General features: G+C 66.7%; 50 protein-coding genes. 13 read left to right on the top strand and 37 right to left on the bottom strand.

Going from position 1 to position 54394, the window contains the following annotated elements:
- Nucleotides 1–1114 precede the first annotated feature (1114 nt).
- Both KUV62_RS21680 and KUV62_RS21685 read right to left on the bottom strand, forming a co-directional pair.
- Nucleotides 1115–2053, bottom strand: coding sequence for a hypothetical protein (locus tag KUV62_RS21680; protein ID WP_222605846.1), 939 nt, complete (start codon nucleotides 2051–2053; stop codon nucleotides 1115–1117).
- Nucleotides 2050–2649, bottom strand: a complete 600-nt coding sequence (locus tag KUV62_RS21685; RefSeq protein WP_222605847.1) for a hypothetical protein — start codon at nucleotides 2647–2649, stop codon at nucleotides 2050–2052. Before KUV62_RS21685 ends, KUV62_RS21680 begins: the two co-directional genes overlap by 4 nt.
- Before the next feature lie 1286 nt (nucleotides 2650–3935).
- On the opposite strand from KUV62_RS21685, the gene KUV62_RS21690 reads away from it, so the two are divergent.
- The 5 genes from KUV62_RS21690 to KUV62_RS21710 all read left to right on the top strand — a co-directional run bounded on the left by KUV62_RS21690 (nucleotide 3936) and on the right by KUV62_RS21710 (nucleotide 8810).
- Nucleotides 3936–5702 (top strand): TadE/TadG family type IV pilus assembly protein, encoded by a 1767-nt coding sequence (locus KUV62_RS21690; protein WP_222605848.1) that lies wholly within the window; start codon nucleotides 3936–3938, stop codon nucleotides 5700–5702.
- Nucleotides 5699–6235: a TadE/TadG family type IV pilus assembly protein gene (locus KUV62_RS21695; protein WP_222605849.1), complete on the top strand. Its 537-nt coding sequence runs from the start codon at nucleotides 5699–5701 to the stop codon at nucleotides 6233–6235. Before KUV62_RS21690 ends, KUV62_RS21695 begins: the two co-directional genes overlap by 4 nt.
- 4 nt (nucleotides 6236–6239) lie before the next feature.
- A complete protein-coding gene (locus tag KUV62_RS21700; RefSeq protein WP_222605850.1) occupies nucleotides 6240–6803 on the top strand; it encodes a TadE/TadG family type IV pilus assembly protein in 564 nt (187 codons plus the stop codon).
- Nucleotides 6804–7497: 694 nt separating this feature from the next.
- A complete protein-coding gene (locus KUV62_RS21705; RefSeq protein WP_222605851.1) occupies nucleotides 7498–7944 on the top strand; it encodes a DoxX family protein in 447 nt (148 codons plus the stop codon).
- Entirely contained in the window at nucleotides 7944–8810 is an 867-nt protein-coding gene (locus tag KUV62_RS21710) for a VOC family protein (protein ID WP_222605852.1), read from the top strand. Before KUV62_RS21705 ends, KUV62_RS21710 begins: the two co-directional genes overlap by 1 nt.
- A gap of 160 nt (nucleotides 8811–8970) precedes the next feature.
- On the opposite strand, the gene KUV62_RS21715 is transcribed toward KUV62_RS21710, so the two are convergent.
- From KUV62_RS21715 to KUV62_RS21810, 20 genes are all read right to left on the bottom strand, one after another.
- Entirely contained in the window at nucleotides 8971–10284 is a 1314-nt protein-coding gene (locus tag KUV62_RS21715) for an ABC transporter permease (RefSeq protein WP_222605853.1), read from the bottom strand.
- Nucleotides 10281–10967, bottom strand: coding sequence for an ABC transporter ATP-binding protein (locus tag KUV62_RS21720; protein WP_222605854.1), 687 nt, complete (start codon nucleotides 10965–10967; stop codon nucleotides 10281–10283). The genes KUV62_RS21715 and KUV62_RS21720 overlap by 4 nt, the downstream gene beginning before the upstream one ends.
- Before the next feature lie 3 nt (nucleotides 10968–10970).
- The gene (locus KUV62_RS21725; protein WP_222605855.1) at nucleotides 10971–11390 is read right to left on the bottom strand and encodes a hypothetical protein; all 420 of its coding nucleotides are present in this window, start codon (nucleotides 11388–11390) and stop codon (nucleotides 10971–10973) included.
- A gap of 106 nt (nucleotides 11391–11496) precedes the next feature.
- A complete protein-coding gene (locus KUV62_RS21730; RefSeq protein ID WP_222605856.1) occupies nucleotides 11497–12984 on the bottom strand; it encodes an alkaline phosphatase in 1488 nt (495 codons plus the stop codon).
- 503 nt (nucleotides 12985–13487) lie between these two features.
- Nucleotides 13488–15038 (bottom strand): acyl-CoA dehydrogenase family protein, encoded by a 1551-nt coding sequence (locus tag KUV62_RS21735; protein ID WP_222605857.1) that lies wholly within the window; start codon nucleotides 15036–15038, stop codon nucleotides 13488–13490.
- A 1-nt stretch (nucleotide 15039) separates the two neighbouring features.
- Entirely contained in the window at nucleotides 15040–15912 is an 873-nt protein-coding gene (locus KUV62_RS21740) for an amidohydrolase family protein (RefSeq protein ID WP_222605858.1), read from the bottom strand.
- A 12-nt stretch (nucleotides 15913–15924) separates the two neighbouring features.
- Nucleotides 15925–17799, bottom strand: coding sequence for a feruloyl-CoA synthase (locus KUV62_RS21745; RefSeq protein WP_222605859.1), 1875 nt, complete (start codon nucleotides 17797–17799; stop codon nucleotides 15925–15927).
- A gap of 20 nt (nucleotides 17800–17819) precedes the next feature.
- Nucleotides 17820–18587, bottom strand: coding sequence for a crotonase/enoyl-CoA hydratase family protein (locus tag KUV62_RS21750; protein WP_222605860.1), 768 nt, complete (start codon nucleotides 18585–18587; stop codon nucleotides 17820–17822).
- A 23-nt stretch (nucleotides 18588–18610) separates the two neighbouring features.
- A complete protein-coding gene (locus KUV62_RS21755) occupies nucleotides 18611–19378 on the bottom strand; it encodes an SDR family NAD(P)-dependent oxidoreductase (protein ID WP_222605861.1) in 768 nt (255 codons plus the stop codon).
- Between the two features lie 11 nt (nucleotides 19379–19389).
- Nucleotides 19390–20670, bottom strand: a complete 1281-nt coding sequence (locus KUV62_RS21760; RefSeq protein ID WP_222605862.1) for a TRAP transporter large permease — start codon at nucleotides 20668–20670, stop codon at nucleotides 19390–19392.
- A complete protein-coding gene (locus tag KUV62_RS21765; protein WP_222605863.1) occupies nucleotides 20670–21209 on the bottom strand; it encodes a TRAP transporter small permease in 540 nt (179 codons plus the stop codon). Before KUV62_RS21765 ends, KUV62_RS21760 begins: the two co-directional genes overlap by 1 nt.
- Before the next feature lie 75 nt (nucleotides 21210–21284).
- Nucleotides 21285–22388, bottom strand: a complete 1104-nt coding sequence (locus KUV62_RS21770) for a C4-dicarboxylate TRAP transporter substrate-binding protein (RefSeq protein ID WP_222605864.1) — start codon at nucleotides 22386–22388, stop codon at nucleotides 21285–21287.
- Nucleotides 22389–22436: 48 nt separating this feature from the next.
- Nucleotides 22437–22913 carry a MarR family winged helix-turn-helix transcriptional regulator gene (locus tag KUV62_RS21775; protein ID WP_222605865.1) on the bottom strand — a complete coding sequence of 159 codons (477 nt, stop codon included), beginning with the start codon at nucleotides 22911–22913 and terminating at the stop codon, nucleotides 22437–22439.
- A gap of 191 nt (nucleotides 22914–23104) precedes the next feature.
- Nucleotides 23105–23602 carry a MarR family winged helix-turn-helix transcriptional regulator gene (locus KUV62_RS21780; protein ID WP_261395829.1) on the bottom strand — a complete coding sequence of 166 codons (498 nt, stop codon included), beginning with the start codon at nucleotides 23600–23602 and terminating at the stop codon, nucleotides 23105–23107.
- Between the two features lie 189 nt (nucleotides 23603–23791).
- Nucleotides 23792–25240 (bottom strand): aldehyde dehydrogenase, encoded by a 1449-nt coding sequence (locus KUV62_RS21785; protein ID WP_222605867.1) that lies wholly within the window; start codon nucleotides 25238–25240, stop codon nucleotides 23792–23794.
- Between the two features lie 17 nt (nucleotides 25241–25257).
- Entirely contained in the window at nucleotides 25258–25992 is a 735-nt protein-coding gene (locus KUV62_RS21790) for an ABC transporter ATP-binding protein (protein ID WP_222605868.1), read from the bottom strand.
- Nucleotides 25985–26713, bottom strand: a complete 729-nt coding sequence (locus KUV62_RS21795) for an ABC transporter ATP-binding protein (protein ID WP_222605869.1) — start codon at nucleotides 26711–26713, stop codon at nucleotides 25985–25987. Before KUV62_RS21795 ends, KUV62_RS21790 begins: the two co-directional genes overlap by 8 nt.
- A complete protein-coding gene (locus tag KUV62_RS21800; protein WP_222605870.1) occupies nucleotides 26710–27639 on the bottom strand; it encodes a branched-chain amino acid ABC transporter permease in 930 nt (309 codons plus the stop codon). The genes KUV62_RS21795 and KUV62_RS21800 overlap by 4 nt, the downstream gene beginning before the upstream one ends.
- A gap of 4 nt (nucleotides 27640–27643) precedes the next feature.
- Nucleotides 27644–28516 carry a branched-chain amino acid ABC transporter permease gene (locus tag KUV62_RS21805; protein WP_222605871.1) on the bottom strand — a complete coding sequence of 291 codons (873 nt, stop codon included), beginning with the start codon at nucleotides 28514–28516 and terminating at the stop codon, nucleotides 27644–27646.
- 46 nt (nucleotides 28517–28562) lie between these two features.
- Nucleotides 28563–29777, bottom strand: coding sequence for an amino acid ABC transporter substrate-binding protein (locus tag KUV62_RS21810; protein WP_222605872.1), 1215 nt, complete (start codon nucleotides 29775–29777; stop codon nucleotides 28563–28565).
- Between the two features lie 177 nt (nucleotides 29778–29954).
- Here KUV62_RS21810 and KUV62_RS21815 point away from each other — a divergent pair, with 177 nt between their 5' ends.
- Entirely contained in the window at nucleotides 29955–30821 is an 867-nt protein-coding gene (locus KUV62_RS21815) for an AraC family transcriptional regulator (RefSeq protein WP_222605873.1), read from the top strand.
- Between the two features lie 6 nt (nucleotides 30822–30827).
- Here KUV62_RS21815 and pcaQ read toward each other — a convergent pair whose 3' ends face one another.
- Entirely contained in the window at nucleotides 30828–31742 is a 915-nt protein-coding gene (gene pcaQ / locus KUV62_RS21820; RefSeq protein ID WP_222605874.1) for a pca operon transcription factor PcaQ, read from the bottom strand.
- Nucleotides 31743–31926: 184 nt separating this feature from the next.
- Between pcaQ and pcaD the strand changes: the two genes are divergently transcribed.
- From pcaD to KUV62_RS21845, 5 genes are read left to right on the top strand one after another with little or no spacing between them, the layout of a single operon-like run.
- Nucleotides 31927–32715, top strand: coding sequence for a 3-oxoadipate enol-lactonase (gene pcaD, locus KUV62_RS21825; protein ID WP_222605875.1), 789 nt, complete (start codon nucleotides 31927–31929; stop codon nucleotides 32713–32715).
- Nucleotides 32708–33094: a 4-carboxymuconolactone decarboxylase gene (gene pcaC, locus KUV62_RS21830; protein WP_007794729.1), complete on the top strand. Its 387-nt coding sequence runs from the start codon at nucleotides 32708–32710 to the stop codon at nucleotides 33092–33094. Before pcaD ends, pcaC begins: the two co-directional genes overlap by 8 nt.
- The gene (gene pcaH / locus KUV62_RS21835) at nucleotides 33091–33816 is read left to right on the top strand and encodes a protocatechuate 3,4-dioxygenase subunit beta (RefSeq protein WP_222605876.1); all 726 of its coding nucleotides are present in this window, start codon (nucleotides 33091–33093) and stop codon (nucleotides 33814–33816) included. The genes pcaC and pcaH overlap by 4 nt, the downstream gene beginning before the upstream one ends.
- A gap of 4 nt (nucleotides 33817–33820) precedes the next feature.
- A complete protein-coding gene (locus tag KUV62_RS21840) occupies nucleotides 33821–34513 on the top strand; it encodes a protocatechuate 3,4-dioxygenase subunit alpha (RefSeq protein WP_222605877.1) in 693 nt (230 codons plus the stop codon).
- A gap of 60 nt (nucleotides 34514–34573) precedes the next feature.
- Nucleotides 34574–35410 carry a 3-keto-5-aminohexanoate cleavage protein gene (locus tag KUV62_RS21845; protein WP_222605878.1) on the top strand — a complete coding sequence of 279 codons (837 nt, stop codon included), beginning with the start codon at nucleotides 34574–34576 and terminating at the stop codon, nucleotides 35408–35410.
- Between the two features lie 254 nt (nucleotides 35411–35664).
- On the opposite strand, the gene KUV62_RS21850 is transcribed toward KUV62_RS21845, so the two are convergent.
- Nucleotides 35665–36528, bottom strand: coding sequence for a helix-turn-helix domain-containing protein (locus KUV62_RS21850; protein WP_222605879.1), 864 nt, complete (start codon nucleotides 36526–36528; stop codon nucleotides 35665–35667).
- Nucleotides 36529–36621: 93 nt separating this feature from the next.
- Between KUV62_RS21850 and pobA the strand changes: the two genes are divergently transcribed.
- Complete coding sequence (pobA, locus tag KUV62_RS21855) at nucleotides 36622–37800, top strand: 4-hydroxybenzoate 3-monooxygenase (RefSeq protein ID WP_222605880.1); 1179 nt, start codon at nucleotides 36622–36624, stop codon at nucleotides 37798–37800.
- A 315-nt stretch (nucleotides 37801–38115) separates the two neighbouring features.
- Here the strand turns inward: pobA and KUV62_RS21860 are convergent, their stop codons facing one another.
- The 10 genes from KUV62_RS21860 to cyoA form a co-directional block, all read right to left on the bottom strand.
- Nucleotides 38116–39177, bottom strand: a complete 1062-nt coding sequence (locus KUV62_RS21860; RefSeq protein WP_222605881.1) for a 3-carboxy-cis,cis-muconate cycloisomerase — start codon at nucleotides 39175–39177, stop codon at nucleotides 38116–38118.
- A gap of 81 nt (nucleotides 39178–39258) precedes the next feature.
- Nucleotides 39259–40455, bottom strand: a complete 1197-nt coding sequence (locus KUV62_RS21865) for an OpgC family protein (RefSeq protein WP_222605882.1) — start codon at nucleotides 40453–40455, stop codon at nucleotides 39259–39261.
- Nucleotides 40442–42229 carry a glucans biosynthesis glucosyltransferase MdoH gene (gene mdoH, locus KUV62_RS21870; protein WP_222605883.1) on the bottom strand — a complete coding sequence of 596 codons (1788 nt, stop codon included), beginning with the start codon at nucleotides 42227–42229 and terminating at the stop codon, nucleotides 40442–40444. Before mdoH ends, KUV62_RS21865 begins: the two co-directional genes overlap by 14 nt.
- An 11-nt stretch (nucleotides 42230–42240) precedes the next feature.
- Nucleotides 42241–42390, bottom strand: a complete 150-nt coding sequence (locus tag KUV62_RS21875; protein ID WP_222605884.1) for a hypothetical protein — start codon at nucleotides 42388–42390, stop codon at nucleotides 42241–42243.
- Nucleotides 42391–42404: 14 nt separating this feature from the next.
- Entirely contained in the window at nucleotides 42405–43937 is a 1533-nt protein-coding gene (locus KUV62_RS21880) for a glucan biosynthesis protein (RefSeq protein WP_261395830.1), read from the bottom strand.
- 469 nt (nucleotides 43938–44406) lie between these two features.
- Nucleotides 44407–45126: an SURF1 family protein gene (locus tag KUV62_RS21885; RefSeq protein WP_222605886.1), complete on the bottom strand. Its 720-nt coding sequence runs from the start codon at nucleotides 45124–45126 to the stop codon at nucleotides 44407–44409.
- Nucleotides 45127–45190: 64 nt separating this feature from the next.
- Nucleotides 45191–45574 (bottom strand): cytochrome o ubiquinol oxidase subunit IV, encoded by a 384-nt coding sequence (gene cyoD / locus KUV62_RS21890; protein WP_222605887.1) that lies wholly within the window; start codon nucleotides 45572–45574, stop codon nucleotides 45191–45193.
- Nucleotides 45574–46233 (bottom strand): cytochrome o ubiquinol oxidase subunit III, encoded by a 660-nt coding sequence (gene cyoC / locus KUV62_RS21895; protein WP_222605888.1) that lies wholly within the window; start codon nucleotides 46231–46233, stop codon nucleotides 45574–45576. Before cyoC ends, cyoD begins: the two co-directional genes overlap by 1 nt.
- On the bottom strand, nucleotides 46230–48224 hold the full coding sequence (gene cyoB, locus KUV62_RS21900) for a cytochrome o ubiquinol oxidase subunit I (protein WP_222605889.1): 1995 nt from the start codon (nucleotides 48222–48224) through the stop codon (nucleotides 46230–46232). Before cyoB ends, cyoC begins: the two co-directional genes overlap by 4 nt.
- Nucleotides 48214–49359, bottom strand: coding sequence for a ubiquinol oxidase subunit II (cyoA, locus tag KUV62_RS21905; RefSeq protein WP_222605890.1), 1146 nt, complete (start codon nucleotides 49357–49359; stop codon nucleotides 48214–48216). The genes cyoB and cyoA overlap by 11 nt, the downstream gene beginning before the upstream one ends.
- A gap of 396 nt (nucleotides 49360–49755) precedes the next feature.
- On the opposite strand from cyoA, the gene htpX reads away from it, so the two are divergent.
- The gene (gene htpX, locus KUV62_RS21910; protein WP_222605891.1) at nucleotides 49756–50703 is read left to right on the top strand and encodes a zinc metalloprotease HtpX; all 948 of its coding nucleotides are present in this window, start codon (nucleotides 49756–49758) and stop codon (nucleotides 50701–50703) included.
- 32 nt (nucleotides 50704–50735) lie between these two features.
- Here htpX and KUV62_RS21915 read toward each other — a convergent pair whose 3' ends face one another.
- From KUV62_RS21915 to KUV62_RS21925, 3 genes are read right to left on the bottom strand one after another with little or no spacing between them, the layout of a single operon-like run.
- Nucleotides 50736–52256 (bottom strand): PhnE/PtxC family ABC transporter permease, encoded by a 1521-nt coding sequence (locus KUV62_RS21915; protein ID WP_222605892.1) that lies wholly within the window; start codon nucleotides 52254–52256, stop codon nucleotides 50736–50738.
- Nucleotides 52225–52887 carry an ATP-binding cassette domain-containing protein gene (locus tag KUV62_RS21920; protein WP_222605893.1) on the bottom strand — a complete coding sequence of 221 codons (663 nt, stop codon included), beginning with the start codon at nucleotides 52885–52887 and terminating at the stop codon, nucleotides 52225–52227. Before KUV62_RS21920 ends, KUV62_RS21915 begins: the two co-directional genes overlap by 32 nt.
- Nucleotides 52884–53741 carry a putative selenate ABC transporter substrate-binding protein gene (locus KUV62_RS21925; RefSeq protein WP_222605894.1) on the bottom strand — a complete coding sequence of 286 codons (858 nt, stop codon included), beginning with the start codon at nucleotides 53739–53741 and terminating at the stop codon, nucleotides 52884–52886. The genes KUV62_RS21920 and KUV62_RS21925 overlap by 4 nt, the downstream gene beginning before the upstream one ends.
- Nucleotides 53742–54394 lie beyond the last annotated feature (653 nt).

A 54394-nucleotide genomic window follows, 5' to 3' on the forward strand; every position in this document is an offset into this window, starting at 1 on the left:
CACCACGCCCGCCACGTCTTCAGCATCATGCCGACGGCCGAACATACCAAATCAGCCGCGCTGCGGTTCGATCACCGCGAACCGAGCCTGCCACGCCGCCGCATGACGGCTTCGAGCCCAAACCACCGCGCCTGTGCCAAACTTTCGCTGCGGGTGCATTCGCCCGCTCCCAGCCCGAACTTGCCCTTCGCTTGGATGTGTCTTGCCAGAGAAGCGGACCTTCATCCTGAGAGCGCTGCCGAGCAGTGTGCGGACAAAGTGCGATTTCCGTGCGGCTGCGCCAATAGCTGCTTCTGGAGAAAGGCGCGGCCAACCACGGCCGTTTTTGACCGATGCTGCATCACCCGACGACGTTAGGAAGGTTAACTTCGCCGACATTTGCAGCGACTAGTCTATAGCCCCGCGGTGTCCGGCAGTGTTGCAATGGCACGCACAATCGCAAACAAGCTGCTGTCGGGCAACGGAAACAAGGCCTCCATGAACTTGGCACTCCGCCGAGCTGAGCCGGTCAGATATGGCATTATTTCCCCGAAGCGCATCCTGTGGTAGAATTTCGAGGCTGCTATCCATTGTTATTGAACAATAGGTGTTAGATATGGGAACGAGACTTTTTGGTATCGTCATTTTTCTATCATCCATTCCCGTTGTTGCAACAGCCGACTGCTTTGACCAATGGGACATCTGCACGGACCAGGCCGCTCTGACAAATGATCAGTGTCGCGATCAGTGTAGCGCTCAGTACGCAGACCGTTCTCTGAGACAGAATTGCCGCGATGCCTGCAACGAAGCAGAAGATCGCGCCTGGAACGATTGCGAGGTACGAGAGAGCCGCTGTGAGGCAGGCGACCCTAGAGCGTTTGCCAACACTCCGCCTATGCCCGCAGGGCAGCATCAGCAGCCGATGCCTCAACAGCCCCCCCAACCGACACAACCTCAAGCAATGACTTGGATTTGCCAGACGCCCGCTTTCTGGTGCCAGATGAATCAGCCGGGACCGGTCGGATATCAGTGCTGGTGCAACTCAGGAATGGGGCCGGTAACGGGCAGAACAGTGCCTCAATGAAACAATGACTGGCCAACAGGCCGCTACCCCGACAGAACGTAAAGGTTCCGCTTACCGTGTCCGAGATTCGGGGCAATCCATACCGTGCTCGTCAGGCAGCGCTGCCAGCTCGGCCTGGCTCTCGAACCACTCGTCGCGTAGGTTGTTCTCCGTAAGGTACTCCATGAACCCTTCCTCTCGCAGCGCCGCGTCCGAACCGCTCCGCAGCATCATCACGACCCTGCAAAGGCCGGGGGGGTGCGTGGAGGTTCCATCGTAGACCCCGGTGTCATTCTCGATCGCAGCGAAAAGAAGGAACGGAGTAAAGGCCAGTATCGGATTAAACCCCGAATTGATGCTCAACCCGACGGCGTAATTGTCTGCGGAGAGCTCTTCTTGCAAAGATGATGCCGGCCCATCCAGGTGCCCTTGCACATGATGACCAATTTCATGGGCCAGAATAAACGCTAGCCCATCACCCATCATGGCCTCGACGTACAACATATACTGCTCACTCGTTGCCAGGCGCCGCCATTCGGCTTCCGACATCCTGACGAACTCTCCGTAGCTGGGCATGGGCGGCGGCCGTTGCCCCGCGTTTGTGGCCCGGACCGACCGCTTCACGACATCTGAGATTTCATGAATATAATCGAGCCCTAGGTCTTTGTCATGCCCCGCCAGTTCATTTGCGGCCATGCCCCAGACGACGTAGAGATTGGCGATAAGAAAGCCCATCGGAAAGTGGATGGAGCGCTCTGAACCCCGACGTACGGCCCTGACGCCGTATAGGTTCCAATCATACCGGTCGACGCTGATCTCCACGGTCCCCATGATTGCGGCTTCATAGCTGTCAAGTTCCGGCCAGAAACGGTCCATGGCGTCATCGATTGATCGCTTCGCAGCACGATACGTTTGCGACATTATATGGTCGCGCTGCTCCAATGATTGCGCCGCCAAGTTTGATGGAAGCAGCAGGGAACCAAGAAGAAAAAATCTGATGATAGAGTTCATTGCAACTCGCCGTCGTAAGTTCCCTGAATCTCGGCCACCGTCGCTCGAACGATCTCGGGGACGGAATCCGGATTTCTGGCGTAGGCCTCGGAGAATTCTGCCCACGTCCGAAAATCCTCCTCGCCAAACCTCAGCCGCAATAGCTCGACTTTCAGGTCAACCGCGCGCTCCGCCGCTCTCACCAGCAGCGCGCGGTCACGGCCGGCGATGGGCACGTCGCGGGGCGTTCTGCCAACCACGATTAGGGTGTTGAGCGCCCGCAAGTGCTCGTCCAAATCAGCTCGAAGTGCGCGCGGAACATTATAACTCGTGGACGTCGCGGCCTCCGCCTCCGCGGCCCCCGCGATCGTGAATGTCAGGGGGCGCAGCAATGCCGTCACCAAGACAACCACCCCGAACAGCGCAAAGAATGCCCCCGGGCCGACGCGCTGCAGCTGCACGCGCAACTCCTTCCAGCTCAATTCGGCTTCATGATCCGCGCGATCCGCAACTCTATAAAACAGGCGCCAACCCATCCAGATCGATGCGCCTGCGGCCAGAACGATGATGAGCCGCTCCAATACCCTACCCAGAACGAGGATTTCATTTTCGGTCATGCCAACCTCAATACCGCATTTGCCTAGGACAATGCCCGCGTGAGACCGCACTTTCACACTTACTTTAGGCGGCCAGTGCGACGCCACGCTAGTTCGCTCTGGACCACTTCGAAATAGAGACCTAGTCGCACGTGATGCTTCACGACCGGCTGGGGTGGCGAGCTTCGTCGGCGCCACGATATGTGGCCGATCAGGCGAAATCGGCCGTTATTTTCACCGATAGCTGAGAACCCGCAAACAATAAAAAATCTTGTGCCACTAACCCTTGGTGAAACGCGGTTTAATCTTGCAACGTTTTTGGCCACAGCCCTAGGAGCCAACATTGGCACACAATGCAGATTCGGTCAAAGTGGGCTCGTAGGGGCGATTGCTGCGTTCAGTCCGAACGGAAACTTTCGAGAAATGAACCCACCGGTGCGATGTCGGTTTCACTGCGCATTGCCTCCGCTACTCGCGACAAAGGCTGCGCATGCAGCGAACGGCAGGAAGGTCCGCCCTGCCGACCTTCATCCTCCGAAAACGCCGCGCGATGGACGAATGGCCGGTTCTGGTGAAGCTGCACCGTGGCGATCGGCCAGGGACTGAACGGCAGGTCTGGGCCGGAAGCGCCGAGAAGCCGAGGCAGGGATGCAACTGTCGCCAGGCCCGTGTCCTGCGCGAAGTGGACCTCGGTACGCTAGGCATAGATGGTCGGCTTTCGGAGCGGCGGAGGGTAGGAGTGTCTCTGCCGGTGACCTGCGTCTGTCGACTCTTTATCTTCGCGAGGCGAGGCGCCCCTTGGAGAGTTCGCCTATTGTTCGGTTAAGGCCATTGCGAGCTCCCGCAACCAAATCAAAAAACAACAAAGCCGCCGACACACGTCTGGCGGCTTTGTTGCTGGGCACCTGGCGCTTGCGCCGCCGCGACGGCTGACGCCGCTGGAGCTCACATCTCTGCCGAACTCGAGACCGGAGGTGCGCCTGCCGCCTCCGGAGAAGCCCGCGGGCGCACGATTCGATCGATCTCTTCCGACGCGTGCCAGAGCCTCTCGCCGGCGCGGCTCGAGGCTCCCCCAATCCCCCGATTTTCCCGCTGTGGTGGTGAATCCCTCGGCGGACACTGCTTGCCCGGGCCGATCTCGGTAAGCTTGTCGTCCGGCGGGAGTGCTTCTCGGCCAAGGCCTTAGCCAAGAAAATAGCTGCAGTTCTTAATGAAGCAACTTCAGGTTGCCATGAATTGCCATAAAACGGCCCGAATTCAACTTACGATAGATTTCAGCGTTCAATTGGGATCTTCGAACAATGGGCATGACTGGGTTTCTGCGCGATTTCCGATCGGCCGAGGATGGCACCGGGACCATCCTTTCGGTCTTCACCGTCCTCGTCACGCTCATGATGATGGGCGCCGCGATCGACATCATGCATTTCGAGGAAAACCGCGCGCATGTTCAGAACGTTATGGACAGCGCGGCCCTCGCGGCCGCCGATCTCGACCAGGAGCGCTCGCCCCAGGAGGTCGTCGAGGACTACCTGACCGTCGCCGGGCTCGGCGGCACGCTGCGCGAGGTCAAGGTCACCCAATCGCCGAACTCCCGGACCGTGTCGGTCACCGGCGCGGCGGAGATGCAGACACTCTTCATGAAAATGTCGGGCGTCGAGAAGCTCAATTCCAACTTCACCTCGGTTGCCGATGAACGCGTGTCCAACGTCGAGATCTCCCTTGCTCTGGATATCTCCGGCTCGATGCGGTTCAACGAGCGCATCATCCGGGCGAAGGCCGCGGCACAGGACTTTGTCGACAAGGTGGTGGCCGAGGATACCGAGGCCGTGACGACCCTCAACGTCATCCCCTTCGCCGGTAGCGTGAACCCCGGAGAAACGCTGTTCGACCACGTGCTGGGCATCCGCCCGGTGATCCCCGAGGGCGAGGAGCTCGAAGAGGACGTCGCCGATGCGGAGGGATATTTCGAGCCGCTGCCGCAGGCGATCTCCAATTTCGTCGCCTATTTCGACACCGATGGTGACCAGATCTACGATGTCGCGCACAAGATCGAGGGCTTCCCCGAAAACGCGCCCCGCGACGCCGATGATTTCTACCGCGGCGCCGTCGCCTACATGATGGCGCAGGATCCGCGGCTGGCGCAGGCGTCGCAATTCCTCGGTGCCTCGATCAAGGGCGGGCAGGAGAGCGGGATCTACTACCAGGTCACCGGGAATACCAACGGCTCCGCCTCGGATCTCGGCCCGACCAAGAACCGCGGCAAGATCCCGGGCGACACCTATCTCTACAGCCAGATCGATTTCGATCTCTGGGCCGCCCTTTATCCGGAGCTTCCGGCGCTCGATTCGGCGCAGCTGGTGAATATGCCGTCCTCCTGCCTGGAAATCTACGAGCAGGAATTCTCCACCACCGAGCTTCCGCTTTCGAACGATTTCATCCCGCACTTCCATTTCTGGCCGATCGACGGCCAGGTCATGGATTGGGGCTGGTGCCCGGATGAAGACACCTCCGTGCAGTATTTCCAGCATGACGTGGACGCGCTGAAGGACTTCATCGCCAACATGCGCATGCATGACGGGACCGGGCTCCATTACGCGATGAAATATGCGCTGGCGCTGCTCGACCCGACCAATCGCGACAGCGTCAATTACCTGATCTCCGAAGGTCTCGTCGACAGCCGCTTCCTGAATCGCCCGATCGATTGGGGGGACAGCGAGACTGAGAAATACATCGTCATCATGACGGACGGCGAAACCACCGAGCAGTACCGCCCCTCCAACCCCGACGCCACGATCAACGGAGAAGTCGTCCTGCAGGAGCAGGGAACGAGCAGCTATTACGAGGCCACCGACCGCGACGAGAATGTCAGCCACCTGATGCAGCAATGCGGGCTGGCCAAGGAGCACGGGGTCACGGTCTTCACCATCGCCTTCGAGACCTCGGCTTCGGCGGCCGCGGAAATGCGCGCCTGCGCCTCCTCGGTCAGCCACGCGTTCCACGTCCAGGGCAACGAGCTTCACACCGCCTTCGACATGATCGCTCGTCAGATCAATAACCTCAGGCTGATCCAATGATTGCCCGCTTCAAAAAATCCTGCCGTCGGTTCTGCGCCGATCAGGACGGCTCCGGCCCCGTCGAGGTCGTGCTCTATACCACCGCGCTGCTCGTCCTGCTCGGGACATCCGTCGAGCTCGGGATCATCAACCTCAAGCAGGCCCTTCTCGAACGGGCGCTCGCGGTCTCGGTCCGGGATGTGCGGCTGAACACGGGTGCGTCGCCGGATTACGCCGCGATCAAGCACCGGATCTGCGAGGAAATGACGGCGTCCAACACTTGCGAGGCCAACATGATGCTCGAGATGAAGGTCGCCGAACCGACCAATTTCGTCGGCCTGCCGGACATCATCGATTGCATCAACGCGGAAGAGGAGCCAAGGCCGTCGCGGCAATTCGAGCCCGGCCTCGACAATGACCTGATGCTGATGCGGGCCTGCTTCAAGTACAAGCCGATCTTCCCGACAAGCCGCCTCTCCGCCAGCGTTTCTATGGATCAGAATGGCTACGCCCAGCTGGTGGCACGCGCCATGTTCGTACAGGAGCCCCGTTGATCAGATGCTGACGTTTCTCCGGACCCACCTCCGTCGCTTCTCGCGCAATACCGAAGGCAGCATGTCGCTCGAGGTGCTGATCTTCGCGCCGCTACTGTTCGGAACGATCACCGCGACCTTCGCGATGCATGACGCGTTTCGCTTCAAGGATCTCAACAGCAAGGCCACCTATGCGATATCCGACGCACTGGCGCGCGAGACCGATGCGATCACGCCGGATTATCTTGATGGCATGGTCAAGGCGCTGGCTTTCCTGACCAAATCCGAATCCGCCTACTCCCTCCGCGTGAGCGTGGTGCAGCAGGATCCGGTTCAGGAAAAGCTGGTCATCGACTGGTCGCGCACCCGCGGCGTCTTCGAGGAGATGACCCAGGCCGATCTGGACGACATGGCCGAAAAGATCCCGACCCTCGTCGACAACGAGCGCCTCATCCTCGTGGAAACCCATACCGAATACGCAGCGCCTTTCGACCTGAGCAAATACGTCACCGGCGAGACCTTCTACAATTTCGTCTTCGCCCGTCCACGCTTCGCTCCGCAGCTGCTCTGGGAAGAGCCATCCGTATAGGTGGCCTGCTGCCTGCGCTCACCGACGGCAGCAGGCCAAAGCCGCGGGCACCGGTTGCAGTGGCGTGGATAGCAGCAGTTCCGCCTTCTGGGGCTCACCATGAGTGTCGAAGCCGCGTTTCCTGGGACGAGGCGCGTTATCGCCGAGGCCAGGCGTCGCCGGACCTCGCTCCCCGCAAGGCGCATTCAGCGCCTTGCAGCACGGCGCCGATGACATCTGCGTGAGCCCGCGCGCGAGCGCTTGCCGCAGGGGCGCCGTGGCGCGAAAACCACCCTGCAACCGATGCAAACGGACAGCGAATGCTGCGCTACCTGACTCTCTTCGCGACTCTATCGCTCCTCGTGCTGTGGACACTTGTGCCCACGCAGGGCGTGAGCGCGTCTGGCTGTGCGAGCCAGACCGGCGCCGCGATGGAAGAGATCTGCTACGCCCCCGGCGCAACCGCGCCGCAACGGGCCCAGCTTAGCAAACCCTGTTCCGCCTGCGGACTTCCCGAGGCCATTGCCCTGCCCGATAGGCCGCATACGGTTGTCAGCCTTGGCACGCTGCCGGACGCCATCCCGACGCCGGGCCGGACCGTGAGCCCGGATCGAAGACCCCCCCGCGCCTGATCTCCATTCCCAGCATGGCACCGCCCGGTGCCGACGTTTCAGCGACGCCAGACGGCGCTCGCACCCAATGGAGATATGACAAGATGACTTCCCAAACCGCTCAACCTTCCCTGATGCTGCCCGCCCTCCGCCCGCTCTACCGCGCGCTTGCCCCGCTCACCGAGCTGTGGCTGCGCGTCATCAGCGGCGTTGCACTGATGGTCCATGGCTGGCCGAAGATCCAGAACCCCACCGGCGCCGCCGACATGGTCTCCGGCCTTGGCTTCGCGCCCGGCTGGGTCTGGTCGATCCTGCTCTCGGTGACCGAGTTCGCCGGCGGCCTGCTGCTGGCGCTCGGCCTGCTCACCCGTCTCGCTGCGGGGGGCACCACCGTGATCCTGCTGGTGACGATCTACTTCCACTGGGTGGTGCTGGAGCAGGGCTACCGCGGCGCCGAATTATCGCTGATCTGGTCGGCCGTGACCCTGACCTTCCTCGCCAAGGGCGGCGGCCGCTTCTCGCTCGACCGTCTGATCGGGCGAGAGCTGTGATGCAGCGGCGCGAGTTGCTGAAGGGGGCGGGCGCCGTGGCGCTCGCTTCCGCCGTGCCGCAATGGGCGGCAGCGGCCAACGGCCTGCCGGTCGCGGCGCCGGTCCATGTCGGCACGGTCGGGCTGCGTACCCGGGATGCCGAGGCGCTTGCCGCCTGGTATCGCGAGGCTGTCGGGCTGCAGGAGGTCGCCCGCGAGGGCGCGACCCTCTGGCTCGGCGCCGGCGGACAGCGGCTCCTGGCGCTGACCGAGCAGAGCGGCCTGTCATTGCCCGGGCAGCGCGAGGCGGGGCTCTTCCACACCGCCTTCCTGTTGCCGTCGCGCCGCGATCTGGCGCAGTGGATCGGCATGGCGATCGATCGCCGGGTGCCGGTCACCGGCAGCGCCGACCACCGGGTCAGCGAGGCGGTCTACCTCACCGATCCCGAGGGCAATGGCGTCGAGATCTATGCCGACCGCCCGGAAGACAGCTGGGAGTGGATCGGCGGCGAGGTCCAGATGGGCACCTACGCTCTCGATGTCGAAGGCATCATGGGCACGCTCGGGATGTTGCCGCCGCTCTGGCAGGGGGCGCCCGCGGGCACCACGGTCGGTCACGTGCACCTCAAGGTCGGGGATGCGCCGCGGGCGGGGCGCTGGTGGCGCGAGACGATGGGCTTCGACGCGGTGAGCACCCGCGATGACGCGGTGTTCCTCTCGACCGGCGGCTACCATCACCACGTGGCCGTCAACCAGTGGCTCAGCGCAGGGGCCGGACGACGCTCCGACCGCGAGACCGGGCTCGACTTCGTCGAACTGCGCCGCGCGCAGGCCGGCGACCAGGCGAGCTACCAGGACGACTGGGGCACCACGATCCGGCTGGTCTGACCGGCTCCGGCGTCGCCCGATGTGGCGGCGCCGGCCTTGCTCTCGCTGAGGCCGAGCCTTGCTGCCGGCGGGGCGCCATGCGTGTCATCGGTATCTGCTCCCCAGCACCGCACCAGCGCAAAGCAGATGTGACGCGCGACCTCGCGCCGTTCTGCCTCGATCAGCCGCGCAGGCTCGGAACGACGGGCTGGCGCAGCACCACCGCTGCGGGCAGCAGCGACAGGAGCAGCGTCACCGAGATGAAGCCGGCGAGGAAGTGGATCTCGCTCCAGCCCAGCGGCGCCGTGACGAGGATGTCGGTCCGCGCCGTGACGATCCTCGACAGGACCGAGGCGGCGAGGCTCCCGGTTCCGAGGCCAAGCACCGTTCCGGCGAGCAGCAGCACCGCGCCGAAGGACCAGACCACCGCAAAGACAAATCGCGCCGGAGCGCCGAGCGCGCGCAGCAGCGCGAGCTGCCGGTGGAACAGGCGCGACAGAATGAAGAGCCCGAGCAGCACCGCCGCGGCGACCAGCACCTGCGTCACCAGCGCCATCAGTGACATGATCTGGCGAATGTCTCCAAGCACCCGGTAGAGCTGCGCAAGCACCGCGCCGGGAAAGAAGGCCATGGTCTCGCGATCCCGGGTGAACTCGGAGCGCAGGGCATAGTTCGCCCAGAGCGCCTCGGAGCGCACCACGACGGCCGGGGTCCCGGGGAAATAGGCTGGGTCGAAGGGAGGGCCGATCTGGTCGGACCGGTCCGGAGCATGGCCGTTGGCAAGTCCGTGCACGCTCCAGACTGTTTCGACCGGCACGAGGATGGCGCGATCCCACGGCGTCCCGGTGGACGCGAGCTTGCCGACGATTGTCAGCGGCTCACCGGCATGGGCGTTGTCCTCGGCGGCGTCGCCGTGGCCATGCGCGGGCGCGAAGCCGCCGCCGATCTCGAGCGGCACCAGCGCGCCGGCGAGCGCTTCCTGCGCCGTCTCCCACATCCGGCCCTCGATGCGATCCTCCGCGAGGTAGCGGGCGAATTCCGCCGTGGTCCCGATGACCGGGGCGCTGCCGAAGCTGTCGCCGAACGCCAGCGGCGCCGCGATCGAGACGCTCTCGTGGCCAGCAATCTCGGCATAGGTCGCGCCGTCGAGCAGGGGCATGTCGGAGGGTTGCAGGAAGACGGCTGACATCATCACGGTCATCTCGCTTCCCGGCGCCGAGATCACGAGATCGAACTTGTCGGCCGCCTGCGCGGTGCCGTGGCGCAGGCCGCGCTCCTGTGCCAGCAGGCCGATGCCCATGCCGACGGAGATCGCGATCAGCAGCACGAAGAGGATCGAGGCCACGCGGAAGCGCCGTAGGATGGCGCGCACCAGCGGCCAGGGCGCAAAACCGCGCAGCACGAGCCCGCCGGCCAGCAGCGAGGGCAGAAGCAGCAACACCGTCATCAGAAGATCCTGCGACAGGGCGGAGAGGCTGTCCCAGAAGGCGATCATGCGGAGCCCTCCCTGTCATCGGTCAGCGCGCCGTCCTCGATGGTCAGGATGCGGTCCATGCGGGAAATGAGCCGCGTGTCATGGCTGACCGCGATCAGGGTCGTGCCGGTTGCCCGCGCCAGCCCGATCAGATCGTCGATCAGCCGGTCGGCGGCGGCGCGGTCGAGGCTCGCGGTCGGCTCGTCTGCCAGCAGCACCGGCGCCTCCGCCGCCATCGCGCGGGCAATGGCGACGCGCTGACGCTCGCCCCCGGAGAAGCTGGCGACGGTGCGATCCAAACCCTGTTCGCCCAGACCCAGCGAGGCCAGCCGCGCCCGCGCCCTTGCCCGCAGCGCCGCGCGCTCAGTTCGGGGCCGGAACAGCGCGGTGAGCGCGGCATTGTCGGCGGCGTCAAGCTCCTCGAAGAGCAGGAAATCCTGGAAGATCATGCCGATGCGTTCAGCCCGGAAGCGGGCCCGCTGCTCGGCGTCCAGGCGCAGCACATCGGCATCGCCCCAGCGGACTTGCCCGGTCGCGGTGAGCAGGCCGGCGAGGGCGTAGAGCAAGGTGGATTTGCCCGCCCCGGAGGGGCCCTCGATCCCGACGAGTGCCCCGGCAGGGAGCTCCAGTTTCGGAACCGCGAGCAGCTGGCGGCCTCGGTCGCTGGTGACGCGAAGATCGGAAATCGAGAGCGCGAGCCCCATGGATCACGCGTAGCTCGCGTCGACCAGCCGGACCATGCTGAGAAAGCCGGTCTCCGGATCGCGATAGGCACCGAGCTCGAGAACGCCCGAGCTGACGATCTTCACGTTGTAGGGCACCACGTCGACGATGCGCTTGGTATAGACGGCGAGAATGTCGCTCGGCCAATCGGCCTCGGTCTCGCAGAACGGGCAGACCGCCATCGGCCGGCGGGTCAGCACGAAGAACCGGCTCTCTGCCTTGAGCGGCGGCGCCATGTAGCCGTCGACCGCGATCCGCTTGCCTTCGCTGGCCTTGGCCAGGTCGGAAAGTGCCTGGCGATCGTAGAGGTGGCGCAGCTTGATCGGGTCTTCCGCGGCGTGGGCCGCGCGCATCAGCAGCGGGGCGGCGAGCGTGGCGGTCAGGAATGTGCGGCGCTTCAACATGGGTCTGTCCCTTCTGACGTCCCTGCGGGAAGGTAAGCCTCCTTCCCCCGGACGGAACAAGGGGCCCAGGACGGGCCCCCTGCCATTTCGTGCCTGTCTGGCGCGATCACTCGGCGTTGACGGCGTGGTTCATGACGTGGAACACGACGTTCTGCTCGATGGTGCCGTCGAACAGATGCGCCCAGGGGCCCTTGGCATAGACGGCGACATCCTCACCCGAGTGGGTTTCCGACGACATCGGGATCAGCGCCTGCTGGAGGTAGTCCACATCCATTGCCTCTTCCTGCGTCACGTCCGGGCGCTGGCCCGAATAGTCCATGTCCTCGCGCAGGATGGTGCCCGAGCCGTTGGCATAGGAAATAACGGAGTAGGGCTTGCCGTCATCGGCGAGGTTGAGCTCGTTGCTGTGCTTGTCGCCTGTCTTGGAGATGCCGAAGCACAGGCCCTGGATCGGGGTGCCGCGCCCGCAATAGCCGTTGAAGGCGATGGCGTGCTCGTGGTCGGCGGTGACGATGATCAGGGTGTCCTCGTCATTGGTCATCTCGTCGGCCAGCGCGACGGCTTCGGTCCAGATCATGCCGTCGGCGGCGGTCCGGGCGAAATTGCCGGCGTGGTTGGCGTGGTCGACGCGGCCGGCTTCGATCTCGAGATAGAAGCCGTCTTCGTTCTGGCTGAGGAACTCGATGGCGGTGCGGGTCATGTCGGTGAGCGACGGCTCGCTGTCCGGGCGATCGGCCTCGTAGGAGGTGTGGCTGTCGGTCCACAGGCCGAGAACCGGGGCGTCCATCGAAAGCGCGTCGAACTCGGCCTTGTTGGAGGCAAACTGGATGCCGGCATCCTTGGCTTCGGCCACCAGGTCGAGCCCGTCGGGGCGGTGGCCGGCGCCGCCGTTCGCGGTGGGGCTGTCCTTCGGCACGAAGTAGCGCGCGCCGCCGCCGACGGCGAGGTCGATCAGGCCCGACTTCATCGCGTCGATCATCTGCGCGGCGATGTCCTTCTGGGCCGTGCAGCCCTCGGGGACCTCGTCTTCCCAGTTGCGGTTGGCGGTCTTGGAGTAGACGGCGGCCGGGGTGGCGTGGGTCAGGCGGGCGGTCGAAACGATGCCGACCGACTTGCCGTCGGCGGCGACCATCTCGGCGAAGGTGGTCAGCTCGTTGCCGGCGACGGTCGAGCAATCGTCGTGGATGGCATCGCCGCCGAGGTTGATCAGGTTGAAGCGCTGCTTGACGCCGGTGTTCATCGCGCCGGCGGTGGGGGCGGAATCCGGGGTCTGGGCGTTGATGTTGTAGGTCTTGACCAGCGCCGAGTGGTAGTCGGTGGTCTCGTAGGGCAGCACGTGCTCTTCACCGAGCTTGCCCATCTGCTGGCCGACATAGAGGCGGGTCGCATAGTTGGTGCCGACACCGTTGCCGTCTGCGATCATCAGGATCACGTTCTTGGCGCGGCCGGTGTTCTGCTCGCGCGCGATGAGCTCCTGGATGGTGGTTTCGCCGGCCTGGAACCAATCGCTACCGGTCTGAAGTTCGGGCAGGCCCTGGGCGTTGGCCGCGACGGCGGCCGTCATGGCCAGTGCGGAGATCAGTGTACGTTTCATCGGTGGGTCCCTGTCTGGTGTCCGAGGCGCCGGGCGAAATCCACGGCAGCACATGCCGAAGCTGCCAACGGCATCAGAGCGGGGCCTACCCGCGAGTTGTAACGGTTATGTGATGGGGGCGGAGATGGTGGGCCGATTTGAGCCGCCCTGCGCGGCGCGGCGCTGTCTCAAGGGGCGCGTGCGTGCGCTTCGTGGGGGAGCAAGCCGCAGGTTCCGACGATGGGGCAGAGAGCGCCCGGAGGCATGAAAAAGCACCCGTTTGACAGCAGCATGGCGTCGGTCGGGCGTCGCGCTGCCGTCCGGTTCTTTCCGATCCCGGCAAACGCGACGGGGCATCGGCGGGAGAGGGGCGTTGCGGCTCGCGTTCGGAATTGTTTCGCCCCGAGGCACGCTGCTCCTGGATTGGCGCCCTCGAAGGGGTGAGAGCTCGTGCCGGCCGGCAATGGCGCCGCACCGCGCCGCCGTCTTTCACGGCGCGGTGCAGGCGTTTTCGGGGAAGGGCCTCAGTGGTGGGCCGTGACGCTCCGGGCGAGACGTTCGAGGCGCGCGGGCTCGGGCGCGTGCTCGCTCAGGGCCGCGATCCGGGCCCAGGCGGCGCGGTAGGCCAGGGCACAGGTGCGTTCCATGAAGCCGTGGGCCTCGGCGTCGCGGTCGGAGCTCGCGGCGATGCGCTGGGCCTCGCGCTCCCATTGCGCCGTGGCCTCTTCCAGCGACGGATCGCTGTCGCGCAGGAAGGCGGCGAAGGCCTTGGCCCCGGCGCCGTCATTCAGCGTCAGCGAGCGCGTTGCCGTGGTGCGGGCGTGGATGCCATTGGTGCCCTCGTAGATCGCGCAGATGCGGTTGTCGCGCCAGTTCTGCTCGGCGCCATACTCGCGCAGGTAGCCGTAGCCGCCCATCACCTGGATCGCCAGATCGGCGGCACGGCTGCCGGCCTCGGTGCAGAAATACTTGCAGACCGGGGTCATGAACTCGACGAAATCGCGCTCCGTGCCGAGCTCCTGCGCCACCAGCGTGAGGTGGCAGAGCGCCCGGCCGCCAAGCGCCAGCGCGTCGCAGGTGTCGATCATGCGCGCCACGTCCGGGTGCTGGTCGATGCTCGCCACCTGCCCGTCGCTGCCGCGGCCCTGCTTGCGCTCGGCGGCGTAGTGCTTGGCGAGATCGGCCGCGCGGGCGGCGTGGGCGACGCCCTGCAGGCCGACATCGAGCCGCGCGTGGTTCATCATCGCGAACATCGCCTTGAGCCCTGCGCCCTCGGCCCCCACCAGCTCCCCCTGCGCGCCGTCGAAGGCGAGCTGGCAGGTGGGCGAGGCGTGCAGGCCGAGCTTTTCCTCGATCCGCGTCACGGTGACGGCGTTGCGCACACCATCATCGCCGATCGCCGGGCAGGAAAACAGGCTGAGGCCCCGGATCCCGTCTTCAGGCGCGCCGGTGCGGGCGAGCACGAGATGCAGGATGTTGTCGGTCATGTCCTGATCGCCGCCGGAGATGAAGATCTTCTCGCCCTCGATCCGCCAGCCCTCGCCGTCGCGCGTCGCCCTGGTGCGGATTGCCGACAGGTCGGAGCCGGCGCCAGGCTCCGTGAGGCACATGGTCGAGAGCCACTCGCCCGAGGCGAGCTTCGGGATATACGCCTCTTTCTGCGCCTCCGAGCCGAAGCGCATCAGCAGCGAGATCGCGCCATGTGCCAGCGAGGTGACCATCTGCAACGAATGGTTGGCGCCGGTGAAGATCTCGCTCACCGCCGCCAGCACCGGCCCGCCCAGCCCCATGCCGCCGTATTCCTCCGGCGCCGCGATGCCCTGCCAGCCGCCCTCGGAGAGCTCGGCATAGACCTCGGCAAAGCCGTCGGGCATCCGCACCCGGCCGTTCTCGAGCCGGCAGCCCTGTTCATCGCCCGGCGCGTCGAGCGGCGCGATGCGGCCCTCGGCGAAGGCGGCGAAATGGCTGGTGATCTCGGCGGCCAGCTCGTCGTCCCAATCGGGAAGACGGTCGGCGCGGGCGACGTGGCGCAGCGAGAACAGGATGTCGTCGGTGGGGGCGTGGAAGGCGGTCATGTCACGACACCCCCAAAAGCCGCATGGCGTTGTCCTTGAGGATCAGCGGGCGCACCTCGTCGCGGAACTCGGCCTTGTCGAAGGCATCGAGCCACTTCTCGGGCGCGATCATCGGCCAGTCGGAGCCGAAGAGCATCTTCTTCTTCAGGATCGTGTTGGCGTATTGCACGAGGATCTTGGGGAAGTATTTCGGCGACCAGCCCGAGAGGTCGATATAGACGTTGGGCTTGTGCTGCGCGACCGAGAGCGCCTCTTCCTGCCACGGGAAGGAAGGGTGCGCGAGGATGATCGGCATGTCGGGGAAATCGACCGCGAGATCGTCCATGTACATCGGGTTCGAGTATTTCAGACGCATGCCGTTGCCGCCGCGCATCCCCGAGCCGACGCCGGTCTGTCCGGTGTGGAACAGCGCCGGCACGCCGGCCTCGGCGATGGCCTCGTAGAGCGGGTAGGCCATGCGGTCATTGGGGTAGAAGCCCTGCATGGTGGGGTGGAACTTGAACCCCTTGATGCCGTGGTTCTCGACCAGGTCGCGGGCCTCGCGGGCGCCGAGCTTGCCCTTGGCGGGGTCGATCGAGGCAAACGGGATCAGGATATCGGCGTTCTTGGCGCAGGCCTCGGCGACCTCGTAATTGTTGTAGCGCCGGTAGCCGGTCTCGCGCTCGCTATCGACCGGGAAGATCACCGCGGCGATGTTCTTCTCGCGGTAATGCGCTGCGGTCTCGTCGATGGTCGGCGGGTGCGACCAGGGCGCGCCGAAATACTTCGCCATCGTCGATTGCAGCTCGTCGTAGCCGTCATCGGTATGGCAGCCGCAGGCCTCCTCGGCATGGGTGTGAAAGTCGATCGCGCGGACGTTTTCGAAATCGATCATGGTCGTTCCTCCTCAGACGCGGATCAGCGCCGGGTCTTCGTTGTCGTAGAGCCGCTCGAGCAGGTCGGCCCGGCGGGTCAGGATCTTCTTGATGTTGAGCGAGCCCTTGTCGGTGATCTCGTGGTGCTCCAGCGAGGGCGGCTCCGCAAGAACGACGGCGCGGGTGATGCGCTTGGCCGAGCCGGTGACATGGGCGTTCATCTCGCGCAGCTTGACCTCGATCTGGGTCATCAGGTGCGGGTCGGTGACGGCGCCCTCCGTGACGTCGCCGGGCTCTGCCGCGCCGGGGGCGGGGAAGATGAAGAGCCCGACCTCGCCGCGGTCATGGCCGCAGATCACCACGTCCTGCGCCAGCCCCGCCAGTTCCTTAAGTGCGGTCATCCGAAGGTTGCCCGCCTGCACCCAGGTGCCGGTGTCGAGCTTGAAGTCCTCCGACACGCGACCGTCGAAGATCAGGCCGCGGTTGGCGTCATTGGGATCGACGAAGCGAACCGCGTCGCCGGTGATGAAGAAGCCTTCCTCGTCGAACGCCTGCGCGGTCTTCTCGGGATCGCCGTAATAGCCCGGCATGATGTTGGGGCCCTTGACGCGGATCTCGCAGCGCATGTCCTCGTCGGGGATCAGCTTGAGCTCGACCGCCGGCAGCGGCACGCCGATGACGCCGGAGCGGCCGATCGGTTCGTGCACCATGACGCAGGCCGGGGCGGTCTCGGTGAGGCCCCAGCTCGAGATCATCATCGGCAGGCCGCCAGTGGCCTGCAGGCAGAACTGCTCGAGCGCCTCCCAGACATCCTGCGGCAGCGAGGCGCCGGCGTAGAACAGCAGCTGCAGATCCTTGCAGAGATGGCGCTGCAGGTCGGGATCGTCCTTGATCGCCTCGACCAGCATGTTCCAACCCACCGGCACGTTGAAGGCCAGCGTGCCGGGGCGGTCGGTGCGGTTCTTCAGCGTGGTGGCGAAGCCGCGCCCGGTGGGCTTGCCGCTGTCGATGGTCAGCGTGCCGCCATGGCTCAGCATCATATTGACGTTGTGCGAGCCGCCGAACACGTGGTTCCAGGGCAGCCAGTCGGTGATGCGCGGGGCGTGGTCCTTGAGGAAGGGCAGCGCCACCTCCATCTGCACCTGGTTCACGCACATCATCCGGTGCGTGGTCAGCACGCCCTTGGGATCCGAGCTCGAGCCGGAGGTGAAGAGGATCTTGGCCAGCGTGTCGGGGCCGACCTTGGCATGGGCCGCGTCGAGCTCGGGGCTCTCCTCGGTATGCACCAGCTCGGAGATCAGGGTCACCGGACGTCCGGCCTCGCTGCGCGCGGCGACGATCTCGACATCGGCAAGCTGCGGCAGCGCCAGCGCCGCGGCATAGCGGGTGGCGTCATCGACGAAGGCCATCTTGGGCTTCACCTTGTCGAGCACGAAGATCAGCCGGCCATGGGCCTCGGTGATCAGCGAGTATTGCTCGGCCAGCGGCACCACCGGCACGCCGACATACTGCGCCGCCAGCGACAGCAGCAGATGGTCGAGCCCGTTGCCCGACATCATCGCGATGGTGTCCCCCTCGCCCAGCCCGCGCGCCAGCAGCGCCGAGGCGATGGCCCGGACCTGCTGCAAAAGCTCGAGATAGGTCACGTTGCGCCAGCCGGGGCCCTCGACGGGGCGCTCGGAAACGGCAACGCGATAGGGGGCCTTCTCGGCCCATTCATGCAGCCAGGCACCGGTATTGGCGACCGGCTCGGGCAGGTCGTAGCCCGAGCGCAGCAGGATGGTGCCGTCGGCGCGATCCTCGCGGATGACCTTGTGCGGCACATAGCGGGTCAGGGTGTGGCGGCGGGCCCACTCGGCCCGTGCGGTCGGGTCCCTGGGGGCGCGTTCGATGACGTGGGTGTTCATGGCTCCTCCTCCCCGCGTTCTCAGCGGAAGACCGGGTTGCGCTTTTCGAGGAAGGCGCGCAGGCCCTCCTCGGCGTCCGGCGTGGTCTGCACCAGCGCCGCGGCGAGGCTCTCGGTAAAGAGCCCGTCCGAGCGCGACATGTCGCCGATGCGGGTCAGGGCGTTGACCATGAAGTAGTTCGACATCGGCGCGTTGGCGGCGATCTTGGCGGCCAGCTTGCGGGCCAGCGGCAGCGCCTCGCCCTCGCCGACGGCGTAGTGGGTGAGGCCAAGCTGCAGCCCTTCCTCGGAGTTGTACTTGCGCCCCGTGAGCATCATCTCGACCATGCGGTCGGGGCCGAGGATGCGGCCCACGCGAACGGTGGCGCCGCCGCCCACGAAGATGCCGCGGCGGCCTTCGGGGAGCTGGAAGATCACCGACGGCTCGGCGATGCGCACATGGGTCGCGGTGGCCATCTCGAGCCCGCCGCCGATCACCGCGCCGGTCATGGCGCTGACGGTGATGACGCCGCCATACTGGATCATGTCGAGTACGCGGTGCCAGTTGCGCGAGTGGTAGACGCCTTCCTCGGCGCTGCGCGAGACGTGCTCGGCGAGGTCGAGCCCCGAGCAGTAATGCCCGCCGCGCCCGTGCAGCACGACTACGCGGACCTCCTTCGGCAGGGTGTTGTAGAACTCCTCGATCTCGGCCAGCAGCCCGTCGGACATGGCGTTGCGCTTGTCCTCGCGGATCAGCTCGAGCTCGGCGATCTGCCCGTTATAGGAGGCTTCGGTATAGGTGCCTTTCATGGTGTCAGTCCTCACTTGGGCGGTCATTTGGGGGCGAGACGGACGGCGCTGTCGATGCGGATGACCTCGCCGTTCAGAAGGGGGTTTTCGACGATCTGCTGCACCAGCATGGCGTATTCGTCGGGTTTGCCCATCCGCGACGGGAAGGGCAGGCCGGCCTCGAGCGAGGCCTTGGCCTCGGGCGGCAGCCCGGCGCTCATGGCGGTCTCGAAGAGGCCCGGCGCAACGGTCATCACGCGGATGCCGAAGCGCGCCAGCTCGCGCGCCGCCGGCAGGGTCATCGAGGCGACGCCGCCCTTCGAGGCGGCATAGGCGGCCTGTCCGATCTGGCCGTCTTGGTAGGCGACCGAGGCGGTGTTGACGATGACGCCGCGGGCGCCGTCTCCGTCGACCGGCTCGAGCGCCGCCATCTCGCGGGCGGCGATGTTGAGCACGGTGTAGGTGCCCAGCAGGTTGACCCGGAGGGTGCGCTCGAACAGGCCGACGGTCAGCGCCCCGTCGCGCGGGAGGATGCGCGACGCGGTGCCGATCCCGGCGCAGCTCACCACGATGCGCGGCGCGCTGCCGAAATGCTCTTTGCAGCGCTCGAAGGCGGCCTCGACCGAGGCGGCGTCGGAGACGTCGGCCTCGAGGCCAAGCCCGCCGATCTCGGCCGCGAGGGCCTCGGCAGCCTCGAGGCTCAGGTCCAGGACGGCGACGCGGGCGCCTGCCTTTGCCAGCCGCCTTGCGGTGGCGGCGCCGAGGCCGCTGCCGCCGCCGGTGACCAGCGCGATGGTGTTGTTGATGTCCATTGGGAGGCTCCTCAGAACAGGCCGCGGGTCAGCAGCATGGCGGCGACCAGAGCGATGTCGGCGGCGAGAAACGGCAGGATGCCGGCGAAGATCTGCTCGAGCTTCACGTAATCCCGTGCCACCGAGTGGATGACGAAGACGTTGAGCCCGACAGGGGGCGTGATCATGCCGATCTCGAGCAGCTTGGCGACCAGCAGGCCGAACCAGATGGTGTCGATGCCGTGCGCGGTGGTCAGCGGCAGGAACAGCGGCAGGGTCAGCAGCAGCGCGCCGATCGGCTCGAGGAACATGCCGAGCGCGATGTAGATCAAGACGATGACCAGCAGCAGGCCGGTGGTGCCGAGCCCCATCGCCTCGACCAGCATCCCCACCTCGCGAGACAGGCCCGACATCGCCACGAGGCGGGTGAAGAGTCCGGCGCCGATGGCGATGATGAACAGGGCCCCGGAAGCGAGGATGGTGTCGACGAGGCTTTCCTTGAAATCGGCCCAGCTCAGAGAGCGGCGCAGGATGCCGAGCGCCAGCGCCATGAAGGCGCCGAAAGCCCCGGCTTCGGTGGCGGTGAAGAGTCCGCCGAACAGCCCACCGAGCACGGCGCAGATCAGCAGCAGCACCGGCCAGATCTCGAGCGTTTTCTTCCAGCGATCGCCCATGGTGTAGGGCTCGACCATCGGCAGGCGCTCGGGGTTGCGCCACCAGACGAAGAGCACCGCGCCGATGTAGAAGAACAGCGAGGCGAGGCCGACGAATACGCCGCCCATGAACAGCGCGTTGATCGAGCTGTTGGACTGGATGCCGAACAGGATCAGGATGATCGAGGGCGGGATCAGCGCCCCGATGGTACCGCCCGCGGCGACTGAGCCTGTGGCAATGCGCAGGTCATAGTTGTTGCGCTTCATCTCGGGGATGGCGATGCGGCCGATGGCGGCGGAGCAGGCGACCGACGAGCCCGAGACCGCCGCAAAGCCGCTGGCGCCGGCCAGCGAGGCGATGGCGAGGCCGCCGGGCAGCCAGCTCCACCACACCCGCGCCGCCTCGAACAGGCCGCGGGTGAGGCCCGAGTGGTAGGCGATGTAGCCCATCAGCAGGAACATCGGGATCGAGCTCAGCGTCCAGCTTGCCGAGGAGGTGTAGGGGATGTTCGAGAGCATGCTCATCGCGGGGCGCAGGCCGGCGATGCCGCAGATGCCGAGGAACGACACGAAGATCAGGCTGACGCCGATCGGCACGCGCAGCGCGATGAGAACCAGCAGGCCGACGAGGGCCAGAAGGCCGACGGTGATCGGATCCATCAGTTTGTCTCCTTGGAGGTGGCCTGCAGCTCGTCGAGCGGGTCATGGGCGCGCAGCTCGAAGCGTCCGGTGGCGACCTCGATAAGGCGCAGCACCAGCACCAACGACATCAGCCCGAACGAGATCGGCAGGATCCAGTAGGTCGGCCAGGTCTGGAACACGGTGGTGCCAACCTCGACATAGGCGCCCCGTTCGGTCTGGCGCAGGGCGTTCTGCGCCGTGCCCCAGGTCAGCGGCACGAAGGCGGCGAGGCCGATGGCGAAGCCGAGGAAGGCGACGACCTGGCGCGGCCGTCCGGTGAGATTGTCGGTGAAGATCGTCGCCTCGATATGGCGGCGGCGGATCTCGGTCATGGCGAGCGGCAGGAAACTGATCGCGACCATGTAGTAGCGGCTGACGAGATCGGCGGTGGCCGGGAAGCCCGAGCCCAGGAAGGTGCGCATGAAGACGTCGATGACGATCTGCAGCATCATTGCCAGCAGAACGAGCGAAGCCAGTACGGCGCTGATCCGGCCGATCCATTTCTCGATGAGGTACATGACCCTCTCCGACGGAATATGTGTGGGGGGAGTGATGAGGTGCGCGCCCCGCCCTAGCAGGGCGCGCGGGCCCGGTCAGGAGCCGTAGGCGTTGAGGTCGAGCTTGGAGAAGATCTCCTGGTAGCGCAGCTCTGCAAGGTCTTCGTAGCTCATGTCGGTGGAGACGAGCCCTTCCCACTTCTCGATCAGCGCCTTGTAGCGATCGATCTTGGCCTGCGCGTCCTTGACGCCGCGCTCGGTCAGGATGTCTGCGGCGGCAGCGAGGCGCTCCTCGTTATAGGCCTCCTTGGCGGCGAGCAGGGTGTCGTCGGGGGCGATGAACTCGATGCCCTCGACCTCGCGGGCCTTCTCGGCATCCTCGAGGAAGCCGACAAGCCCCTTGGCGATGCCGTATTGCGTGGCGCGGGCCAGTGCCTCGCGATCCTCGGCAGACATCCGCATCCACAGCAGCCCGCTCACGCCACCGGCGGCGGCGCCGTTGAACACGCCTTCCTCGATCTCGGTGACGTAGCCGATCACGTCGCCGAGGCGGTTGGCGATGATCTCGTGGTTGGCGCTGAAGGTGCCGTCGATGACGCCCTGGCTCAGCCCTTCGAAGAGCTCCGAGGAGGGCAGCTGGGTCGGCTCACCGCCCATCGCCTGCACGAAGCCCGCGTAGAGCGGCGCGCCGGTGCGGATGCGCATGCCCTTGACGTCCTCGACACTCGCGACCGGCTTGGTGGTCAGGAGGTTGTAGGGCGGGGTCGCGTCGGTGCCGAGATAGACCTGGCCGTTCTGGGTGAACTCGGCCTGGCAGTCGTCGCAGGTAGCGATGTACTCGGTCACAGCGGACGAGATCACCAGGTTGTTGGAGCCGAGGATCGACAGCTCCGAGGGCAGCGCCGCGTCGGGGAATTCCGCCGGGAAATACGGCATCAGCAGCGTGCCCATCTCGGTGACGCCGTCGCGCAGGCCCGAGCTCATCTCGTTGGGCGCCACGAGGCCCGACGGGGTGTCCTGCAGATCCCATGCGCCGTCGGTGAACTCTTCCAGGCGGGTGCCGATTTCCGGGTACACCACGGTCGCCAGAACGTGCGCCGGGCCAAAGCCGCTGGTGGCGCGGATGGTGTCGGCCTGCGCCAGCGTGGTGCTCGCCATGAGGGCACCGGCAACGGCCAGTGCGGTCAATCTGATGGTCATGTCTTCCTCCCTTAGATCCGCCCAATCCCTCCGGGCGGAATGTCCGGCCTAGTCGGCCATTGAACCTTCGATGCGGTTCAGCAGAGCCAGCAGCTGCTGCTGTTCCCCGTCTTCCAATGCGGTCAGGCACGCGGCCTCGGCGGCGGCGATGGCCCCGGCGGCCTTGTCGTGCAGGCGGCGCCCGCGCACCGTTGCCTTCAGCTCGAAGCGGCGGCGGTCGGTCTTCATCTGGGTGCGGCTGACCAGCTCACGGGTCTCGAGCTCGTCGACCATGACGACGAGGTTGGAGCGCTCGATCTTCAGCAGCTCGGCCAGTGCCGAGGGCGTGATGCCCGGGTTGCGCACGATCACCGACAGGCAGCTGAAGGTGGGGATGCGCAGGTCGAACTCTGCGGCGGCCTGCTGCGCGGCGGAGTGCAGCACGATGTAGGCGCGTTTGACATTGTAGCCCATCAGACCGCGCACCACGCCCTCATCGACGGGATCTGTCGCGGCGCTGGTAGTGCTGGGCTTGCTGGGCGGCATGTCGAATCTCCTCTTGCTTGCGAGGATGCGAGCAAAAGTAGTTATGGTCAATAACTATTATTTTCCATAACTAGCTGCGGCGCAGAAAGCAGCCGATCGCTTGCCTCTGCTGCAAAGAGGCAATCAACTGAAATCGTTTTGAAATGCCGGGTTGCGGCAGCGCGGCGGAATGGGTCGGCGAGGGCTGCGGATCAGCCGTCTTGCGCGGGTTTTCCGCTCGTGGGTGCGCCCTCGACCGGGCGCAGAGGAGCGCGGCTGAGATCGTTCTCGGCGGTGGTGACCTTGGAGAGCAGGGCGACCAGCGTGTCGCGTTCGCCGGGGCCGAGCTGCTTCAGCATCACGTCCTGGGCTCGGCGCACCACGGGGCGCACTTCGCGCAGCAGCGCGGCGCCTGCCTGGGTCAGGGTCAGGACCCGGGCGCGGCGGTCGGTGCGGCTGACGCTGCGCTCGAGCAGCCCGCGCACTTCGAGACGCGCCACCACGCCGCCGATGGTGGCGCGGTCGATGGCGACGAGCCCGGCCAGCGTCGCCTGCTCGATGCCGGGGTTTTCCTCGAGCATGCAGAGCGCCGCGAACTGCATCGGCGTCAGATCGAAGCCGGCGGCCTTGGTCTCGGCGGCGAAGGCCGAGACCGAGATCTGGTGCATGCGGCGGATCAGGTGACCGGGCAGGTCATAGAGGTCTGTCATCATGGGGCACCGGGGAGGCTGCGGAACGGGTCCGGCCACTATGCAACCCCAAGCCCGGGCGGGTAAAGATATAAGTGTGCTTACCTTTTGGCAAAACCGAGGAAGAAACCGCTCCGGGCCCCGCGACCGACGCCTCGTTGAGCGCTGCGCGCAGCTCCTCGGCGCTGGGCACCGAGAAGCCGGGCAGGCTCAGATCGGGTAGTGCAGGTCGCCGTCCTGGGTGGTGATCCAGCGCAGCTCGGTGAATTCCGCGATGCCCCAGCTGCCGCCGAAGCGACCGTAGCCGCTGTCCTTCACGCCGCCGAAGGGCATCTGCGCCTCGTCATGCACGGTTGGTCCGTTGACGTGGCAGATGCCGCTCTCGATGCGCCGCGCCACTGCCATGGCGCGGGTCTGATCGCGCCCGAACACCGCCGCCGAGAGGCCGAACTCGCTCTCGTTGGCCACCCGCACCGCCTCGTCGACCGAGCCGACGCGGATGATCGACGAGACCGGGCCGAAGCTTTCCTCGGAATAGAGCCGCATCTGCGGGGTGACGCCGTCGAGCGCCGCGGCGTTGAGGATGGTGCCCTCGCCGCCGCCGCCGATCAGCTGTGCGCCCTTCGAGACAGCGTCCTCGATCAGGTCGCGGATGCGGTCGGCGGCGGCGAGGTTGACGAGGCTGCCGAGCGGCGCGCTGCCCTCGCGCGGATCGCCGGCGGTGAGGCTCTGCACCTTCTCGGCAAAGGCGGCGACGAAAGCGTCGGCGATCTCGTCCATGACGATGATGCGCTCGGTCGACATGCAGATCTGGCCCTGGTTCATGTAGGCCCCGAAGCCCGCGGCGGCGACGGCCGCCGGAATGTCGGCATCGTCCAGCACGATGAACGGCGCCTTGCCGCCGAGCTCTAGCAACGAGGGCTTGAGGTGCCGCGCTGACAGTTCGGCCACGATCCGCCCCACCCGCGTCGAGCCGGTGAAGTTCACCCGGCGCACCGCCGGGTGCGCGATCAGCGTCTCGACCAGCTCGGGCGCATCCTCAGGCGCGTTGGAAATCGCGTTGACAACGCCCTTGGGCAAGCCCGCCTCGGCCACCGCCTCGAGGATCAGCGCATGGGTGCGCGGGCAGAGCTCGGAGGTCTTCATCACCACGGTGTTGCCGCAGGCCAGCGGCGTCGCGATGGCGCGCACGCCGAGGATCACCGGCGCGTTCCACGGCGCCATGGCGAGCACAACGCCGGCGGGCTGGCGCACCGCGTAGGCGGTGGAGCCGGGGCGGTTCGAGGGCACGATCTCGCCCTTAATCTGGGTGGTCAGGCTCGCCGCCTCGAGCAGCATGTCGGAGGCCAGCATGACGTTGAACCGGGCCCAGGCCTCGGTGGCGCCGATCTCGGCCTTCATCGCAGCGACGATGTCGTCGCCGCGCGCGGTCAGCGCGTCGGCCGCCTTGAGCAGCATCTTGCGCCGCGCCATCGGCGCCACCGCCGCCCAGTCGGGGAAGGCGGCGGCGGCGGCGTCCACCGCGCGCATCGCATCAGAGGTGCTGGCGGCGGCGGCACGGGTCGCGGTCTCGCCGGTCACCGGGTTGGCGCGCTCGAAGGCGCGGTCGTCCTCGGCGGGAACGTGTTCGCCGTCGATAAACAGGTGCAGGCTGTCCATGTTGCTCGGATCTCCTCTCAGGTCAGTTCTGTGTCGAGCGGCTCGGTGGTGCCGCCCAGGAAGGCACGCTGCACCGCCGGGTCGTCGCGCAGCTCATCCGCGCTGCCGCTGCCCACCACGCGGCCCGCCTCGAGCAGGTAGCCGCGGCTGGCGAGCGCCAGGCTGGCGCGCACGTTCTGCTCGACGATGACCAGCGTCAGCCCGGTCTCGCGGATGCGGGCGAGCGCGGCAAAGACCTCCTTGGTGACGATCGGCGCGAGGCCGAGGCTGGGCTCGTCGAGCAGCAGCAGGTCGGGCCCGGACATCAGCGCGCGGGCGATGGCCACCATCTGCTGCTCGCCACCCGACATGGTGCCGACAAGCTGCCGCTGACGCTCGGCGAGGCGCGGGAACAGCGCCAGCACCTCGGCGCGCCGATCTTCGGCCCCGTGGCGGGCGCGCTCCGGGTGGCCGCCGAGTGCGAGGTTGTCGGCGACGCTCATGCGGGCGAAGATGCCGCGCCCCTCGGGCACCAGCGCGATGCCGCGCTCGACGATGGCGTGGGGCGGGACGGTGGCAAGATCGGTGCCCTCGTGCAGGATACGGCCCGAGGCCGGGCGCAGCACCCCGCCCACCGCCTTCAGCAGCGAGGACTTGCCGGCCCCGTTGGCACCGAGGATCACCACGCATTCGCCGGGCGAGACTCGCATCGACACGCCGTCGAGCGCGGTGTGCTTGCCATAGGCCAGCCGCAGGCTGTCGATCTCAAGCATCCTCTTCTCCCAGGTAGGCGGCGACGACGTGGGGATCGGAAAGCACCGCGTCCGTCGGCCCGTCGGCGATCAGCTTGCCGGAGTTCATCACCGCGCAGCGTGGGCAGAGGGCGCGCACCGCGTCCATGATGTGCTCGACCATGATGATGGTCAGGCCGGTCTCCTCGAGGCGCCGGATCAGCCCGATGCCCTCATGCAGCTCGGTCGGGTTGAGCCCGGCGAGCCATTCGTCGAGGAGCAGCAGACGCGGCCCGGCGGCGAGCGCGCGGGCCAGCTCGAGGCGCTTCTGGTCGATATAGGCCAGCTCCGAGGCGGCCTGACCGGCACGCGCGGCGAGCCCCACGGTCTCGAGGCATTCGGTGACCCGCGCCTCGAGCGGCGCGCCCCAGAGTCGGTCCGGCCCGAAGGCGGCGGGCACCATGACGTTCTCCCGCAGCGTCAGCGAGGGCAGGATGCGCACCAGCTGGAAGGTACGGGCGACGCCAGCCTTGGCGATGCGGTCAGGCCGCGCGCCGGTGAGGTCGCTGCCCGCGATCAGCAGCCTGCCCTCGGAGGGCTTCAGCGCCCCCGAGATCAGGTTCATCAGCGTGGTCTTGCCCGATCCGTTCGGCCCGAGCAGCCCCAGAACCTCGCCCTTGCGCACGGTTAGCGAGACGCCATCCACCGCCGTCAGCCCGCCGAAGCGCTTGGTGAGAGCGTCGGTTGTTAGCAGCTCACTCATGCGGTGGCCTCCTTGCTGGCGCCGTTGCGCTTGGGCTTGCGCAGCCCCTCGATGGCGGCGAGCACGCCGTTGGGCAGCGCGTAGACCACCGCCATGAACAGCAGCCCGAGCAGGATCGAGAAGTGATCGGGGAAGCGCGCCGAGAGCCACTCGAAGAGCAGGAACAGCGGCACCGCGCCGCAAAGCGGCCCCCAGAGCCGGGTCGCGCCGCCGAGCAGCGCCATGATCACGGTCAGGAAGCTGACCGTCGGGTTGAATACGATCGACGGCTCGACATAGACCCAGCGCGGCGCCTGGATCGCGCCCACGAGGGTGATGATCGTTGCCGAGGCCACGAAGAGCACCAGCTTGGAGCGCGCGAGGTTGATGCCGGAATGCGCCGCCACGGTCTCGTCATCGCCAATCACCCGCAGCGCGAGGCCGAGCCGCGAGCGCCGGATCCACGCGGCGAGCCCGATCGTGCAGACGCCGAGCGCCAGAAGCTGCCAGTAGATCTCGCGCGCGCCGAGATCGAGGAAGATGTAGCGCCCCAGCGTGCCGGTGACGTTGACCTCGAACCAGGTGATGAGCTGGCGCACCAACTCGGCCAGACCGAAGGAGAAGATCACGAAATAGATCCCCGCCAACCGCAGCGTCGAGAGCCCCACCAAGAGCGCCATAGTGGCGCCGATGCCGGCGGCGCAGAGCAGCACCAGCGGGTAGGGCAGCACCTCGTTCAGCACCGCCACGGTGTAGGCGCCGACCCCGAAGAAGGCGACGGTGGCGAGCGAGATGTAGCGCGTGGGCCCGGAGAACATCGCCCAGGCGGTCGCCAGCGTGACATAGCCCGCGAGCCCGACCAGCAGCCCGGTGCCATAGTCGCCAAGAAGAAACGGCAGGACGGAAAGCCCCCCAACCGAGACGGCTGCAATCCCCAGATACAGCATGCTCTCAGCCTCCCGCCCTGCCGAACAACCCCGTCGGCCGCCAGAGCAGCACCGCGAGGAAGAGTGTGTAGGTTGCCGCGAGCGTCAGCCCGGGATCGATGAAGGCGGCCACGAAGGTCTCGGCGAGCCCCAGAAGCAGCCCGGCGATCAGCGCGCCGAGAATGTTGCCGACGCCGCCCATGATGACGACGATCAGCGCCTTCATGGTGAAGACCACACCATCGGTGGCCGAGAAGGTCTGGAACATCGAGACCAGCGCCCCGCCCGCCGCCGCCAGCGCCCCGCCGAGCGCAAAGCCCTGCCGGCCGAGCCGGTTGACGTCGATGCCGACGAGGTAGGCCGAGTCTGGTGCCAGCGCCACGGCGCGCAGCGCCCGGCCCCAGCGCGAGCGCACCAGCACCGCGTAGAGCCCGAAGCCAATCACCAGCGACAGCACGAAGGCGATGAGCCGGTTGGCGGCGACGGTGGTGCCGAGCAGCGCGATGCCGCGGTCGAGATAGCTGTAAGAGGTGAAATCGCTGCCGAAGCTCACCAGCATCAGCCCCTGGACGACGAAGAGCAGGCCGAAGGTGGCGAGGATGGTGTCGACCTCGAGCCGTCCGCCGCCGCCCGAGCGCTTGAGCAGCGGCCGCATCATCAACGCATGGATGCCCCAGCCGAGCGCGTAGCCCAGCGGCACCACCACCAGAAGGCCCCAGAGCGGGCCGATGCCCCAGCTGGTGAACATCATGAACACCGCGAAGCAGGCGAGCAGCATGAACTCGCCATAGGCGAGGTTCATGATCCGGGCGATGCCGTATTGCAGCGACAGGCCGAGCGCCAGCAGCGCGTAGGTCCCGCCGAGCACCAGCCCGAGGAAGAGGGTCGATAGGATCATCGGGTGCCGTCCTTGGCGGGGCGGACGCAAGGCCCGCCCGCGCGGATTACCATTCGGGTTTCGGGATCACCGGCGCAGCGGCGCCTTCGCGGTCGGCGGGGCTCACGGCGACGAAGCTGTCGCCCTGCCATTGCCCGACCCACCAGAGCTGGCGCAGCTGGTTGTCTTCCAGCTTGACCTCGCCCAGCACGGTCTCGAAAGACCCTGTCGAAAGCTCCTCGGCGAGCGCGGCGTGGTCGAGCCCGACGCGCTTGACCGCCTCTTCCAGCATCTCGAGCGAGGCATAGGTGACGGCGCTGGCCCAGCTGTCGGGCGGGGCGCCGATGGTTTCGGTGTGGCGGGCGAAATAGTCCTGGATGGCCGGGTTGGCCGCGTCGACGCCGCCGATCGACATCACGCCTTCCTGCGCCCCGCCCGAGATCTTCTGGTAGACCGGGAAGGCGCCGCCGACGCCGATATAGAAGACCTTGGGATTGACGCCCGCGGTGATCGCCTGCTTGGTCACGCCGAAGCTGCCCGGCGGGTAGGAGAAGGCGACGAAGCTGTCGGCGCCCGAGCCCTGGACCTCGTTGAGGATGGTGGCGAAATCCGAGGTGCCGAGCGGGTAGCTCTCGTCGTAGACCAGCTCGAAGCCGGCCTCCTCGAAGGCCGGGCGTGCGGCTTTCACCAGGTCGATGCCGAAGCCGTCGGCGACCGAGATCATCGCCACCTTGTCGTTGATCGTGCCGGCCTCCTTGGCGGCGCTCAGGGTCTCGACCAGCGCGGTTGCGTAATCATGCCCGCCGCCCAGCATCCAGAACGAGCGCTCCCAGCGCGCGGCGAAGTCCGGCGCCTTGTCGGTGACCGCGGTCACGGCGAGCTGCGGATAGCCGAAGCGGTCCATCAGCGGCGCGATGGCGAGGTTGCCGCCGGTGCCCCAGGGCGGCAGGATCAGGTCGACCTCATCCTGCGTCGCGAGCCGCTCGATGGCGCGCACCAGATCCTCGGCGCTGGAGCGGTCGTCATACTCGATCACCTCGATCATGCGGCGGCTGCCATCGGGCATTTCGAGCCCTCCGGCGGCGTTTACCTCTCCGACCCAGAGCTCGTAATTGGGGATCGTGGTGATCCCGGCGCCGGTGGCGTTGGGGCCGGATTTCGATACCGCGTAGCCGATGGTGACGGTCTCGTCCTGCGCCGCCAGAGGCGCGCTCAGGGCCAGCGATGAGACCAGCGCAAGCGGCAGCGCGCGCAGCAGCGCGCGTCTCGAATTCAGTGACATCAGTTTCCTCCCGTTGACGCCCCTCCCGGCGTCGTTCTGTGCCGCCAGCCGCCTGTCTCTCCCCGAGGCGATCTGGTGGATGCAGCGAGGGTAGAGGAAAAAGGCGTTGATAAAATGCACTCGTGCAGGGAAGAATTGCACACATACGCCGTTTCTCCTGCCCAATCGGTGAACAGTTTGCCAACACGCCTGTCCCAGCTTCCCGCCCATCTCGGCCTCACGGCGCACCAGCTGCGCAGCCCGCTGGCCGAGGCCACCTTCGGTCTCAAGCCCGAAAGCGCCTGCCTGATGGTGCTCGAGGCAGGCCGCGCGCGGATCGGCGCGGGCGAGGCCGGCTGGCGCATCGAGGCACCGCGCTTCGTCTGGCTCGCAGGAGGCGCGCGGACCGATCTGCGCCTGTCGCCGGGCAGCCGGGGCGAGATCCTGATGATCTCGCGCGCGGCGCTCTCCAACGTGCTGCCAGCCAGCGCCTTCGGGGACGAGCTGAGCCGGGTGCTGACCAGCGATCTCTCGCTGCCGCTGGGAGACGAGCGGGCGCAGGTGACGCGGCTGCTGGGCGATCTGCGCGGCGAGCTGGCGGGCGGTGCGCCGGGCGCGGCGATCATGGCCGGGCATATCCTGTCGATGCTGCTGATCCAGCTCTGGCGCGGGGTAAAGGCGGGGCGCGAGCGCCCGGACGTGGCCACCGGCGGGCTGGTGCAGGGCTTCATCCAGCTGGCCGGGCTGCACCTGCGCGAGCATTGGGAGGTGGGCCAGTACGCCGCTGCGCTGGGCGTCTCGCGCGACCGTCTCTCGGCGGCGGTGCGGCGCGCCACGGGTCGCGCCCCGCAGGTCTGGCTGCACGAGGCGCTGCACCGCGAGGCGGTCGAGCTTCTGAGCAATTCCGGGCTGCAGGCGGCGCAGGTGGGGTTCCGGCTGGGCTTCTCCGACCCGGCCTATTTCAACCGTTTCTTCAAGCGCATGGAGGGCGTGCCGCCGAGCCGCTTCCGGCGCCGCCTGACGCGGCGCAGCGCGCCCGCGACCTCGTTTGCCGCCTGGCCCTGAGCCGGCTCAGATCCCCAGCGTCTCGATGGCGGCGGTGACCGCGAGGCGGAAGATCTCCTCGGCGGGGGGCGGCGTGGTCTCGGGGCGGGTCACCATGCCGACCGGGCCGATCGACATGGCGGTGTCGAAGGGCAGGCGCGCCAGCCGGCCCTCCTGCACCTCCTTGGCGACGACCCCGGCCGAGATGATCCAGATCGCGTCGGACGTGGGCACGTAGTTGCGCCCGAAGGCACCCGACACGGTCTCGAGCCGGCGCGGCGGCACCCCCACGCCCTGCGCGATCAGCAGTCGCTCGACCAGCGCCCGGATCGCCGCGCCCTCGGGCGGATAGATCACCGGCCAGTCGCCGATGCGGCGGATGTCGGGCGCGTCGAGCAGCGGGTGTCCGGGGCGCACCACGAAATCGAGATGCTCGTTGTAGAGCTGGGTGAAGGAGATGCCCTGCATGGTCTCGGGCGGCCCCATGCGGCCGATCACCAGATCAATCTGGCCGCGGCGCAGCAGGTCGATCAGGTAGGCGTGTGGGCCGTCGATGATGCGCAGCGTCACCTCGGGTGCCCGGGCAAAGAACTCATGCGTGACCTGCGGCATCAGCCGCGCCGCGACGCTGGGCAGCGCCCCCACGGTAAACGCCGTGCTGCCGCCGCGCCCGAGCTGCTCGATTTCGTCGAAGCCCTGTTGCAACGTCACGAGGCTGCGCTCGGCGAAATGCAGGAAGACCTCGCCCTGCCGGGTCAGCGCGATGCCGGCGCGGCTGCGGGTCAGCAGCGGGGTGCCGAGGATGTCCTCGAGCTCCTTCAGGGTCTTGGAGATCGCCGGCTGGGTGACAAACAGCGTCTCTGCCGCGCGTTTCAGGCTACGCTGGCGCACGATCTCGACAAAGCTCTGGATGTGCCGAAACTTGATGCGGCGGTCGATCATGGCGTTACTTGCCTGTTTGGTTAAGTTAAGCGGCCCCGTTCTCATTTTACTTTCAATTCATCGTATGTGAAGACTTGGGCCGAGGCGCAGGCCTGCCTTTCTTCGGAAAACGGCCTGCGGATGGGAGACGGAGACACGCCGCCGCAGTCTAGGGCCGCGTGCGACCAGCAAGGAGAGCACCGCGATGCGTAGCCTGCACGTGAACGGGATCGATCTGCATTGGCGTGAGGACGGCGACCCGCAGGGCGCGCCGGTGGTGTTCGCCAATTCGCTCGGCACCGATCTGCGGCTCTGGGACGATCTTTTGCCGCTGCTCCCCGAGGGGCTGCGGCTGATCCGCTACGACCTGCGCGGCCACGGCCTCAGCGGCTGCCCCGCCGCCCCCTATGACATGGACACGCTGGTTTCGGATGCCGAGGCGCTGATCGCGGCGCTGGGCCTCGAGACCCCGGTCTTCGTCGGACTGTCGATCGGCGGCATGATCGGGCAGGGGCTGGCGGCGCGCCGACCCGGCCTGCTGCGCGGGCTGGTGCTGTCGAACACCGCCGCAAAGATGGGCGAGGCCGCCATGTGGCAGACCCGGATGCAGGCGATCCGCGACGGAGGGCTGGCCTCCATCGCGGACGCGGTGATGCAGCGCTGGTTCGCTCCGGCCTTTCTGGAAACTGACGCCCTGCCAGCCTGGCGCGCCATGATGTGCCGCACCCCGCAGGATGGCTATCTCGGCTGTTGCGCCGCCATTGCCGGCACCGACCTCGCCGCCAGCACCGCCAAGCTCGCGCTTCCGGTGCTCGGCATCGCGGGCTCGGATGACGGGGCGAGCCCGCCCGAGCTGGTCAAGGGCACCATCGACCTGATCGACGGCGCCAGCTTCGAGATCATCGACGGCACCGGCCATCTGCCCTGCGCGGAGAAGCCCGATGCCTATGCTGAAATTCTCACGCATTTCCTGAAGGAGATCGGACATGTCTGATCGTTACGACACCGGCATGTCGGTGCGGCGCAGCGTGCTGGGCGATGCCCATGTCGACCGCGCCGAGGCCGCCAAGACCGAGTATGACCTGCCGTTCCAGACCCTCATCACCGAGAGCGCCTGGGGCACCGTCTGGGCCTCCGACGGCATCGCCCGCCGCGAGCGCTCGATGCTGACGCTGGCGCTGCTCGCCGCGATGGGCAATTTCGAGGAAATCCCGATGCACATCCGCGCCGCCACCCGCACCGGGGCCTCGCGCAGCGACATCATGGAAGCCTTCCAGCATGTCGCCGTCTATTGCGGCGTGCCCAAGGCCAACCACGCCATCAAACTTGCCAAGCAGACCTGGGCAGAGCTCGATCAGGGAGAGGATTCATGAGCCAAGCAGAATTCTACCAGCGCGACCGCGAACGCCATCCGCCGGCGCTGACGCCGGATTACAAGACCAGCGTCATGCGCAGCCCGCGCGCCGCGCTGATCTCGCTGCAGCAATCGGTGTCCGAGATCACCGGCCCGGTTTTCGGCCACAACGACATCGACCCGATCGACAACGACCTGATCCACAACTACGCCAAGGGCGGCGAGAGCGCCATCGGCGAGCGGATCATCGTGCATGGCCGGGTGCTGGACGAGAACGGCCGCCCGGTGCCGAACACCCTCGTCGAGGCGTGGCAGGCCAATGCCGGCGGGCGCTACCGCCACAAGAAAGACACCTACCTCGCGCCGATTGACCCGAATTTCGGCGGCTGCGGCCGCACGATGACCGACGAGAACGGCTATTACTTCTTCCGCACGGTGAAGCCCGGCGCCTACCCGTGGCGCAACTGGGTCAACAACTGGCGCCCGGCCCACATCCACATGTCTGTCTTCGGCACCAGCTTCACCCAGCGCCTGATCACCCAGTGTTATTTCGAGGGCGACCCGCTGATCGCCAAGTGCCCGATCGTCAAGACGATACCGACACAGGACGGCATCGACAGCCTCGTCGCGGCGCTCGATCTCAACGCCACCGTGCCGCTGGACTCGATCGCCTACAAGTTTGACATTGTGTTGCGCGGCCGCCGCTCGACCCTGTTCGAGAACCGTCTGGAGGGGAATTGATCCAATGGTGCAGAAACTCGACTACCTGAAAGAGACCCCGTCGCAGACCGCTGGTCCTTACGTCCATATCGGCCTCGCGCCCGGCGCCGCCGGCTTCGACATCTATCGCCAGGAGCTCGGTTGGGACATTGCCGGCCCGAACGCCAAGGGGGAGCGCATCCGCATCGAGGGCATCGTCATCGACGGCACCGGCAACCCGGTGAAGGACGTGCTGATCGAGACCTGGCAAGCCAACGCGGAGGGTGTCTACGCCCATCCCGAGAGCGCCGGCGAGGTCGAAAAGGGCTTTCGCGGCTGGGGCCGCGTGATCACCGATTTCGAGACCGGCGAGTGGGGCTTCGACACCGTCAAGCCGGGCCCGGTGAAGGCGCGCAAGCCGCTGGGCTCCGGCCCGCTGCACCCGCCGGCCAATGCCGGGGATGACTGGCTTGGCCGTGGCGACGAGGGGCACGAGGACATGGCCCCGCATATCAACCTCTGGATCGTGGCGCGCGGGATCAATATCGGCCTGAACACGCGGCTCTATTTCGACGATGAGGAAGAGGCCAACGCCAAGGATCCGGTCCTGAACCTGATCGAGTGGCACAACCGCCGCCCGACGCTGATCGCCAAGCGCGGCGAGCGTGACGGCAAGGTGGTCTACCGCTTCGACATCCGCCTGCAGGGCGAGGGCGAGACCGTCTTCTTCGACGTCTGAGACAATTGATTTCCGGCGCCGCCTTCCATGGGCGGCGCCTGTTTGCTGAAAGGGACGACCATGGGGAAACCCTGCATCATCTGCGTCGCGATCACCGGATCGCTGCCGACCAAGGACAACAACCCGGCGGTGCCGATCACCGTCTCGGAACAGATCGAGAGCACGCAGGAGGCCTTCGAGGCCGGCGCCACCATCGCGCATTGCCACGTGCGCGACGACGAGGGCAAACCGACCTCGGATCCCGAGCGCTTCGGCAAGCTGCTCGAGGGCCTGCGGCAGCACTGCCCGGGCATGATCGTGCAGCTCTCCACCGGCGGCCGCTCCGGAGCCGGTCAGGCGCGCGGCGGCATGCTGCCCCTTAAGCCCGACATGGCCTCGCTCTCGGTCGGCTCCAACAATTTCCCGACCCGCGTCTACGAGAACCCGCCGGATCTCGTGGATTGGCTGGCCTCGGAGATGGTGGCCCACGGCGTGAAGCCCGAGATCGAGGCCTTCGACCTCAGCCACATCCTCAAGGCTTATGAGATGTGGCAGAAGGGCCAGATCGCGGCGCGCCCCTACGTGCAGTTCGTCATGGGCGTGAAGAACGCCATGCCGGTCGACCGGATGGTGTTCGACTACTACATCCAGACCGTGAAGCGGCTCTTCGGTGACGAGGCCGCCTGGTGCGCTGCCGGCATCGGGCCGAACCAGATCGTGCTGAACGAGTGGGCGATCTCGCAGGGGGGGCACGCCCGCACCGGTCTCGAGGACAATGTCCGCATCGACCGCAACACGCTGGCGCCCTCCAACGCCGCGCTGGTCACCCGCGCCGCCGAGCTCTGCGACAAGTACGAGCGCCCTGTGGCCGACTGGCAGACCGCGCGCGAGATCCTCGGGCTGCCGCTGGTGGCCTGAATAGGGTTGCTTTGAAGCCGCGCGAGCGCCGGACGGTGGTTTGGCGCTCCGCCCTTCGAACCCCTTGTTTTATCCCTGCCAAATCCGAAAGATCTCGACACGCGGCGCTGGTGTCACCAAAGCGCCAGACCGCGGGGACGGTCCGGCGCTCGCGCGGCGCCCTGCGGGCTTGAGTCCGCGCGTCGGCGCACCCGGCGAAAGAGAGGGCCGGCGATGGCGCGGCGTCGCGCTCCATGCCACTGGACGCGCCAACCCTACTCCCCCGTCCGCTCCCCGGAGACCCGCGCCCGGTAGGCGCTGGGCGTCTCGCCCATCCGCAGCCGGAAGCGGCGCGAGAAATAGGGCGGGTCGGCATAGCCCAGACGGTAGCCGACCTCGGCCACCGGAAGGCGGGTGAAGGCGATGAGGCGGCAGGCCTCGGTCATCACCGCGGTCTCGAGATAGGCGGTGAGGCTCATCCCCGCCGCGCCGCGCACCACCCGGTTGAGATGCCCGGTGGTGACATGCAGCGTCGAGGCGTAATCCCGGGCGCTCCAGCCCTCGGCCAGATGCTCGGAGATCAGCGCGTCGAGCCGCTGCATCTGCCGGTTGGGATCGCGCGGCGAGGGCATCGCGGCCGTGCTTTCATCGGCGAGCACCGCCAGAAGCGCGTGGGTGAGCGAGACCAACCTCTGAGCGCGAAAATCACCATTCGAGCCATAGGCCCCCTTGATCGAGGCCAGCAGCGCGTCCGCGCCCTCCGACAGCGCACCGTGCCGGTGCGTGCCGAGCCAGTCGCTCAGCGCCGGGGTCTTCGGTCCGAGGCGTGCCACCACCGGTGAGGGAATGGACAGAACCGTCCCCTCGGTGCCGCGGGTGAATTCGAAGCCATGCACGATCTGCGGCGGAATATAGAGGTATTGCCCCGGTTCGAGACGCGTCTCCGCGCCATCGAGCGTCACCCGTGCAGCGCCGGACGAGATCTGGAAGACCTGCGCCATCTGGGTGTGACGGTGCGGCGAGATCACCCAGCCATGCAGCCCGGCGCGGTCGAGAACCGCCTCGCAATGCACCACGTCGGGAAAGGCCGTGGTTTCCCCGAAGAGGTTGAAGATGGGGATATGTGCAGGCTGGTTCATGCATGAATAATACCATTCAATGAAGCTCCCGTCCATTCGCGGGAGGCTCCGCGCGGGCTAGTGTGCGGCAACGCAAACGGGAGGAACTCGCGCATGACTACCCTCAAGACCCAGGTCGCCATCATCGGAGGCGGCCCCTCCGGCCTGCTGCTGTCGCAACTGCTCAACAAATCCGGTGTCGAGACCGTCATTCTCGAGCGCTCGACCAGGTCTCACGTGCTGTCGCGCATCCGGGCCGGCATCCTCGAATGGGGCACCGTCGAGCTCCTGCGCGCCGCCGGGGTCGAGGCCCGCATGGACAAGGAAGGCATCCCGCATGACGGCTGCTACCTGACCGATGACGAGCTCATGGTGCATATCGATTTCAAGGAGCTCACCGGTAAGCAGGTCATGGTCTATGGCCAGACCGAGGTGACCGCCGATCTCTACACCGCGCAGGACGCCATGGGCACGACCGTGCTGCACGAGGTCTCGGACGTGTCGATCCACGATCTCGACCAGCCCAGATCGCGCGTCGAGTTCACCCACCAGGGCGAGCGTAAGGTATTGGAATGCCTCTACGTCGCCGGGTGCGACGGCTTCCATGGGGTGTCGCGCAAGACCATCCCCGAGGAGAAGCGCGCCGAGTTCGAGCGGGTCTACCCGTTCGGCTGGCTCGGCATCCTGTCGGAGACCCCGCCGGTCAATGACGAACTGATCTACTCGAACTCCAAGCACGGCTTCGCGCTGGCCTCGATGCGCAACGAGAAGCTCGTGCGCTACTATGTGCAGGTGCCGCTCACCGACACCGTTGAGGACTGGTCGGACCAGCGCTTCTGGGACGAGTTCAGCCGCAGGATCCCATCGGAGGCCGCGAGCCGCCTGGTCACCGGCCCGTCGATCGAGAAATCCATCGCGCCGCTGCGCAGCTTCGTCTCCGAACCGCTGCGCTGGGGCAACCTGTTCCTCGTGGGCGACTCGGCGCATATCGTGCCGCCGACCGGTGCCAAGGGCCTCAACCTCGCCGCCTCCGACGTGTTCTACCTGCACAGCGCGCTGATCGAGGCGGTCAACGGCAAGGGCACCGGCGGGATCGACGATTACTCCTCGAAGGCGCTGGCGCGGATCTGGAAGGCGATGCGCTTCAGCTGGCAGATGACCACCATGCTGCACCGCTTCGATGGCGAGGACGCCTTCGCCGAGCAGATGCGCAAGGCGACGCTGGATCACCTCGCCCATTCCGAGACCGCGCGGCGTGATCTGGCCGAGAATTATATCGGCCTGCCGTTCTGAACGCGGTCAAACGAGAAAGCGACCCCGCCGCGAGGAGGCTCCCGGCGGGGCTTTTCGTGCGTGGTAGGGGGTCATTTCTCAACACACCAACGGTGCCCCGCGCGGAATCAAGGCACTTAAAACGCCACCGCGCATCGGTCATGCTGAAAGCCTGCATCCGGCATGACCCGCTCCCCCGGACCGGCGATCTGATTGGGCTGGGCGCAAAGCTTTGAGGTCCTTCGGATGTGCTGGGGACAAAACACGGGTTCCTGTCGTCGGATTGCCGAGCCGCGCCCCATCGATAGGCGGCGTCGCGCGGACCAACCGTCAGGATCAGCCTCCGGGAGCCGCCCCGAGCCGGGTCACCTTGCCCGCGATGTCCTGCGCCACGGCGAGCGCGCGCGCCGTGGTCATCAGCATTTGCGGCAGCACCATCCATTCCAGCGTCCACGCCACCCCGGAGCGCTCCTGCTCGTGCAGCATGGCGTGGTGCATGGCGCTGACCTGCGTGGCGTTGTAGCGCGCCAGCGTCACCAGAAGCTCGGCCGCCACCGGGTTCTGCTTGTGCGGCATGGCAGAGGAGCCGCCGCCGCCCGAGAGCGCGACCTCCTCGATGCCCTGCTGCGCCATCAGCGCCATGTCGGTGCCGATCTTGCCCAGCGTGCCGGTCACCAGCGACAGGAAGGAGGCATAGCCCGCGATGCCCTCGCGCATGGCGTGCCACGCCTTTTCGGTCGGCGCGAGGCCCAGCTCCTGCGCGACCGCGGCGACCACCGCCTCGGCCTTGTCGCCAAGCGCCTTGCGGTCGCCCGAGGCGCCTCCGATCTGCACCCGCTCGACCTGCGGACGCAGCGCGGCGAGGCGCTCGCGGTGCCCCGAGAGTGGCAGGCGCCAGGCCAGAAGCCGGTCGCGTACGGTGATCTCGGTGGCGGCCTGCATCCGGGTGCGGCCCATCAGGGGGCTGTTGCCAAACCGCGCCTCGAGTGCCGCGAGCGCCTTGTCGAGCCCGGCAAGCCGCGCGTCGATCAGGGCCGACGCCTCGCGCAGCGTCAGCACCAGCGCGGTATCGACGACATCCTGGGAGGTGGCGCCCTTGTGAACCGCCTCGCCCGGCGCCAGCGCCTTGAGCTGTTTCACCAGACGCGGCACTGGCACGCCGTCCTGCGCCATGCCGGCGGCGATATCCGCGAAGTCGATCTCGGCGCTCTCGATGGCGGTGGCGGCCTGTGCGGCGGTCTCGGGATCGAAAAGCCCGGCGGCACCGCAGGCCCGCGACCAGGCCGCCTCGAAGGCGAGCATCTGCGCCATCTGACGCTCGGGCGAGAGCAGCGCGGCCATTTCGGGATCGTTGAACAGCCCCGACAGCCAGGGGTGGTCGAAAACGGCGCTGGTCATGGGCGTGCTCCTTGGTCGTGCCGCCCCGGTTTACTACGTTCCGGGGCGGATGACAGGGGCGCGAGCGCTATCGGCGGCGTTTCAGCTTCTGGCCCGCAGCGCCGTGGGCGGCATCTGCGGTACGATCTCCGTCGTGGCACGCGCGCCCTGCTTGCGGCGCTCGGCAAGCCACGCCACGCTGAGCATGATCACGAGCCCCACCGGCAGCACCAGCCACGCCATCGGCTCGGGATCGAGCATCGCGGCCATCAGGACCTGCAGCGCCAGCGAGGTCAGCGTGCCGACCGAGAACACGAGCAAGCCGTGCTTACCCAGGAGGCGCAGCGGCGCGGCGGCGGGCAGGCCGCAGATCTGGCGCACCTGCGGCAGGCAGGAGAGCACGTAGAACAGCGCCAGGGCGTGAAGCATGCGCGGCACCGCCACGAAGGTCTTGTCATGCGAGACGACGTGGAACGGCACGCCGGCGGCGCCGAGCTTGGCCATCTGGTGGTTCAGGAAGGTGCCGACCCCGGGCGCATAGCGCCATGCCAGCACCAGCGCCAGCCAGCCGAGAGCGAGCCAGAAGAGCCATCGCGAGACCGGCACGAAGCGGGTGCCCTTGCGGGCCTGGATGCCGGTCAGAAGCCCGGCGACGAACAGGATCTGCCAGGCGAACGGGTTGAAGAACCAGCCGCCGGGATTCGGGTGGTTGGGCAGGTTCAGCCGCCACAGCCCGGTGGCGAACCAGAGCCCGACCGACAGGCCGGCCAGCACCCAGGGGTGCCGCATCCCCAGCACGACGGCGAAGGGTGTCGCCAGCAGGAGCACGCTGTAGGCGGGCAGGATATTGACGTAGCCGATCTGGTGCAGCAGGGCCGGCAGCGCCGCGAGGGTCTCGCCCGGGCGCTCGAAGATGGCGCTGAGATTGTTCTTCTCGAGCAGCTCGGGCAGGCCGAACATCTCGGCCCCGGTGGCAAAGATTGCAATACCCCAGAAGGTCAGCAGGATGTGGGCGAGATAGAGCGTCCAAGCCCGCTTCCACACCGGCTCGGCGGCCGCGAGGAAGGGTTTGCGGGCGAAGCCGCCGGAATAGGCCAGCCCCGCCGCGATGCCGGACATGATGAAGAAGGCCTCCGCCGCGTCGGAGAAGCCGAGATTGCGGATGGTGAGGTATTCGTAGGGGTTCCCCGGGACGTGATCGACGAAGATCATCAGCAGCGCGAGGCCGCGGAAGGCATCGATCCGCGGGTCGCGCGCACGCTTGGGCGCCGGAATGGCGTTGGTGTCAGGCGGCGACATCGGCGGGCGCTCCGGTCGGAGGGGTGTCGGGCGCCTGCGTCGCCGGCACGTTGCGCCGCATCAGCGCGCGGTAGCGGGCGACCACGGGCGCCGGATGCGCCTCATCGGGCACGCGGAAGAGCGCGTGTGTTAGCGGGCGCGAGGTCCAGGCGATGAGCAGCGGTGCAAGGATCATCGGCACGCAGACCGGCAGAAGCCAGGGCACGAGATCCACCGAGAGCAGGTAAACCGAGGCCAGGCCCACGACGCCGGTTGCGACGATCCAGGCGCTGGCCTTGAACGCCTCGCCAAGATCGAGACGGCCTTCGCCGCGCGCATTGGCGGGCCAGCCGCCATCGCGCCCCATGAAGACCTGCAGAACCGCGCGCAGCTGGTACATCATCATCACCGGCGCCATCAGCGAGCTGAGCACGATCTCGAGCACCAGCGAGGCCAGCGCCTTGCCGGTGCCGCCAAAGCCGCGCACGCGGCCGGTGAAGGCGGCGTCGACGAGGATGGCGAGCTTGGGCAGGATCAGGAGGCCCACGATGCCGATGGCCAGCGCGGTGATCTCCTTGGTGCGGTCGCTCGGGAAAACCGGGAACAGCTGGTTGGGCTCGGGGAAATAGTCTGGCGCGGGGGCCATCACGGTCGCCGCGATGGAGACCAGCAGGAAGCTCGCCCACAGCACAGAGACGACGTAGGAGAGGATCCCCTGGAAGAACACGAAGCGGCTCCACGGTGCGAGGCCCGGCGCCGCCAGCAGGCGGATGTGCTGCAGGTTGCCCTGGCACCAGCGGCGGTCGCGCTTGGCGTAGGAGAGCACGTTTTCCGGGCCTTCCTCGAACGATCCGCCAAGCGAATGATCGACCCGCACGCTCCAGCCGGCGCGGGCGAGCAGCGCCGCCTCCACGTAGTCATGGCTGAGGATGTGCCCGCCGAAGGGCGGCTTGCCGGTCAGTTCGGGCAGGGCGCAGCTCTCGGCGAAGGCGCGCACGCGGACGATGGCGTTGTGGCCCCAGAACGGGCCGGTGCTGCCCTGCATGCGCTCGAGCCCGCGGGTGAAGATCGGCCCGTGGAAGGCGGCGGCAAACTGCATGGCGCGGCCAAAAAGGGAATGCCCGCCGACAATGCGCGGCAGGGTCTGGAACAGGCCGAGCTTCGGGTCGGCCTGCATCTCGGCGATCATCGCGCGGAGAGTCTCGCCTTCCATCAGGCTGTCGGCGTCGAGAATGACGGCAAACTCGTAGGCTCCGCCGGAGCGGCGGATGAAATCCTCGATATTGCCAGCCTTGCGGCCAGAATTGTCGGTGCGGCGGCGGTAGAAGATGCGCCCCGGGCCGGGCTGCTTGGCGAGCAGTCGGTCAAATGCCGCGACCTCGGCGGCGGCGGCCTCGGGGTTCTGGGTGTCCGACAGCACCGCGACATCCGTCGTCAGTCCGGCTTGGGTGGCCGAGGCGTGCATCGCCTGAATGCGAGTGAAGGTGGCGACGGCATCCTCGTTGCAGATCGGCACAAGGATGACGGTCGGGGGCTGCTCGCCGACGATTTCGGGGCGCTTGCAGGCGCGGGCATGCGGCAGCCCGGTCAGGGCCAGCATCGCGCCCCAGGCCAGCCAGCCGGTGGTGACGAAGATGAGCAGGGTGCGCAGCCCGTCCCAAAGTCCGAAGCCGTCGGTGGCCCCGGCCTCGGCGACCAGCGCCGACGCGAGCGACGCCAGCAGCAGCGCGCAGGAAACCGCAAGCGTCCGGACGAGGACGGTCTGCCGGTCGGGGGCAGGGGCAGCTCTCTTCATCTGATGCAACCTCAGGCGCGCGAGCGCTTCCAGAACAGCCGCAGCAGCGACGACTCGGTCGACCGGGTGTCGGCCTCGAGGATCTGGCGCGGCATTTCGAGCGGCGCGGCGGGCGGTTCCCAGCCGGCCTCTGTCGTGGCTTGGTTCGGGGTCGTCTTCATGTCAGGCGTCTCGATCATTGCTTGATCCATTGATACAACCATGTCTCTGTTAGGGTTCGGCCGTAGCCCTTAAGGGAGGCCTTCAGCTCGACGGCTGATCGTGGCTCTCCCTCGACGTCGATCACGAGCCGCCAGATGTCGGTCCCGCTGATCCGCGACAGGGAGGTCTGCGTGACAGTTCCCTGTTGCACAGTGATTTCCGGTACAACCTCGGCATCCGGTGAAAGGTTCCGCAACAACCCACCGGCGAAATCTACCACGAACTTGCGCTCGTCGGTTTCCTTCTCGACGCCCGAGACACCACCCTCGCCGCTGCGGGTACGCAGCACTTGGCCAAGGTCTTCGCCGCGGTCGCCCGGCGGGGTCATGCCCCAGTGCAGGCGGTAGGAAAACTCCAGGGCATCGCCGGCGCGGGCCGGATCCTCGGGCACCCAATAGGCAACGATGTTGTCGTTGGCCTCGAGCTCGGTCGGGATCTCGAGAAGGCGCACGGTGCCCTTGCCCCAATTGCCCAGCGGCTGGACCATCAGCGACGGGCGCTTTTCGTAATGCGCCTGCGCGTCGAGGTACTGGTCAAACCCGCGCTCGCGCTGAACCAGTCCGAAGGAGGTCGGGTTCTCGGCGCCGAGATAGGAGCTGGCAAGGCGCGAGGGGTTCTTCAGCGGGCGGTAGAAGGTGGTCTCGCCCACGTTCATCACCAGCGCGCTGCTGTCATGCACGGCGGAGCGGTAATCGTAGAATGCGCCCGGATCGGCGCCGTCGAAGAGGAACATCGAGGTCAGCGGCGAGATGCCGAGCTGGGCGACGTCATTGCGCATGTAGAGCCGCGCGGTGACGTCCATCGTGGTGGTCTCGCCGGGCGTGATGACGAAACGGTAGGCGCCGGTGACCGAGTTGCTCTCGAGCGCGGCGTAGAGAGTCATGTGATCGCTTCCGGGCTGCGGCCGCTCAAGCCAGAACTCGGTGAAGCGCGGAAACTCCTCGCCGTCCGAGAGGCCGGTGTTGATCGCGAGGCCGCGGGCGCTGAGGCCGTAGACATTGTCCCGGCCCAGCGCGCGGAAATAGCTCGCGCCGAGGAAGGCCACGAGCTCGTCCCAGGTGTCGGCGCGGTTGAGCTGGTTGTGCAGGCGGAAGCCGGCGACGCCGGGCATGTCGAGATCCTGCGGCACCTCGCCCTCGTAGGACGAATAGTCGAAATCCTCGACGCCGAAGCCCATCGGCAGGGCCTGCCCGTCGACCACCTCGTGCATCCGGATCGGCTCCTTGAAGAGCCAGCCGAGGTGGAAGGCGTGCAGGCGGAAGCGGGCGGCCTCGTCCTCGGACCAGCGGGCGTGGTCCTTGTCGAAACGGATGCGCTGGTAGGCATCGTAGCCGAGCTCGGCAAGGAAGCCCTGCACCTGCGCCGGGCTCGCCGGGTCGGACTGGCTCGCCTGCTGCATGCGCTCGGAGAGCAGGTCGAAGGAGAAAGCCTCGCCGGCGGGCGCGGCCTGCTCGGGCGTCGCGGCCTCCTGCGCGAAGGCCGAGGGCGCCAGCAGGGCGGCGGGCATGGCGCTTCCGAGCGCCGCGATCATGGTGCGGCGGTTAAGCGTGGATCGAGTCTGGGCGCGAGCGGTCCGTTGCTCGGGGCGGGGCTGAGCTTGCAAGGGCATTTCTCGTTTCATGTCGTTGATCTCAAATTAAAGTCCGCTTCGCCGAGAAGACCATCCATCGCTGTCGCCATGCGCGTGCCCTTGCCGATGGGGCGCGGAACTGCGCTGATGACCGGCTTTGAACGCGTCAAATGACATAGTGGTTCCGACAAATCCGCGCTCAGGCGAGCGAAAACGCTCACAGTTTGGCCGGATGCGCGGAAAGTTGCACAACCTGGCCGAGAGCGACTCGCAAACGCCATGATTTTCAGCGATTTAAGGGGAGGGTGCCGGTTGTTTGGACCGGTTTGAATCCGGCGCCCCGCAGCGCCCTGACAGCAGGCTGTCGTCTCGGTTCGTGATGGTCATAGCCCCGCCAAACACCTCTTCAACGCGACCGCAGCTCCTGCCTGAGAATCAGCGCATAGCCGCTCAGCACCAATACGCCGAGTGCAAACCAAGTCAATGCATAGCTGAGATGGCTGTTTCGGAACGAAACGACAGTCTCTCCGCCGCGGGGCCAGACGTCGGAGGCGCCGCGCTCGGCATCGACGAAATACGGCGCGGCGCTTGCGAAGCCCTTGGTCACGGTGATCGAGCCGATATCGCGACGATACCAGAGTTGCTCGTCTGGGTTGTTGGCGCGCGAGAACAGCCATCCCTTGTCTTCCGACATACGCAGGAGGCCGGTGACGGTGGTCTCTCCCTCGATCCGCGAGATGTCGCCGGACTGGGCGCGCTCGAGCGGGACCACGCCGCGATTGACCATGACGATGGTGCCGTCGTCGCGCTCGAAGGGGGTCAGGACCCAGTCGGCGGGGCCGTAATTGGAGGGGGTGTAGATCATCACCTCCTCATCGTTGAGGAAGCGCCCGGTCAGGGTCACCCTGGTGTATTCGTCGTCCGCGGCGTTGATCGCGGGCCAGGCCTCCGGGCCGGGGGCCGGGACCGGCTCGGCGTGGATGCGGCTGTCGACGCGCTCGATCAGGTCGAGCTTCCAGTGCAGGCGCTGGATCTGCCAGATCCCGAGGCCGGTGAAGCCCATGATGCCGATGGCGGCGATCAGCGTGACGACGATCAGGCGGGGCCAGCGGACGGTGCGGGACATGGGGCAACCTCTGGAAAGCAGTCAGGGCCCCGCAGGGCCCTGACGGTTGATCTTGGATATAGGGTCAGCCCTGCTGGGACTGAAGGCTCTTCATCTGCTCGATCTGCTGATCCATCTCGTGCATCGGCATCATGTTCTCGTTCATGTTGTGCATGACCCAGAGCGAGCCGGCGAGCACGATGACGAGGATGATCACCGCGAAGATGGCAGCGAAGAAATTCCAGCCTTCCTCGCTCGAGCGCTTCAGGTGCAGGAAGTAGACCAGGTGCACGAGGATCTGCACCGCGCCCAGCCCCATGATGATCCCCACGAGGGTGGAGCGCGCCATGTCGACCTCGGCCATGACGAGGTAGAACGGGATGATGGTCAGGATCGCGGCGAGGGCGAAGCCGATCATCAGCTGGCCCATGGTGCCGTGGTCATGTGCGTGATGGGTATCGGCGGACATCAGATCAACCTCACGAGATAGACGAAGGAGAACACCCCGATCCAGACCAGATCGAGGAAGTGCCAGAACATCGACAGCGTGCCGAGACGCTGCATGTTCGGGCCGATGAGCCCGTGCATGCGGATCTGCACCATCAGGGTGATCAGCCAGATCAGGCCGCCCGTCACGTGCAGGCCGTGGGTGCCCACGAGCGCGAAGAACGACGACAGGAAGGCCGAGCGGTCGGGCCCGGCACCGAGATGGATCAGGTGGTTGAACTCGTAGATCTCCATCCCGATGAAGCCGGCGCCGAACAGCGCCGTCACCGCCAGCCACATCAGCGTGCCGTTGGTATCGGCCTTGCCGGCGCGCAGCATGGCGAGGCCGAAGGTCACCGACGAGAACAGCAGCAGCGCGGTTTCGATCGCGATGAAGCCGGGCTCGAACAGGTCCTTCGGGGCGGGCCCGCCGGCATAGTTACCGCCGAGCACCGCGTAGGTGGCGAAGAGTGCTCCGAAGATCACGCAGTCGCTCATCAGGTAGATCCAGAAGCCCACGGGGGTGGGGCTGGAATGGGCGTGGGCATCCTCGCGAGGCCGGGCCTCACGGGCATGATGCATCGGGCGTTCGGCCAGAGGCTCTACCATGGATTGCTCCTCCGCGTAGGTCGCGCTGCTCATGCGAGGGCTCCTTTCGCTTCGGTCTGACGCACTTCATCCGCAGGGATGTAGTAGTCGCGGTTGTAGTTGAAGGTGTGGGCGATCCCGATGGCGAGCATCGCGACGAAGGACGCGATGGCGAGCCACCAGATATACCAGACCATCGCGAAGCCGAAGATCAGCGCGAAGGCGGAGATCACCACGCCCGACGCCGTACCCTTCGGCATGTGGATCGGCTGGTAGTCGGTCGAGAACTGGTAGTTCTCCTTCTTCATTTGCCAGAACGCCTCGCGGCCGACGACGCTGATGTCCTCGGGGAAGTTGTAGGGCGCCGGCGGCGACTGGGTCGCCCACTCGAGGGTGCGCGCATCCCAGGGATCGTTGCCGCAGGCAAGGCGCTTGCGGTCGCGGATCGAGACGTAGAAGTTCATGAAGTTGCACAGGATGCCGGCGAGGATCAGCACCGCGCCGATGGCGGCGACGATGAAGTAGGGCTGCCAAGCCGCATCCGGGTAGCTGTTCATGCGGCGGGTGACGCCCATCAGGCCAAGCGCGTAGAGCGGCATGAAGGCAACGTAGAAGCCCACGAACCACAGCCAGAAGGCGCGCTTGCCCCAGACTTCGTCAAGCTTGAAGCCGAAGGCTTTCGGCCACCAGTAGGTGACGCCGGCGAACACCGCGAACACCACGCCGCCGATGATGACGTTGTGGAAGTGCGCGATCAGGAACAGCGTATTGTGCAGCTGGAAGTCGACCGGCGGGATCGCCAGCATGACGCCGGTCATGCCGCCGATGGTGAAGGTCACCAGGAAGCCGATGGTCCAGAGCATCGGCACCTCGAGCCGCACGCGGCCCTTGTACATGGTGAACAGCCAGTTGAAGATCTTTACGCCGGTGGGCACCGCGATGATCATCGTGGTGATGCCGAAGAACGTGTTGACGTTCGCCCCGGAGCCCATGGTGAAGAAGTGGTGCAGCCACACGATGAAGCTCAGCACCATGATGCAGCCGGTGGCCCAGACCATCGTGCGGTAGCCGAAGATCGGTTTGCGCGAGAAGGTCGAGACGATCTCCGAGATGATGCCGAAGCAGGGGATGATGAGGATGTAGACCTCGGGGTGACCCCAGATCCAGATCAGGTTCACATACATCATGGCGTTGCCGCCGAAGTCGTTGGTGAAGAACCGGAAGTCCATGTAGCGGTCGAGCGTCAGCAGCGCGAGCGTGGCGGTCAGCACCGGGAAGGCGGCGACGATCAGCACGTTGGTGATCAGCGCGGTCCAGGTGAAGATCGGCATGTCCATCAGCTTCATGCCCGGCGCGCGCATCTTCACGATCGTGGCGATCATGTTGATGCCCGACAGGGTCGTGCCGACACCGGCGATCTGCAGCGCCCAGAGATAGTAGTCCATCCCCGGCCCGGTGCTGTAATTCGCCCCCGACAGGGGCGGGAAGGCCAGCCAGCCGACGCGGGCGAACTCACCCACGAAAAGCGAGATGTTGACCAGCAGCGCCCCGGCCACCGTCATCCACAGCGAGAAGTTGTTGAGGAACGGGAAGGCCACGTCGCGGGCGCCGATCTGCAGCGGCATGACGTAGTTCATGAAGCCGGTGATGAAGGCCATTGCCACGAAGAAGATCATGATCACGCCGTGGGCGGTGAAGACCTGGTCGTAGTGATGCGGGGGCAACCAGCCCTCGCTGCCACCGGCGGCCATCGCCTGCTGGCCGCGCATCATCAGCGCGTCTGCGAAGCCGCGCACCATCATGATGAAGGCGAGCACCATGTACATGATGCCGATCTTCTTGTGGTCCACCGTGGTGACCCAGTTCTTCCAGAACGGCACCCAGAGGCGGAAATAGGTCATCAGCGCGAAGACCAGCAGGCCGCCGAGGGCGACGCCGGCGAAGGTGCCGATGAGGATGGGCTCGTGGATCGGGATCCAGTCGAGCGTCAGCCGACCGAAGATCGGCGAAAAGGTTTCAGCCGGTTGGATGTGCTCAGATGCCATTGGTTTCTTTCTCCGTCTGAGTCCCGAACGGGCTGCAGAGCGCGTTGGGATCCATTGCCAGAACGTAGGCGAGGCCGTTGGGCTGCTCGGTGCCGTTCAGGGCTTCGTGGTCGGTGCCATGCTCGGTGCCGTGGCCGCCGCCGTGGCTTTCCAGCGGGGGCAGCTCGATGCGGTTGCCGAAGCCGTCGATGGTGCGGGCGCGGTCGTAGCTGTAGGCCGCCGCATCGCCGACGCCGTCGAGGCCGCCGCCGCCCATGTCGTCGACCATCATCATGTGGCCCATGCAGACCTTGCCCTCTTCCACGCACATCTCGACGATGCGGCCGAAAAGGCCGTCTTCCACCGAGCCGTAATGGCTCACCGGGACGTTCATGCTCGGCTCTTCGAGCGCGAGATAGGTCTCGCGGGTCAGCGGCCCGGCCTCGGCGCGGATGCCCTCGACCCAGGCGTCGAACTCTTCGTCGCTGGTGGCGGTGGTGTCGAACACCATGCCGGCGAAGCCGGGGCCCGAGTAATGCGCGCTTCGGCCCGGGTAGACGCCTTCCTCATCGGCGATGAGGTGCAGCTTCGTCTCCATGCCGGCCATCGAGTAGACCATGCCGCCGAGCGCCGGGATCGACAGGGTGTTCATCACCGTCGAGGAGCTCAGGCTGAAATTGATCGGACGGCCTGCGGGCACGACGAGCTCGTTGACCGAGGCGATGCCCTGCTCGGGATAGATGAACAGCCATTTCCAGTCGAGCGACACCGCCTGGATCTCGACCGGCGCGCCGGCCTCGAGGTGATCGAGCGGGCGGTAGGGGTCGAGCCGGTGGGTGTAGACGTAGGTGTAGTAGCCAAGCGCCACGATGATCAGGATCGGAACGCCCCAGACCACCGCCTCGAGCTTGTTGGAATGCTCGAACTCGGGATCGTAGTCGGAGGTGTCCTCGCGGTCGGCGCGATACTTCAGCGGGAAGTAGACCGACATGAACAGGACGGGGAGGATGACGATAAGCATGAGCAGGACGGAGATGATCAGCAGGTCGCGCTGCTGATCTCCGACCCAGCCCGCCGGTGACAGGACGTCGTACTGACAGCCGGAAAGCGCGAAAGCGCCTGCCGCGGCCAGCAGCAGATTTCGGGTTCTATACAAGACTGTGCCTCTTCTTCGGTGCCGGTTCCGCGGGCGAAAGGGGGGAGAGCCCACGGGCCGAGCCGCTGTTTGCAGGGCGCGATCTAACGCGGTCCCCGTGCGCGGTCAGTGCGACGCACGGTCGCGACACGGGCCGAAAGGGCCAAATTTCACAGGGATTTGAGAAATGATAACTGGGCCGTGCATCATTTGTACGCAAAAGATGACAGATCGACGCAGCTTTTCGGGCGAGCGCAGGCGGGCAGGCTCCCCGCTCGCGGTCGCCGCGGTGGTTTCGCGACTCACGTGGAACAGCGCACCGGCCGCAAGGCGGCGCCGGGTGGCGCATTGTGCCGGCGCGGGCGCACCCTATATCTGTCTCGTTCTAGCCCTGTCGGTAACAGAGAGGTCCGCACCGTGGGATATTTCAAGACTGCGCTGCTGATGGCCGCGATGACGGCGCTCTTCATGGGGCTCGGCTACCTGCTGGGCGGGTCGGGCGGCATGGTGATCGCGCTGGTGGTCGCCGGCGCGATGAACGCTTTCACCTGGTGGTCGTCGGACAAGATGGTGCTGAAGATGCACAACGCCCGGCCGGTGAGCGGCAATGACCGCACCGGGCTGGTCCAGCTGACGGCGGATCTGGCGCGCAACGCCGATCTGCCGGTGCCGGCGGTCTATGTCATCGACACGCCGCAACCCAACGCCTTCGCCACCGGGCGCAACCCGCAGAACGCCGCCGTGGCGGTGACGACAGGGCTCATGCAGCGCCTCTCGCGCGAAGAGCTGGCGGGGGTGATCGCGCACGAGCTCGCGCATATCAAGAACCACGACACCACCATCATGACCGTCACCGCGACCTTCGCAGGTGCGATCTCGATGCTGGCGAACTTCGCGCTGTTCTTCGGCGGCCGGCGCGAGAACGGGCTCGGCATCGTCGGGACCATCGCGATGATGTTCCTCGCCCCGATCGCCGCCGCGCTGGTGCAGATGGCGATCAGCCGGACCCGCGAATACGCCGCCGACAAGGCCGGGGCGCAGATCTGCGGCGATCCGATGTGGCTGGCCTCGGCGCTGGCGCAGATCCAGTCCGCCGCCTCGCGCATCGACAACGACGCCGCAGAGCGCAACCCGGCCACCGCGCATATGTTCATCATCAACCCGCTGCACGCCCACAAGCGCGACAACCTCTTCGCCACCCACCCGGCGACCGAGAACCGCATCGCCGCGCTGCGCCAGCTCGCCTCCGAGATGGGCACGGGCGGCGCCCGTGTGCCCGAGCCGCCGCGCGGCCCGTCCTCCTCGGCACCCTGGGGCGGGGGCAGCCGTCCGCCGTCGCGTGATCGCTCCGGGCCCTGGGGGTGATCAGCGGCTGATCCTCGGGCTGACCCGGCGGATCAGCAGCACTCGTCGCGGAAGTGGCGCGCCTCGCCGCGTCCGGTGCGCCGCCGCAGGCCACGCGAGATCCGGTCGACCGCGGCGGTGAGCAGGCCGGTCACCAGCAGAAGCACCAGCGCCCGGTCAAGCCGCAGCTCGGCCAGTGCGCTGTCGATGTAGAAGCCCAGCGTGGCGATGCCCAAGAGGCCCATCACCGCTGTCTCGCGCAGGATGATCTCCCAGCGATAGAGGCAGAGCGCGATGAACGGCCCCGAGAGCCTCGGCGCCAGCTCCCAGCCCCAGAGCGTCAGCCCGCGCGGCGCGTCGCGGCGCAGGCTTGGCAGGATCTCCTCGCCCTCGCGGCCCAGCAGATGCGCGATGATTGCGCCGTTGTGCAGCGCCAGCGCAAGGATCGCTGGCAGCATCGAGGGCCCGAAGACCTGCAGGAAGAGATAGGCCAGCATGTATTCCGGGAAGCTGCGCAGGATCACCAGCCCGAGGTGCCCCACCATCCGCCCCGCCCGCGAGGTCACCCGCGGCACGATCAGCCCGAACCCCGCGAAGGCCAGCGCGCCCGTCAGCGCCAGCGCGATCTGCGCCACCAGCACCGTGGCGATGATTCCGGGCAGCGCCTCGCTCACAAGCAGCGGGCGCAGCCACTCCCAGAGCGCCGCCCCGTCCCAGCCGTCGCGCAGCGGTGCCGGGACGATATCCTGCGTGAGAAAGCGCATCAGCGCGCCAGAGCCCATCGGCGGGCTCTTGATCAGCGACAGCGTGACGACCGAGGCCAGCAGCCAGAGCGGCGCCAGCGCCGGGCGCATCCAGAGCCGGATCGTGGCGATCAGCACCACGTAGCAGATCATGATTGCCGAGGCCGCGCCGTAATCGCCAAGCCGGAAGAAGCTGTCGAGCTGGAAGCCCAGCGTCGGCAGGCCGACGAAGCCAAGCACGGCGCTCGCCCTCATGCCGCATTCGAGCCGGTAGAGCGTGTAATGCTTCATCACCGCAAGCGCGAGCGGCGCGCGGGCATAGAGAAAGCGCGACAGCGCGTCGGTGCCGCGGGGCAAGACCTGCGCCGGGCGCGGGTCGGCCTCGTCGAGCTGTTCGGAGAAGACCTTGGCGAAGATCCCGGCATAGGGCAGGGCGATTGCCAGCACGCCGGTCATCGGCGCAATGCCCATCACCTGCATCAGCATCAACGCCCAGAACAGCTCGTGCACCGAGCGCAGCGCGATGCAGAGCCAGCGCACCCCGCGCAGATGGTAGAACGGCGCCAGCACCAGCCCCGCCGAGGCACCGGCGGCGACGCCGGCCACCGCGAAGGCCACCGTCAGCCAGATGGCGCGGCCGATCTGCTCGACGGCGGAGAAATCGGGGCGCAGGAAACCCGAGAACATCCGCGCCAGCGCCGCACCGGCATCGTGGCTGCCGAGGCTCAGGTCGGCAAAGGGCAGCGCCAGCAGCGCCAGCGCAAGGAACAGCGTCAGGACCCGCGGCCGGGTCCAGCGCTCAGCCTGCGTAGAGCGCGGCAATCTCGGCATCGCTCAGATCCCCTGGGGCGGCGTCAAACAGGATGGCTCCGCGGCGGATGCCCACCAGCCGCGTGGCGAAGCGGCGCGCCAGCGTCACGTCATGCAGCGCCAGCATCGCGGTCTCGAACCGCGCCTGGGCCTGCTCGAGCAACACGCCGGCCTGCGTCTCGTCGACCGCCGAGACCGGCTCATCGCCAATCAGCACGGAGCCGCCGCGCCACCAGGCCCGCGCCAGCGCCACGCGCTGCTTCTGCCCGCCAGACAGCGCATGCACCGGGCGGTCGATCTCGTCGGAAAGCCCCACCGCCGCCAGGACCTCGGCCACGCCGGCGCGATCGTGTGCCCGCACTCTTAGCAGGTTGGTGAGGTTGTAGAGCGCCCCGTGATCGTCGAGGCGCCCCATCAGCACGTTGCGCAGCACCGACAGCTGCGGCACCAGCGCGTGATCCTGCGGCACGAGCGCCACGCGATGCGCCGGCGCCAGCCGGTCATGCACCGCGTTCAGCAGCGTGGACTTGCCCGCGCCGCTGCGGCCGAGCAGCACGACGCGCTCGCCCGGGGCAAGCGCGAAGCTCACCTCGGGCAGAACCGCCCTGCGCCCGTAGCCGAGCGTCTCGTTGTCGAGGATCGTCAGGCTCATTCGATCAGGCCGAGCTCCTTGGCGGTGTCCTCGATCGGCTGGAAGTCCTCGTTGGCGGCGGGGATGAAGGCCTCGCGCGGGAAGGTTGCCAGCAGCTCGGGATCGTCCATGCCGATCAGCGCCGCCTGAACCTTGTCGGCAAAGCCCTCGCCGAAGCGCGCATCGACATCGCCGCGGATGGTCCAGTTGTAGTCGGGGTAGGGCGGGGTCTGCCAGATCACCTTGGCGGTCTCGACCTCGGGCGCGCCTTCCTCGACGGCCTTGTCATAGACGGCGAAGTTCAGCGCTCCGATCTGCCAAGCGCCGGAGGCCACCAGCCGCAGGGTCTGCGAGTGATCGCCGGAGAAGCCCACGCGGTCGAAGAACGCCTCGGGCGCCTCGCCGGTCTCTTCGCGAATCCAGTATTCCGGCATCAGGCGACCGGAGGTCGAGGTCTTGGCGCCGAAGGTGAAGGACATGCCCTTCGCGTCTTCCGGGAAGGTTTCCGACGGTTCGAGCCCGGTCTCGGTATTGGCGATGAAGTAGCTCACGAAGATCGGGTCTTCCTTGCCCTGCGCGATGGCGCGGGCCTCCGGCACGGCGAGCCGGGCCTGAACGCCGGTCAGGCCGCCGAACCAGGCGAGCTGGATCTGGTCATTGCGAAAGGCGGTGACCGAGGTGGCGTAGCTCTTCACCGGCACGAATTCGACATCGACGCCGAGCTCGCCCTCGAGATAGTCAGCGACCTTGGAGAAGCGCTCGACCAGCCGGGTCTCGTCCTCGTCGGGGATGGCGGAGAAATACAGCGTCTGGGCCGAGGCGCCGAGCGCGGTCGTGAGGGAGAGCGCGAGGGCGAGGGAGGCGGTACGGATCATCGAACGGGTTCCGGGTCTGTTGTCAGGAGGGGGCCCTGGGGCACCTGCCGGTTGCCTGCGAGTTTTCCGGCAAAAATGCAAGCGACCTTGCCCGCTGCGCAGCTGATCCGAAGGCGCGGCACGGGCGCTCGGGGGCGCTCCCGAGCCCCCGGATGTGGCCCGGATCGGAGGGGCGAAACGCGCGCTCCGAATGAGCCCCATATATACTGTGTTTCCGTGTCGCGAAGGGAGCGGTGATTTCGGGGATGAAATGGGGGTGTCGGCGCCGGACGGCGACTCGCAGCAGTTTCGCGCGAGAGCCCTGGGCGACGGATCGGCGCGAGTCGGGGCGAGTCAGCCGCTTCGAGCACCGGTGACTCGCCGTCGAAAAGAGGCACGAGTCGGGGCCTTTTGTGGTTCGGAATGTTAGCGACCCCAATATGTAGATCCGAGTCCGCTCCGGTCCGCCTCTCTGACGACTCGGGGGTTGTGTCTTGCCCTTGGGTCAGGGCGGTTTTGGGTGGTTGTCTTTCAGAAAATCGCGTTTCTAAATCGTTGTATTTATTATATTTTGCTAGTGATTTTGGAAAATCATGACGTTTTCCTAAAAAAGGGGTTGCGGGTGTTGGGAGGTATCCGTAAAAGCCCCTTCACCGGCGGCGCTGAGGCGCACG

Source organism: Salipiger bermudensis (assembly GCF_019801965.1).
In the GTDB taxonomy this organism is placed as follows: Bacteria; Pseudomonadota; Alphaproteobacteria; order Rhodobacterales; family Rhodobacteraceae; genus Salipiger; species Salipiger bermudensis_A.

Coding starts and splice junctions, on each gene's coding strand:
- KUV62_RS21680 (WP_222605846.1), bottom strand. CDS start 2,053: ATGAACTCTATCATCAGATTTTTTCTTCTTGGTTCCCTGCTGCTTCCA.
- KUV62_RS21685 (WP_222605847.1), bottom strand. CDS start 2,649: ATGACCGAAAATGAAATCCTCGTTCTGGGTAGGGTATTGGAGCGGCTC.
- KUV62_RS21690 (WP_222605848.1), top strand. CDS start 3,936: ATGACTGGGTTTCTGCGCGATTTCCGATCGGCCGAGGATGGCACCGGG.
- KUV62_RS21695 (WP_222605849.1), top strand. CDS start 5,699: ATGATTGCCCGCTTCAAAAAATCCTGCCGTCGGTTCTGCGCCGATCAG.
- KUV62_RS21700 (WP_222605850.1), top strand. CDS start 6,240: ATGCTGACGTTTCTCCGGACCCACCTCCGTCGCTTCTCGCGCAATACC.
- KUV62_RS21705 (WP_222605851.1), top strand. CDS start 7,498: ATGACTTCCCAAACCGCTCAACCTTCCCTGATGCTGCCCGCCCTCCGC.
- KUV62_RS21710 (WP_222605852.1), top strand. CDS start 7,944: ATGCAGCGGCGCGAGTTGCTGAAGGGGGCGGGCGCCGTGGCGCTCGCT.
- KUV62_RS21715 (WP_222605853.1), bottom strand. CDS start 10,284: ATGATCGCCTTCTGGGACAGCCTCTCCGCCCTGTCGCAGGATCTTCTG.
- KUV62_RS21720 (WP_222605854.1), bottom strand. CDS start 10,967: ATGGGGCTCGCGCTCTCGATTTCCGATCTTCGCGTCACCAGCGACCGA.
- KUV62_RS21725 (WP_222605855.1), bottom strand. CDS start 11,390: ATGTTGAAGCGCCGCACATTCCTGACCGCCACGCTCGCCGCCCCGCTG.
- KUV62_RS21730 (WP_222605856.1), bottom strand. CDS start 12,984: ATGAAACGTACACTGATCTCCGCACTGGCCATGACGGCCGCCGTCGCG.
- KUV62_RS21735 (WP_222605857.1), bottom strand. CDS start 15,038: ATGACCGCCTTCCACGCCCCCACCGACGACATCCTGTTCTCGCTGCGC.
- KUV62_RS21740 (WP_222605858.1), bottom strand. CDS start 15,912: ATGATCGATTTCGAAAACGTCCGCGCGATCGACTTTCACACCCATGCC.
- KUV62_RS21745 (WP_222605859.1), bottom strand. CDS start 17,799: ATGAACACCCACGTCATCGAACGCGCCCCCAGGGACCCGACCGCACGG.
- KUV62_RS21750 (WP_222605860.1), bottom strand. CDS start 18,587: ATGAAAGGCACCTATACCGAAGCCTCCTATAACGGGCAGATCGCCGAG.
- KUV62_RS21755 (WP_222605861.1), bottom strand. CDS start 19,378: ATGGACATCAACAACACCATCGCGCTGGTCACCGGCGGCGGCAGCGGC.
- KUV62_RS21760 (WP_222605862.1), bottom strand. CDS start 20,670: ATGGATCCGATCACCGTCGGCCTTCTGGCCCTCGTCGGCCTGCTGGTT.
- KUV62_RS21765 (WP_222605863.1), bottom strand. CDS start 21,209: ATGTACCTCATCGAGAAATGGATCGGCCGGATCAGCGCCGTACTGGCT.
- KUV62_RS21770 (WP_222605864.1), bottom strand. CDS start 22,388: ATGACCATCAGATTGACCGCACTGGCCGTTGCCGGTGCCCTCATGGCG.
- KUV62_RS21775 (WP_222605865.1), bottom strand. CDS start 22,913: ATGCCGCCCAGCAAGCCCAGCACTACCAGCGCCGCGACAGATCCCGTC.
- KUV62_RS21780 (WP_261395829.1), bottom strand. CDS start 23,602: ATGACAGACCTCTATGACCTGCCCGGTCACCTGATCCGCCGCATGCAC.
- KUV62_RS21785 (WP_222605867.1), bottom strand. CDS start 25,240: ATGGACAGCCTGCACCTGTTTATCGACGGCGAACACGTTCCCGCCGAG.
- KUV62_RS21790 (WP_222605868.1), bottom strand. CDS start 25,992: ATGCTTGAGATCGACAGCCTGCGGCTGGCCTATGGCAAGCACACCGCG.
- KUV62_RS21795 (WP_222605869.1), bottom strand. CDS start 26,713: ATGAGTGAGCTGCTAACAACCGACGCTCTCACCAAGCGCTTCGGCGGG.
- KUV62_RS21800 (WP_222605870.1), bottom strand. CDS start 27,639: ATGCTGTATCTGGGGATTGCAGCCGTCTCGGTTGGGGGGCTTTCCGTC.
- KUV62_RS21805 (WP_222605871.1), bottom strand. CDS start 28,516: ATGATCCTATCGACCCTCTTCCTCGGGCTGGTGCTCGGCGGGACCTAC.
- KUV62_RS21810 (WP_222605872.1), bottom strand. CDS start 29,777: ATGTCACTGAATTCGAGACGCGCGCTGCTGCGCGCGCTGCCGCTTGCG.
- pcaQ (WP_222605874.1), bottom strand. CDS start 31,742: ATGATCGACCGCCGCATCAAGTTTCGGCACATCCAGAGCTTTGTCGAG.
- pcaD (WP_222605875.1), top strand. CDS start 31,927: ATGCGTAGCCTGCACGTGAACGGGATCGATCTGCATTGGCGTGAGGAC.
- pcaC (WP_007794729.1), top strand. CDS start 32,708: ATGTCTGATCGTTACGACACCGGCATGTCGGTGCGGCGCAGCGTGCTG.
- pcaH (WP_222605876.1), top strand. CDS start 33,091: ATGAGCCAAGCAGAATTCTACCAGCGCGACCGCGAACGCCATCCGCCG.
- KUV62_RS21840 (WP_222605877.1), top strand. CDS start 33,821: ATGGTGCAGAAACTCGACTACCTGAAAGAGACCCCGTCGCAGACCGCT.
- KUV62_RS21845 (WP_222605878.1), top strand. CDS start 34,574: ATGGGGAAACCCTGCATCATCTGCGTCGCGATCACCGGATCGCTGCCG.
- KUV62_RS21850 (WP_222605879.1), bottom strand. CDS start 36,528: ATGAACCAGCCTGCACATATCCCCATCTTCAACCTCTTCGGGGAAACC.
- pobA (WP_222605880.1), top strand. CDS start 36,622: ATGACTACCCTCAAGACCCAGGTCGCCATCATCGGAGGCGGCCCCTCC.
- KUV62_RS21860 (WP_222605881.1), bottom strand. CDS start 39,177: ATGACCAGCGCCGTTTTCGACCACCCCTGGCTGTCGGGGCTGTTCAAC.
- KUV62_RS21865 (WP_222605882.1), bottom strand. CDS start 40,455: ATGTCGCCGCCTGACACCAACGCCATTCCGGCGCCCAAGCGTGCGCGC.
- mdoH (WP_222605883.1), bottom strand. CDS start 42,229: ATGAAGAGAGCTGCCCCTGCCCCCGACCGGCAGACCGTCCTCGTCCGG.
- KUV62_RS21875 (WP_222605884.1), bottom strand. CDS start 42,390: ATGAAGACGACCCCGAACCAAGCCACGACAGAGGCCGGCTGGGAACCG.
- KUV62_RS21880 (WP_261395830.1), bottom strand. CDS start 43,937: ATGCCCGCCGCCCTGCTGGCGCCCTCGGCCTTCGCGCAGGAGGCCGCG.
- KUV62_RS21885 (WP_222605886.1), bottom strand. CDS start 45,126: ATGTCCCGCACCGTCCGCTGGCCCCGCCTGATCGTCGTCACGCTGATC.
- cyoD (WP_222605887.1), bottom strand. CDS start 45,574: ATGTCCGCCGATACCCATCACGCACATGACCACGGCACCATGGGCCAG.
- cyoC (WP_222605888.1), bottom strand. CDS start 46,233: ATGAGCAGCGCGACCTACGCGGAGGAGCAATCCATGGTAGAGCCTCTG.
- cyoB (WP_222605889.1), bottom strand. CDS start 48,224: ATGGCATCTGAGCACATCCAACCGGCTGAAACCTTTTCGCCGATCTTC.
- KUV62_RS21915 (WP_222605892.1), bottom strand. CDS start 52,256: ATGCCGAGATTGCCGCGCTCTACGCAGGCTGAGCGCTGGACCCGGCCG.
- KUV62_RS21920 (WP_222605893.1), bottom strand. CDS start 52,887: ATGAGCCTGACGATCCTCGACAACGAGACGCTCGGCTACGGGCGCAGG.
- KUV62_RS21925 (WP_222605894.1), bottom strand. CDS start 53,741: ATGATCCGTACCGCCTCCCTCGCCCTCGCGCTCTCCCTCACGACCGCG.